58 protein-coding genes and 1 tRNA gene (1 of these 59 running past the window's edge) are annotated in these 57,671 nt (G+C 36.8%); 52 read left to right on the plus strand and 7 right to left on the minus strand.

Going from position 1 to position 57,671, the window contains the following annotated elements:
- Nucleotides 1-264: 264 nt before the first annotated feature.
- The 4 genes from P9X27_04210 to P9X27_04225 all read left to right on the plus strand — a co-directional run bounded on the left by P9X27_04210 (nucleotide 265) and on the right by P9X27_04225 (nucleotide 4,046).
- Nucleotides 265-1,671: a citrate/2-methylcitrate synthase gene (locus tag P9X27_04210; GenBank protein ID MDP8253587.1), complete on the plus strand. Its 1,407-nt coding sequence runs from the start codon at nucleotides 265-267 to the stop codon at nucleotides 1,669-1,671.
- A 47-nt stretch (nucleotides 1,672-1,718) separates the two neighbouring features.
- Complete coding sequence (locus P9X27_04215; protein ID MDP8253588.1) at nucleotides 1,719-2,135, plus strand: peptide chain release factor-like protein; 417 nt, start codon at nucleotides 1,719-1,721, stop codon at nucleotides 2,133-2,135.
- Nucleotides 2,136-2,240: 105 nt separating this feature from the next.
- Entirely contained in the window at nucleotides 2,241-3,365 is a 1,125-nt protein-coding gene (locus P9X27_04220) for a Na/Pi symporter (GenBank protein ID MDP8253589.1), read from the plus strand.
- 12 nt (nucleotides 3,366-3,377) lie between these two features.
- Nucleotides 3,378-4,046, plus strand: coding sequence for a PhoU domain-containing protein (locus tag P9X27_04225; GenBank protein MDP8253590.1), 669 nt, complete (start codon nucleotides 3,378-3,380; stop codon nucleotides 4,044-4,046).
- Between the two features lie 5 nt (nucleotides 4,047-4,051).
- Here P9X27_04225 and P9X27_04230 read toward each other — a convergent pair whose 3' ends face one another.
- Together P9X27_04230 and P9X27_04235 are read right to left on the minus strand one after the other, a co-directional pair.
- Complete coding sequence (locus tag P9X27_04230) at nucleotides 4,052-4,474, minus strand: hypothetical protein (GenBank protein MDP8253591.1); 423 nt, start codon at nucleotides 4,472-4,474, stop codon at nucleotides 4,052-4,054.
- Nucleotides 4,467-5,144: a DUF3047 domain-containing protein gene (locus P9X27_04235; GenBank protein MDP8253592.1), complete on the minus strand. Its 678-nt coding sequence runs from the start codon at nucleotides 5,142-5,144 to the stop codon at nucleotides 4,467-4,469. The genes P9X27_04230 and P9X27_04235 overlap by 8 nt, the downstream gene beginning before the upstream one ends.
- Nucleotides 5,145-5,235: 91 nt before the next feature.
- On the opposite strand from P9X27_04235, the gene P9X27_04240 reads away from it, so the two are divergent.
- Entirely contained in the window at nucleotides 5,236-5,715 is a 480-nt protein-coding gene (locus tag P9X27_04240) for a nucleoside deaminase (protein MDP8253593.1), read from the plus strand.
- Here the strand turns inward: P9X27_04240 and P9X27_04245 are convergent.
- Complete coding sequence (locus P9X27_04245; protein MDP8253594.1) at nucleotides 5,712-6,647, minus strand: sensor domain-containing diguanylate cyclase; 936 nt, start codon at nucleotides 6,645-6,647, stop codon at nucleotides 5,712-5,714. The two genes, P9X27_04240 and P9X27_04245, sit on opposite strands and share 4 nt — an antisense overlap.
- A gap of 202 nt (nucleotides 6,648-6,849) precedes the next feature.
- Between P9X27_04245 and glgP the strand changes: the two genes are divergently transcribed.
- The 6 genes from glgP to P9X27_04275 all read left to right on the plus strand — a co-directional run bounded on the left by glgP (nucleotide 6,850) and on the right by P9X27_04275 (nucleotide 12,376).
- Nucleotides 6,850-8,523, plus strand: coding sequence for an alpha-glucan family phosphorylase (glgP, locus tag P9X27_04250; GenBank protein ID MDP8253595.1), 1,674 nt, complete (start codon nucleotides 6,850-6,852; stop codon nucleotides 8,521-8,523).
- A gap of 27 nt (nucleotides 8,524-8,550) precedes the next feature.
- The gene (gene pncA, locus P9X27_04255) at nucleotides 8,551-9,147 is read left to right on the plus strand and encodes a bifunctional nicotinamidase/pyrazinamidase (protein ID MDP8253596.1); all 597 of its coding nucleotides are present in this window, start codon (nucleotides 8,551-8,553) and stop codon (nucleotides 9,145-9,147) included.
- Complete coding sequence (locus P9X27_04260; GenBank protein MDP8253597.1) at nucleotides 9,138-9,653, plus strand: cob(I)yrinic acid a,c-diamide adenosyltransferase; 516 nt, start codon at nucleotides 9,138-9,140, stop codon at nucleotides 9,651-9,653. The genes pncA and P9X27_04260 overlap by 10 nt, the downstream gene beginning before the upstream one ends.
- Nucleotides 9,646-10,284, plus strand: a complete 639-nt coding sequence (nth, locus tag P9X27_04265; protein MDP8253598.1) for an endonuclease III — start codon at nucleotides 9,646-9,648, stop codon at nucleotides 10,282-10,284. The genes P9X27_04260 and nth overlap by 8 nt, the downstream gene beginning before the upstream one ends.
- Nucleotides 10,281-11,282: an AmmeMemoRadiSam system radical SAM enzyme gene (gene amrS / locus P9X27_04270; GenBank protein MDP8253599.1), complete on the plus strand. Its 1,002-nt coding sequence runs from the start codon at nucleotides 10,281-10,283 to the stop codon at nucleotides 11,280-11,282. Before nth ends, amrS begins: the two co-directional genes overlap by 4 nt.
- 83 nt (nucleotides 11,283-11,365) lie before the next feature.
- Nucleotides 11,366-12,376, plus strand: coding sequence for a LacI family DNA-binding transcriptional regulator (locus tag P9X27_04275; GenBank protein MDP8253600.1), 1,011 nt, complete (start codon nucleotides 11,366-11,368; stop codon nucleotides 12,374-12,376).
- A 48-nt stretch (nucleotides 12,377-12,424) separates the two neighbouring features.
- On the opposite strand, the gene P9X27_04280 is transcribed toward P9X27_04275, so the two are convergent.
- On the minus strand, nucleotides 12,425-14,326 hold the full coding sequence (locus P9X27_04280; protein MDP8253601.1) for a DEAD/DEAH box helicase: 1,902 nt from the start codon (nucleotides 14,324-14,326) through the stop codon (nucleotides 12,425-12,427).
- A 116-nt stretch (nucleotides 14,327-14,442) separates the two neighbouring features.
- On the opposite strand from P9X27_04280, the gene P9X27_04285 reads away from it, so the two are divergent.
- From P9X27_04285 to P9X27_04415, 27 genes are all read left to right on the plus strand, one after another.
- A complete protein-coding gene (locus P9X27_04285; protein MDP8253602.1) occupies nucleotides 14,443-15,600 on the plus strand; it encodes an acyl-CoA dehydrogenase family protein in 1,158 nt (385 codons plus the stop codon).
- Nucleotides 15,597-16,385, plus strand: a complete 789-nt coding sequence (locus P9X27_04290; GenBank protein ID MDP8253603.1) for an electron transfer flavoprotein subunit beta/FixA family protein — start codon at nucleotides 15,597-15,599, stop codon at nucleotides 16,383-16,385. Before P9X27_04285 ends, P9X27_04290 begins: the two co-directional genes overlap by 4 nt.
- A complete protein-coding gene (locus P9X27_04295; GenBank protein MDP8253604.1) occupies nucleotides 16,382-17,578 on the plus strand; it encodes an electron transfer flavoprotein subunit alpha in 1,197 nt (398 codons plus the stop codon). The genes P9X27_04290 and P9X27_04295 overlap by 4 nt, the downstream gene beginning before the upstream one ends.
- Nucleotide 17,579: 1 nt before the next feature.
- The gene (locus P9X27_04300; protein ID MDP8253605.1) at nucleotides 17,580-18,794 is read left to right on the plus strand and encodes an HD domain-containing protein; all 1,215 of its coding nucleotides are present in this window, start codon (nucleotides 17,580-17,582) and stop codon (nucleotides 18,792-18,794) included.
- Entirely contained in the window at nucleotides 18,791-19,549 is a 759-nt protein-coding gene (locus P9X27_04305) for an undecaprenyl-diphosphate phosphatase (GenBank protein ID MDP8253606.1), read from the plus strand. Before P9X27_04300 ends, P9X27_04305 begins: the two co-directional genes overlap by 4 nt.
- 1 nt (nucleotide 19,550) lies before the next feature.
- Entirely contained in the window at nucleotides 19,551-20,573 is a 1,023-nt protein-coding gene (gene argC, locus P9X27_04310; protein MDP8253607.1) for an N-acetyl-gamma-glutamyl-phosphate reductase, read from the plus strand.
- The gene (argJ, locus tag P9X27_04315) at nucleotides 20,570-21,724 is read left to right on the plus strand and encodes a bifunctional glutamate N-acetyltransferase/amino-acid acetyltransferase ArgJ (GenBank protein MDP8253608.1); all 1,155 of its coding nucleotides are present in this window, start codon (nucleotides 20,570-20,572) and stop codon (nucleotides 21,722-21,724) included. The genes argC and argJ overlap by 4 nt, the downstream gene beginning before the upstream one ends.
- Entirely contained in the window at nucleotides 21,724-22,572 is an 849-nt protein-coding gene (gene argB, locus P9X27_04320; protein ID MDP8253609.1) for an acetylglutamate kinase, read from the plus strand. Before argJ ends, argB begins: the two co-directional genes overlap by 1 nt.
- A gap of 118 nt (nucleotides 22,573-22,690) precedes the next feature.
- Entirely contained in the window at nucleotides 22,691-24,193 is a 1,503-nt protein-coding gene (locus P9X27_04325) for a hypothetical protein (protein ID MDP8253610.1), read from the plus strand.
- A gap of 109 nt (nucleotides 24,194-24,302) precedes the next feature.
- Entirely contained in the window at nucleotides 24,303-26,162 is a 1,860-nt protein-coding gene (locus tag P9X27_04330; protein MDP8253611.1) for a phosphoenolpyruvate carboxykinase (GTP), read from the plus strand.
- 1 nt (nucleotide 26,163) lies between these two features.
- Nucleotides 26,164-26,634: a transcription elongation factor GreA gene (greA, locus tag P9X27_04335; GenBank protein MDP8253612.1), complete on the plus strand. Its 471-nt coding sequence runs from the start codon at nucleotides 26,164-26,166 to the stop codon at nucleotides 26,632-26,634.
- 189 nt (nucleotides 26,635-26,823) lie between these two features.
- A complete protein-coding gene (locus P9X27_04340) occupies nucleotides 26,824-27,528 on the plus strand; it encodes a polyprenol monophosphomannose synthase (protein ID MDP8253613.1) in 705 nt (234 codons plus the stop codon).
- A gap of 32 nt (nucleotides 27,529-27,560) precedes the next feature.
- The gene (locus P9X27_04345; GenBank protein MDP8253614.1) at nucleotides 27,561-28,640 is read left to right on the plus strand and encodes an N-acetylmuramoyl-L-alanine amidase; all 1,080 of its coding nucleotides are present in this window, start codon (nucleotides 27,561-27,563) and stop codon (nucleotides 28,638-28,640) included.
- Complete coding sequence (gene murI / locus P9X27_04350; GenBank protein MDP8253615.1) at nucleotides 28,624-29,469, plus strand: glutamate racemase; 846 nt, start codon at nucleotides 28,624-28,626, stop codon at nucleotides 29,467-29,469. Before P9X27_04345 ends, murI begins: the two co-directional genes overlap by 17 nt.
- Nucleotides 29,444-29,812 carry a 6-carboxytetrahydropterin synthase QueD gene (gene queD, locus P9X27_04355; protein ID MDP8253616.1) on the plus strand — a complete coding sequence of 123 codons (369 nt, stop codon included), beginning with the start codon at nucleotides 29,444-29,446 and terminating at the stop codon, nucleotides 29,810-29,812. Before murI ends, queD begins: the two co-directional genes overlap by 26 nt.
- Entirely contained in the window at nucleotides 29,805-30,473 is a 669-nt protein-coding gene (gene queC / locus P9X27_04360; protein MDP8253617.1) for a 7-cyano-7-deazaguanine synthase QueC, read from the plus strand. Before queD ends, queC begins: the two co-directional genes overlap by 8 nt.
- Nucleotides 30,470-31,150, plus strand: coding sequence for a 7-carboxy-7-deazaguanine synthase QueE (locus P9X27_04365; GenBank protein MDP8253618.1), 681 nt, complete (start codon nucleotides 30,470-30,472; stop codon nucleotides 31,148-31,150). Before queC ends, P9X27_04365 begins: the two co-directional genes overlap by 4 nt.
- Nucleotides 31,147-31,986, plus strand: a complete 840-nt coding sequence (locus tag P9X27_04370; protein ID MDP8253619.1) for a fumarate hydratase — start codon at nucleotides 31,147-31,149, stop codon at nucleotides 31,984-31,986. The genes P9X27_04365 and P9X27_04370 overlap by 4 nt, the downstream gene beginning before the upstream one ends.
- Complete coding sequence (locus P9X27_04375) at nucleotides 31,986-32,519, plus strand: FumA C-terminus/TtdB family hydratase beta subunit (protein MDP8253620.1); 534 nt, start codon at nucleotides 31,986-31,988, stop codon at nucleotides 32,517-32,519. The genes P9X27_04370 and P9X27_04375 overlap by 1 nt, the downstream gene beginning before the upstream one ends.
- Entirely contained in the window at nucleotides 32,516-33,235 is a 720-nt protein-coding gene (gene rph, locus P9X27_04380; GenBank protein ID MDP8253621.1) for a ribonuclease PH, read from the plus strand. Before P9X27_04375 ends, rph begins: the two co-directional genes overlap by 4 nt.
- Nucleotides 33,232-33,825, plus strand: coding sequence for an RdgB/HAM1 family non-canonical purine NTP pyrophosphatase (gene rdgB / locus P9X27_04385; protein MDP8253622.1), 594 nt, complete (start codon nucleotides 33,232-33,234; stop codon nucleotides 33,823-33,825). Before rph ends, rdgB begins: the two co-directional genes overlap by 4 nt.
- Nucleotides 33,826-33,982: 157 nt before the next feature.
- Nucleotides 33,983-34,588: a hypothetical protein gene (locus P9X27_04390; GenBank protein ID MDP8253623.1), complete on the plus strand. Its 606-nt coding sequence runs from the start codon at nucleotides 33,983-33,985 to the stop codon at nucleotides 34,586-34,588.
- A 55-nt stretch (nucleotides 34,589-34,643) separates the two neighbouring features.
- Entirely contained in the window at nucleotides 34,644-35,528 is an 885-nt protein-coding gene (locus P9X27_04395; protein ID MDP8253624.1) for a hypothetical protein, read from the plus strand.
- Nucleotides 35,521-38,004 carry a hypothetical protein gene (locus P9X27_04400; GenBank protein ID MDP8253625.1) on the plus strand — a complete coding sequence of 828 codons (2,484 nt, stop codon included), beginning with the start codon at nucleotides 35,521-35,523 and terminating at the stop codon, nucleotides 38,002-38,004. Before P9X27_04395 ends, P9X27_04400 begins: the two co-directional genes overlap by 8 nt.
- Nucleotides 38,005-38,008: 4 nt before the next feature.
- The gene (locus tag P9X27_04405) at nucleotides 38,009-39,937 is read left to right on the plus strand and encodes a hypothetical protein (protein ID MDP8253626.1); all 1,929 of its coding nucleotides are present in this window, start codon (nucleotides 38,009-38,011) and stop codon (nucleotides 39,935-39,937) included.
- Nucleotides 39,938-40,103: 166 nt separating this feature from the next.
- Nucleotides 40,104-41,492: a hypothetical protein gene (locus P9X27_04410; GenBank protein MDP8253627.1), complete on the plus strand. Its 1,389-nt coding sequence runs from the start codon at nucleotides 40,104-40,106 to the stop codon at nucleotides 41,490-41,492.
- A gap of 249 nt (nucleotides 41,493-41,741) precedes the next feature.
- Complete coding sequence (locus tag P9X27_04415) at nucleotides 41,742-42,089, plus strand: PilZ domain-containing protein (protein MDP8253628.1); 348 nt, start codon at nucleotides 41,742-41,744, stop codon at nucleotides 42,087-42,089.
- Here P9X27_04415 and P9X27_04420 read toward each other — a convergent pair.
- The 3 genes from P9X27_04420 to P9X27_04430 are packed head-to-tail and all read right to left on the minus strand — an operon-like array spanning nucleotide 42,086 to nucleotide 44,688.
- The gene (locus P9X27_04420; GenBank protein MDP8253629.1) at nucleotides 42,086-43,117 is read right to left on the minus strand and encodes a sigma-54 dependent transcriptional regulator; all 1,032 of its coding nucleotides are present in this window, start codon (nucleotides 43,115-43,117) and stop codon (nucleotides 42,086-42,088) included. The genes P9X27_04415 and P9X27_04420 overlap by 4 nt on opposite strands.
- Before the next feature lie 2 nt (nucleotides 43,118-43,119).
- Entirely contained in the window at nucleotides 43,120-44,466 is a 1,347-nt protein-coding gene (rpoN, locus tag P9X27_04425) for an RNA polymerase factor sigma-54 (protein ID MDP8253630.1), read from the minus strand.
- Between the two features lie 45 nt (nucleotides 44,467-44,511).
- On the minus strand, nucleotides 44,512-44,688 hold the full coding sequence (locus P9X27_04430) for a lysine biosynthesis protein LysW (GenBank protein MDP8253631.1): 177 nt from the start codon (nucleotides 44,686-44,688) through the stop codon (nucleotides 44,512-44,514).
- Nucleotides 44,689-44,873: 185 nt separating this feature from the next.
- Here P9X27_04430 and P9X27_04435 point away from each other — a divergent pair, with 185 nt between their 5' ends.
- The 14 genes from P9X27_04435 to P9X27_04500 form a co-directional block, all read left to right on the plus strand.
- Nucleotides 44,874-46,166 (plus strand): nucleotide sugar dehydrogenase, encoded by a 1,293-nt coding sequence (locus tag P9X27_04435; GenBank protein MDP8253632.1) that lies wholly within the window; start codon nucleotides 44,874-44,876, stop codon nucleotides 46,164-46,166.
- A 1-nt stretch (nucleotide 46,167) separates the two neighbouring features.
- A complete protein-coding gene (locus P9X27_04440; GenBank protein MDP8253633.1) occupies nucleotides 46,168-47,106 on the plus strand; it encodes an SDR family oxidoreductase in 939 nt (312 codons plus the stop codon).
- Nucleotides 47,103-48,044 carry an SDR family oxidoreductase gene (locus tag P9X27_04445; protein MDP8253634.1) on the plus strand — a complete coding sequence of 314 codons (942 nt, stop codon included), beginning with the start codon at nucleotides 47,103-47,105 and terminating at the stop codon, nucleotides 48,042-48,044. The genes P9X27_04440 and P9X27_04445 overlap by 4 nt, the downstream gene beginning before the upstream one ends.
- Nucleotides 48,037-49,302, plus strand: coding sequence for an oligosaccharide flippase family protein (locus P9X27_04450; GenBank protein ID MDP8253635.1), 1,266 nt, complete (start codon nucleotides 48,037-48,039; stop codon nucleotides 49,300-49,302). The genes P9X27_04445 and P9X27_04450 overlap by 8 nt, the downstream gene beginning before the upstream one ends.
- A gap of 68 nt (nucleotides 49,303-49,370) precedes the next feature.
- Nucleotides 49,371-49,664, plus strand: coding sequence for a hypothetical protein (locus tag P9X27_04455; protein MDP8253636.1), 294 nt, complete (start codon nucleotides 49,371-49,373; stop codon nucleotides 49,662-49,664).
- A gap of 61 nt (nucleotides 49,665-49,725) precedes the next feature.
- Nucleotides 49,726-51,135 carry an HD domain-containing protein gene (locus P9X27_04460; GenBank protein MDP8253637.1) on the plus strand — a complete coding sequence of 470 codons (1,410 nt, stop codon included), beginning with the start codon at nucleotides 49,726-49,728 and terminating at the stop codon, nucleotides 51,133-51,135.
- Between the two features lie 60 nt (nucleotides 51,136-51,195).
- The gene (locus P9X27_04465; protein ID MDP8253638.1) at nucleotides 51,196-51,468 is read left to right on the plus strand and encodes a hypothetical protein; all 273 of its coding nucleotides are present in this window, start codon (nucleotides 51,196-51,198) and stop codon (nucleotides 51,466-51,468) included.
- The gene (locus tag P9X27_04470) at nucleotides 51,444-52,106 is read left to right on the plus strand and encodes a hypothetical protein (protein MDP8253639.1); all 663 of its coding nucleotides are present in this window, start codon (nucleotides 51,444-51,446) and stop codon (nucleotides 52,104-52,106) included. Before P9X27_04465 ends, P9X27_04470 begins: the two co-directional genes overlap by 25 nt.
- 72 nt (nucleotides 52,107-52,178) lie before the next feature.
- Nucleotides 52,179-52,270: transfer RNA gene (locus P9X27_04475), tRNA-Ser, on the plus strand.
- A gap of 93 nt (nucleotides 52,271-52,363) precedes the next feature.
- The gene (locus P9X27_04480; GenBank protein MDP8253640.1) at nucleotides 52,364-52,882 is read left to right on the plus strand and encodes a hypothetical protein; all 519 of its coding nucleotides are present in this window, start codon (nucleotides 52,364-52,366) and stop codon (nucleotides 52,880-52,882) included.
- Nucleotides 52,883-53,996: 1,114 nt separating this feature from the next.
- Nucleotides 53,997-55,115, plus strand: a complete 1,119-nt coding sequence (locus tag P9X27_04485) for a Fic family protein (protein MDP8253641.1) — start codon at nucleotides 53,997-53,999, stop codon at nucleotides 55,113-55,115.
- Nucleotides 55,116-55,675: 560 nt separating this feature from the next.
- On the plus strand, nucleotides 55,676-56,461 hold the full coding sequence (locus P9X27_04490) for a radical SAM protein (protein ID MDP8253642.1): 786 nt from the start codon (nucleotides 55,676-55,678) through the stop codon (nucleotides 56,459-56,461).
- Nucleotides 56,451-56,684, plus strand: coding sequence for a FeoA family protein (locus P9X27_04495; GenBank protein MDP8253643.1), 234 nt, complete (start codon nucleotides 56,451-56,453; stop codon nucleotides 56,682-56,684). The genes P9X27_04490 and P9X27_04495 overlap by 11 nt, the downstream gene beginning before the upstream one ends.
- Nucleotides 56,681-57,671: the 5' portion of a ferrous iron transporter B gene (locus P9X27_04500; GenBank protein MDP8253644.1), read on the plus strand. The gene runs 719 nt beyond the window's last position; only the first 991 of its 1,710 coding nucleotides appear in the window; it begins with the start codon at nucleotides 56,681-56,683; its stop codon lies off the right edge, out of view. The genes P9X27_04495 and P9X27_04500 overlap by 4 nt, the downstream gene beginning before the upstream one ends.

Here is a 57,671-nt window from a genome sequence, read left to right on the forward strand (position 1 = left end):
ACCTTTTTCGTTACTGAACCACTTTACTGTTCCTTTCATACTGGTAATACCTCCTTTTTTAAATTTGTAGTCGATTGAAAGACATAAAAAAAACGCAAGGGAGAAATAATACTCACCTTGCGGACTAATATCTTACTCTCCTTCATCGCTACAATTAAAAATACTACAGTATTAGCTATAGTTAGTCAAGAGAAATATCATAAAAGCTTGAAATTGTAAAGAGAACAACATATAATACAATGACTATAATTAAAGGAGATTATTATGAGTAGTAAAGAGATTAAAGATATTAAAAATTTAATATTGGATGCTAAGAAGGAAGCTCGTAAGAGCAACGAGAAAGATATCAAGCCAGCTTTTACAGGCCCTATCAGTTGGCCTGTGGATTGTACTGTTGGACCGGGCCTAGAAGGTGCTATTGCTTGTGAGAGTGCGATTGGGTATGTTAATGGCGCTCAAGGCGAACTTATATATAGAGGTTATGATGTGTTTGATCTCTGTGCCTATTCGACTTTTGAAGAGGTATCATACCTTCTTTTATATGGTAATTTGCCTACTAAGTCTGAGTTAAATAAGTTTAAGAAAGATTTATTAGCATCAAGATCTATTCCTCAGACGATACGTCTTATGATGGGTTTTCCCGTGAAAGATATAAACACTATGGCAGCTTTGCGTATAGGTACTAATTTTATGCGTCATGAAAGGACTTTTATTGACAGAGCTGAATATTGTCCTGATATTGAAACAACTATCAGTTCCGATGAGGATTCTATTCCTATGGAAACCTATCCTACAGGAGAAAAGCATGCGATATATGAGTTTAAAAATAAAATTATCAAGAAGCCTAAAGAGGTAGATGAAAATCTTCATGGCCCCATGGCTGAGAAAGCCTATATTGATTTAATAGCCGGTGTCTCTAGTGTTGTCGGAGCTGTATCTCGTTTTAGAGCCGATTCTTTTCCGGTTAATCCTGACCCTGAGCTAAGTCATGCTGGGAACTTGATATATATGATTACAGGTAGAAAGCCTGATCCAGTTGAAGAACGTATTATGGATATAGTACTTATTCTTCATGCAGATCATGGTATGAATGCCAGTACTTTCGCTACCATGGTTGTGGCTTCAACTTTATCAGATATCTATTTTGCAGTTGGCTCAGGTATAGCTGCTCTAAACGGCCCTCTTCATGGAGGCGCTAATGAACAGGTTTTAAATACACTTAACGAAATTGGATCCAGCAGTAATGTTGATTCTTGGTATCAGAATGCCAGGGAGAAAAAGATGAAAATTGTTGGTTTTGGACATCGAGTCTATAAAGCCTATGATCCAAGAGCTAGAGTTCTAGGACCCCTAGCAGAGTATCTTATTAAGAGTAGAGGCGATAGAGATGCCAAAAATCTGTTTGCAATTGCAAGAAAATTAGAGAAGAAGGTTATCTCTACTTTAGGTAAAGATAAAGGGGTGTTCCCCAATGTAGATTTTTACTCCGGACTTGTCTACAGTGCTTTAGGTATATCAAAAGCACTATTTACTCCTATATTTGCTGCAAGCAGGGTATCTGGCTGGACTGCACGGGTAAGAGAGTACCATGCGCGTAATCGTATTTTCCGTCCTCGAGCTGTCTATTCTGGAGAGTTTGATAGAAAATATATTCCAATAGAAAGACGCTAAATTTTATATTTAAAATTTAGACAATCTTGGCTGTTTAAATCCAGCTTATGCCGCTAAAGAAAGAAAAACAGGATGAGTTAAAGAGCAGAATGGATAGGCTGGGGATTAAAGAGGATGATCTCCAGGAAACATTCACTCGCTCTAGCGGTCATGGTGGCCAGAAAGTCAATAAAACATCAAGCTGTGTCTGTTTAAAGCATATTCCTACCGGTCTTCAAGTTAAATGTCAAAGAGAACGGTCTCAAAATTTAAATAGGTTTTTTGCAAGAAGAAGGCTTCTAAGTAAGATTGAAGAGATGATTTTAGGTAAAGAGTCAGCAGAGAAGAAGATAGTAGAGAAAATAAAGAGGCAGAAACGCAAAAGATCAAAAAGAGCTAAAGAGAAGATATCACATGATAAAAAGCTAAGGTCTAAAAAGAAAGAGCAGAGGTCTCATGTGCCAATTAGGGATGAGTTTAAATAGAGTTTATTTTAGATAGTTTGGTTATTAACTTCATTGCCATTTTTGAGTTGTTTTTTCTTTATAACTAGGTAGTATGTCCTAGATTGATTATTCATTATTTTGTCTATGAAAACAGAAGTTTTGAAGACCCTTTTAAAAATTGTATCAGTAGTGTTCTTCCTCTATTTATTTCTCCTAAGCATTGGGCTTATGGGTGTAGCTTTTAAAGGTTTCGGTAAAGGGTTTGCTGAAAATCTTATTCAGACAACTTCCAATCCGTTTGTAGGCCTCTTTATAGGTATTTTAGTTACAAGCATTGTTCAAAGTTCTTCTACTACTACTTCGATTGTGATTGGAATGGTAGGGGGGGGAGTAATTACCTTAAGCAATGCAATTCCGATAATTATGGGTGCTAATATCGGAACAACAGTAACAGGTATATTGGTCTCATTAGGGCACATAAGTCGTAGGGAAGAATTTAGGAGAGCGATAGCCGGCGGCACGTTAGATGGTTTCTTTAAAATTATGTGTGTCCTTATTCTATTTCCTATAGAGCTTGCAACAGGTATTCTAAATAAGTCTGCTGTCTATATAAGTAATATATTTGTCAATATTGGGGGAATTAAATTCACAAGTCCTATAAAGCTGGCTACAGAGCCTGTTATATATTTTATAGAAAATATTTTTATCAGAATTGGTTTGTTTCAAAGTATGGTCTATGTTCTATTGCTTATTGTATCTTTGGTTTTTCTGTTTTTGTCATTGTATTTTATTGTAAGAGTTATGAGATCACTGGTTATCAAAAGAGCAGAGATTGTTCTTAATAATGTTATTGGTAAATACGGTATATTAACTATCTTTGTAGCCCTTCTATTTACTGCAGTGATTCAAAGCAGCTCAATAACCATTGCTTTAATGATCCCTCTTATTGCGGCCGGAGTTTTGAATGTTGAAACAATGTACCCTATTATAATGGGTGCTAATATTGGAACAACAGTAACAGCAATCCTTGCTTCATTTGCAACAGGGAATGTTGTTGCTGTCAGTGCAGCTTTTGTACACTTCCTTTTTAATATTATAGGCCTCATATTTATCTATTCTTGGAGGCCTTTGAGGATGATACCAGTCTTTTTAGCCAAAGGCTTAGGCAGTCTGGCTTTTAAAAGGCGCAGGTACGCTGTGCTATACATGGTAACTGTTTTTTTTGTAATCCCGGCGATGTTTATTGTAATTTCTAAATTTTTAGAATAAGGAGGATGTGATATGTTCAAAAATATAATGCGTTTTTGGAAAGGCAAGGATTTTTTGAATCAAGTGCTTGAGGATTTTAAATCTATGCTTAACGATGCAGAGAGCATGTTTGGTATGGTTATTAGGAGACTTCTTTATAACGAAGGAGATCTAGATACTCTAAAAAAAGAAATATATGAAATAGATAGCAGGGTGAATAAGTCTGAAAAAGAGATTAGAAAGAGGATTATAGAACATCTTTCGATTCAGCCTTCAGTTGATGTGCCGACCTCGCTGCTATTGATGAGTGTTGTAAAAGATGCTGAAAGGCTGGGCGATTATTCTAAAAATCTTTTTGAAGTCAGCAAATTTTTGGCCGAACCTATTGATAAAAATAAATATAAAGAGCTTTTTAATAATATAGATCAGGAGATAGCAGAGCTTTTCAAAGATACTAAGAAGGCTTTTTTAGAATCGGATGAAGATATTGCTATAGCATCCTGGAACTATGAACGTCAGATAGCAAAAAGATGTGATCAGATACTAGAAAAACTGGCCAAGAGTAATATCTCGGTAAATGAGGCGGTATGCTTTACTCTTATTGCAAGGCATTTCAAGCGTATAGCAGCGCATCTTACTAATATCGCAACGTCTGTAGTCTTGCCTCTGTCTGATTTAGACTATTTTGATGAGAGCAGATAGTATATCTAGCTGATACCAATCTTTTCTAGCAGCCTGTTTATTCTTTCAACCAAAGGTGAGAATTTATCATGCTTCCTTAGTTTTATTTGGTGCCTGTTTTCACCTTCTAAGTTTTCATCAAGTTCCCTTATTATTCTGCTGTAAGGGCCGAGTATTGAGTGTGTTATTCTGTGGGCAATTGTAAGTATTGTTAACATGATTAAAGGGGCTACTGCAAATATAATAAAAGCAGCTCTCTTTGCAGCAGGCATGATATGGTAGGCAATAGTCTCTGGGATAGCAATCTCCTGCGCTATTATGCCGAAGATCAGGTAGTATAAAGCTATTGAAACAATAATCGTAGGTAATAATGCTGCAAGGCCAATGATGAAAAAAATTTGTTTGTGGAATTTGTTTGCAAAAAATTGCTTTCTTTTATTCTTATTCATTTTTATACCCCACTTTCATTTCAGCATATAGTGCTTCTGCACTAGAAGCTGTGTTATCTGCATCAGTCATAATTGCTATTGCTCCTACATTTGGAGGCTTTTTGCCAAAGAGCTGCATGTAGTCATCATTTATGTTGCGCTCTTCATAGACCCATTTATTTAAATTATCTTTTCCTGATTCAATAACTATTATTTTGATATTCTTAAAGTAAGGGCTGCTCATATATGTCCCTTCTTCTGTTGTTTCATCCCAGACATACTCTATCGATTTTGTATTGGTAAATAACATGCTTGGAAATATTACATATACTCTTGCTGGATAATCATCTTTCTCTATCCAGCCATCCGAAGCTGTTGCTGTTTTCGATTTATCAGGAAATTCTAACACTTTCCACTTCCAGCTTATCATGGGAAACTCCCTAGGATTGAATTTTATTTTATAGAAGAGTCCTGAGCAGGATTGATCGCTCTTAGCAGAGAGATACCCTTCGTGGTGATCAGCCTCAACTGTATAAAGAACCTGGTCTTTGAATATTTTCTCTTGCCAGCTATCCAGAGAACCTTTGTTTTTAAAGTTAAATAGCTTTGGAATATCTAAGGCAAATACCGTAGCGGTTAACGTAACTGTTGTTAGTATTGCAAGGACTATAAATATTTTCTTAAAGCTCATTAAGTCTATTTTATCTGTTATTACATTAGGAGTCAAATCAGTTATTATAGATGGTATAATAACTGAAGATAACGTTTAAACAGGAGAGAGAATGGCTAAGAATAAAGATATTGAATTTATGAATCTGGCTCTTGCTGCAGCAACTAAGGGAGTAGAGAGCGGTCAGACACCATTTGGAGCCTGCATTGTAAAGAATGATAAAGTTATATCCTGTTGTCACAACAGAGTCTGGGCATCAACTGATATAACAGCCCATGCTGAGATAGTAGCGATAAGAGAGGCTTGTGAAAACTTAGACAGCATTGATCTATCTGGTTGTGTGATCTATTCGACAACGGAGCCTTGCCCGATGTGCTTTACTGCTATTCATTGGGCTAAGATAGATAAGATTATCTATGGTGCCTCAATAGAGGATGCAAAAAGTTTCGGGTTTGCTGAGCTTATTATCTCAAACAGAGAGATGAAATATATAGGTAAAAGCAAGATCGAGATTGTATCGGGATGTTTAAAAGATGACAATCTAAGGTTATTTAGTATTTGGAAGAACAGAGATAATAGCAGGGCTTATTAGGGTAAATCTTTTAGGTCTAATTCTAGATAACTGTTGCCATTTCTACCGTTTTCTTTTGCATCATAGGCTGCTTTATCTGCAGTATCAGTTATATGCTCACTTATATGATCTGCTAATCCAGATTTTATCGCTGCAATTATATCTTCATTAGGCCTAAAAGTGGTAAATCCTAAGCTTATTGTAATAATGTATTCTTCCCCGGCCATTACTATAGCAGTATCTCTAAAAGCCTGGTTTATTCTATTTGCTACAATCTGAGCTTCATCTTCTGAGGTGTCGGGGAGGATAATAGAGAACTCATCGCCTCCAAAATGGAACAAGAGATCACTCTCTCTTAGTGATTTTTTTATCGTTTCTGCCATAAATACTATTGCGTTATCGCCTTCAAGGTGACCAAAATTGTCATTGATAGCCTTTATATAATCGCCATCTATTATAATGACAGAGAGTGGACCATCATGCATAGAAAAAGATATAGCTTCTTTTAGTCTAACTGGATAGTAGTCTTTTCTGTAAGCTACTTTAGTTAACCTATCATAGTAGTCTTCTGTCATATTAAATCCAGTCCATATTGTTCCATCAGGGCTCATGTTGGATATCAGTTTGAATACCTGAGTATCTATTTCACATACAAAATCGGACATAGGAGTACTTGCTAGGCTAAATACAGTTGTAATATTTTGACCTTTGATATCTCCGAAGATTGATATAGCTGATTCATTTGCTTTTTCTATTCTCCCGTCATTGTCGGTTTCAATTATAGGTATAGACAGCTCTGGGTAGAAATTGCTGGATGCAGCCTTTACTCTACGTAGGGATTTACCCTGATAAGCTAACAGTTCTAGAGGTGATAGAGATTTATATTGCGATAATATAGATGCAGAAAGTAACAATATTAAAATAATAACCTTATTTTTAAATTTAATATGCATAATTTATTCCAAGTCCTTTTCAGTATTTATAACATATTTTAGCTAAAATACAAACTTTTTGAATAGTTTTAATTTATGCGAATTTTATTTCTTAAATAAATTTTCTTTATCTCTTACCAGTTGTTGACAACTATGATACAATATAATCCTTATTTGTAGGTTTATGGTGATTTAATTTTATTAAAAAAGGAAGGATAGATAGATGGAATATAAGGATGTTTTTAAAGGAAGTAAGGTTGCATATTTTTCTATGGAGATAGGTGTAAAGCCTGAGTTTTCAACTTATAGCGGTGGTCTTGGTATCTTGGCCGGTGATACTGTTCGCTCCAGTGCGGATTTAAATATACCTCTTGTCGCTACCACTCTTGTTTCACGCAAAGGTTATTTTAAGCAAGAGTTCAATCGAGATAATTGGCAGATAGAGAAACCAGATCATTGGGAGCCCAAAGAGTATCTCACATTATTACCTCAGCAGGTTGAAGTTGAGATAGAGAGAAGAGCTGTAAAAGTTCAAGCCTGGTTGTATGTAGTACGAAGTACTACTGGGGGCAGGGTGCCGGTGCTGTTCCTTGATACAGATATAGAAGGCAATAGTGAAGAAGATAGAGATATTACTGCACATCTTTACGGCGGCGATAAGCGCTATAGAATGAAGCAAGAGATTGTTCTTGGAATAGGCGGTATGAGGATGCTTAAAGCTCTTGAAGTTGAAGTCTCAAAATATCATTTAAATGAAGGTCATGCAAGCTTTCTTACTCTTGAGGTTTTTAAGGAGTTTGAAGGCAATGTTGAAAAGGTGCAAAAAAAATGCATCTTTACTACTCATACTCCTGTTGAAGCCGGACATGATAAGTTCTCTTATCAGCTTGTAGAAGAAGTATTGTCCGACATTGTTCCGCTAGATGTTATTAAAAGTTTTGCCGGCAAGGACTCTTTGAATATGACGCTCCTGGCTTTAAATTTAAGCGGCTTTGTTAATGGTGTTGCAAAGAGTCACGGTGAGACAACAAAAAAGATGTTTCCTGGTTACGTCATAAGTTCGGTTACAAATGGAGTACATCCTTATACTTGGACGGAAGACAATTTTAAAAAACTATATGATAAATATCTTCCCGGTTGGGCTAAGGAGCCTGGGCTTTTGGGTAGAGTTGAGATTATACCCCATGAGGAAGTTTGGGAGGCGCATTATGCAGCAAAGCAGAGTCTCATTGAGCTTATAAACAGTAAGTCGAAGATAAAATTCTCTGAGGATGTTTTTACAATAGGATTTGCAAGACGTGCAACAACATATAAAAGACATGCGCTTTTATTTCAGGATTTGGAGCGGCTTAAGGATATCAGCTCTAAGTTTCCTATTCAAATTATATTTGCCGGTAAAGCGCATCCTTATGATGATCCTGGCAAGAAGATGATTCAAGAGATCTTCTCTTATGCTGAGAAACTTAAGAATGAGATAAAGATTGCCTATATCGAAAATTATAATATGGAAAAAGCTCAAAAAATGATTCCCGGAGTTGATCTTTGGCTTAATACACCTAAGCGTCCGATGGAGGCATCAGGCACTAGCGGTATGAAAGCAGCTTTAAATGGAGGTGTAAATTTCTCTATACCTGATGGCTGGTGGATTGAAGGCTGTATTGAAGGAGTCACGGGTTGGACCATAGGTCCTATCGAAGAAGATTTTACCAAAAAGGACTTAGAGCTTGAGGAGAAGCATGATCTCTATGGTAAACTTGAATATGCGATATTACCGATGTTCTATGAACAGAGAGATAATTGGATTGATATAATGAAGAATTCAATCGGTAAGGTTGCAAATTATTTTAATAGTCATCGTATGATGCATCGTTATATAACAGATGCATATTTTGGCTAAGAGAAGTTAGCATTAAACTTTCTAGGTATGGATGTTAAAAAGGCCCTCTTTATTGTAGATGTTCAGAACGATTTCTGTTTAAGGGGGACGTTAGCTGTGAAAGATGCCGATAGAATCATTCCAGTACTAAATAAATATATTGCTCTCTTCCAGAAGAAAAAATATCCAACGGTTGCTTCTAGAGATTGGCATCCAAATAATTCACAGCATTTTAAAGACTTTGGTGGTCTTTGGCCGCTGCACTGTATACAGGGAACAGCAGGAGCTGAGTTCCATTCAGAGTTAGAATTACCTCAAAATACAATTATTATTTCATCTGGGGTAGGCGTTAAAGAGGATGGGTATTCTGCTTTTGAGGGAAGAGACCCTAGAGATGTAGCTTTAGAAGATATTTTAAAAAATTTAAGCATTGAAGAGCTTTATATTGGCGGGATTGCTACTGATTACTGTGTTAAGGCTACAGCTTTAGATGCTTTAAAGTTGGGCTTTAAAGTTGTGATTTTAACTGATGGGGTGAAAGGGGTTAATATAGAGAGAGATGATTCCAATAAGGCATTGGATCAGATGGTCTCTAAAGGTGCTTCTCTGATAGATTTTAAGGAGCTAGAGGCAGGATGGGTATAGTCTCAAAGAGAGGAGATAAGGGCAGAACATCGCTTCTTTATTCAAAGAGGGTAGATAAGGATAATCTCTTAATTGAGGCTGTTGGTGTCTTAGATGAGCTCAATGCTTTTTTAGGTTTATCGAAGTCGTGTATAAGATGCAGGAGAAGAAAGAAGATTATAGCGGATATTCAAAAAGATTTATCCCTGATAGCTGCTGAGCTGGTTATAGATGAATCCAAGTATAAAAGTTTAAAGGAAAAGATAACTTTAGAGAGGATATCTTATCTTGAAAAATTGATAGAGAGTTTTGAGAAAAAAAATAGCGTCAACTCTTTTATTAGTCTAGACTCCAATGGCTGTTCAGCTTCCATAAATGTTGCCCGGGCTATATCGAGAAAATTAGAGAGAAGAGCAGTGAGCTTAAAAAAGAGAAAGCTTCTTTTAAATGATGCAATATTGGTCTACCTGAACAGGCTGTCTGATTTGTTGTTTCTTTTAGCTATCTCTTTTCAGAAACATGAATGATAGCAAGAGGGCTATTAAGATAATAGAGGTTTTAGGCAAGAAGTATCCTGGGAGCAAAACAGCTTTATTCTATAAAAATCCTTTTCAGCTTCTTGTCGCGACAATTCTATCTGCTCAGTGTACTGATAAAAAAGTTAACGAGATAACTCCCGGGATTTTCAATAAATATAAAGATGTTTATGGTTTTTCAGCTGCTGAAGAAAAAGAACTAGAAGAGAATATCTACTCTAGTGGTTTTTATAAAAATAAGACTAAAAACATAATAGCTTCCTCCAAGATAATAGTCAGAGATTTCAATGGCAAGGTGCCAGACAGTATGGCCTCTCTTCTTAAATTGCCTGGAGTTGCAAGAAAGACAGCCAATATAGTTCTATCTTCTGGATTTCAAAAGATAGAGGGAGTAGCTGTCGATACGCATGTCAAGAGACTCTCTACTCGGTTCGGTTTTAGCAGCAATAGTAATCCTGATAAGATAGAGAAGGATTTGATCTCTATTTTCCCTAAGAGCTATTGGCTGAAATTAAATCATATTTTGGTGAACCATGGTAGGGAGACCTGTAAAGCGCGCAATCCGTTATGCCTTAAGTGTGCTGTTGGTTATCTCTGTAAATCAGAAGATAAGAGAAGATGAAGAGAGAGGCTTACTTATATCATAAGATTGAAGATAGTAAGGTTAGGTGCTTTCTATGTAATCATAATTGTGTAATCATTGATTCTGAATATGGATTTTGCGGTGTTAGAAAGAATGAGAAAGGAATTCTTTATAGCGATGTTTATGCAGAGCCGGCGGCATTGCATGTAGACCCCATTGAAAAAAAACCACTCTACCACTTTTATCCTGGAAGCTTATCTTATTCTATGGCAACCATCGGGTGCAATTTTAGATGCGAATTTTGTCAAAACTGGCAGATATCACAGAGATCGAAAAGCGATTTTAAGCCGGAAAGAATAGTTCTTCCTGAAGATATTGCCTATTATGCTAAAGAAAATAATTGCTCCAGTATAAGCTATACTTATACAGAGCCGACTGTCTTTTTTGAGTATGCTTACGATATAGCTAAAATAGCTCATAAAGAAGGTCTGCATAATATCTTTGTTACCAATGGTTATATGAGTACCGAAGCTATAGATAAGATAGCGCCGTACTTAAATGCTGCTAATGTCGACTTGAAAAGTTTTAACGATGGTTTCTATGTTAAAAATTGTAAGGCACATCTAAAGCCGGTTTTAGATTCAATTAAATATATGAAAGAGAGAGGCATATGGATTGAAATCACGACTTTAATTATTCCCGGGGAAAATGACTCTGGTCAGGAGTTGATGCAGTTAGCCGATTTTGTTGCTTCTGTTGGGGTAGAGATCCCTTGGCATATAAGTAGGTTTCATCCGGATTATAAATATTTGAAATCTGAGTCTACACCTATTGAAACTTTGAAAATGGCAAAAGAGATAGCTAGGAGCAGGGGGTTAAGGTATGTCTATCTTGGCAACGTATTTGAGGGCAATGATAGTCTCTGCTATAATTGCGCTAAGCTGCTTATAAAAAGATCTGGCCTTAATCTTAGCGCTAATAATTTAGATAGCGGCAGCTGTCCTTACTGCGGGGTTTCAATAGACGGCCTGTTCTAATTTTCATATTTGACAATAGTATAAGTCTATGGTATAAATCTTATGTAAACGATTACAGCAAACGTTTACATGGGAGATAAGATATGAAAAGAATAACTATAAAAGAGGTAGCAGAGAGAGCCGGAGTATCAATTGCTACAGTCTCAAGGGCTTTAAACTCTAGAACAGAGAAATCTGTTAAGCAGGATACTCTAGAGAAGATAAAGGATATTATTAGAGAATTAAAATATTTTCCCAATAGATCGGCGAGCTCCCTAAGGCATGGTTTTTCACGAACAATAGGTTTGCCTATGAATTTTAAGACAGATACTACCTCAGGCTATGTTGGCGAGATAATGAAAGGTGTATTAAGAGGTTTAGACGAGATAGGGTACGACTTAAAGCTTATATCTCAAGAAGAGTTTGTTTCACTTCAAACGCTGCTTGATAGTGCCGGTGTAGATGGATTAATTATTACCCATGCTTACCATATAGCATACCCTCATCTAGAGGAAGAGTTGAAAAATAAAAAGTCTTTTCCTCTTGTTGTTATGAATGATTATAATCCTGACTTAGATATCAATCAGGTTTATATAGATACTTATCAGGCAACATGCGATATGACGGAGTATGTTATTAAAAAAAACAATTCTGATCTCTATCTTTTAGGCGGAGAGGTATATTCTCAAGATGCTCAAAGAAGAGAGAAAGCTTTTTTAGATACGCTGGCTAAGCATAATATTGATTTTGGCGAAAGTAGAATTTTAAATGGTCATTTTAATGAAACTGGCGGATACGAGATGACCAAACAAATATTTATTAAAAATCCTGATTTTAAAGGATTGATATATTCTCTTAACGATGCTATGGCGATAGGTGCTTTGCGTGCATTAGGTGAACTCTGCCTCAATTGTCCTAGAGATGTTAAAGTTGTTGGCTTTGATGATATAGCTATTTCAGAGCATATGAATCCGCCGTTGACAACTATCCATGTTCCTTTATCTGAGATGGGTTATGAGGCAATTAAAATAATATATGGTATTTTCACTGGAGAGATTATAGGTGCTCAAAAGCCCCAGTTTGATTATAGATTGATTCAAAGAGAATCTTGTTAATTTAAAAAAGGGGTGCTATTTGTTTAGAATGAAAAGTCAAATGGTAGCTTAAATTTTAAGCTGCCATTCAGCATTAACAATATCACGATTTAAAACGCTAGATGCTTTATTTATCTTTTCTCTTAGATTTTCAGATATTATTCTTTGATTCATATCTCTCAATACTTGATTTGTCATGCGAAAGTTTCTTACAATTGCACCTTCATCTAAAGATGTCAGGTTAATTATTTTATTGAATTCACTGCCTCTGAGCCAAGCTTGCAATGTTTGCGCGAGTTGAAAATGAGGTTTTAATATTCGTGGATAGATTCTGTGTGTTTTTTCTATTTTTTGTATCTTAGCTACGGTATTAGTGATTTTTAATCTCAGTTTTCTCAATCCTTTGTCTAGCTTTATCTCTGTATCTTTAGCTCTTGATTCTGTAATTATCGCGCATATTACTATTGTTAATTCTATCCAGGATATATTTTCAAAAAATCCTGCTTCATATAGCTCGCCCACTATGAGCTCATAACCAAATACATTAGACGAGAATTTGCCTTTTAATGTTAGTTCTTGATTTTTTATATAACCTAAGTTTTTCAATAGCTTTAACTTAGAACTAAGCATCTTTGCTTCTCTTGACTTCCTATGTCTATTTTGAAAATAGTGGAAACTTTTAGGGTAGATGGTTATTATCTCATCTTGGATATCATTATATAGGTTTAAGATTGTTGCATAGGATGCGTTAAATTGACTCTTTATAAGTTCGGGTCTATTTCTGGCAATGATCTCCATCTTCTCAATATCGTCTTTAAACGGTTTAAGTTTTACAAAGACGTAGCCTTCTTCATCTATTCCGCGTCTGCCTGCGCGCCCTGCCATTTGATAAAAATCTCTGGTACTTAGATAATGCGCTCTTCTTTTGTAATGTTTTGCTATTTCATCGAAACAGACAGTACGTGATGGCATATTGATGCCTAATGCAAATGTCTCCGTTGTAAATATTACCTTAATCATTTTTTTGGTAAATATTCTTTCAATAATCTCCTTTAGAGGCGGCAATAATCCTGCATGATGGTAGGCGATGCCCCTCTCCAGCAGGTGCAGCATGTCATGGGTAGATGTATGCTGTTCTATTTTGAATTTTTTTACCAGCTCTTTATAGAGGTTCTTAATATCTCTCTTTTCTTCTTCGGTTAAAAAATTGAACTGGGAGAGATCTTTTGCATAATTTTCACATTTTTTTCTTGAGAAACAGAAATATATACAAGGCAAGAAACCATTGGTTTTTAGATGTTTAATTAAAGAGTCTATTCTATTATTTAAGAAGAATTTACCTCTCTCTCTGGAGCTATATTTTTTTAAATCTTTAAGATTTGAGAAAATCTGATTATCTGCCTGAAAATAGAAATGCAAAGGCACTGGTCTGACGGCCTCTTCTATCTCTATTATGTTTTGATTATGAACTTTTTTGATCCAATTTTTAAACTCACCCACGTTAGGCAGTGTTGCAGATAGCGCTAATATTCTCATTTCTGGAGGCAGGAATATAATAGATTCTTCCCAGACGGTGCCTCTCTCTGGGTCATCAAGATAATGTACTTCATCAAATATCACCCATTTTTTATCTTTTAGTTTTTCTGGTTCCTGGAGGAGGTAGTTTCTAAATATCTCTGTTGTCATGATTAAAATAGGGGCTCTGGGATTTATTCTGACATCACCTGTTATTATTCCGACTTTTTGAGGAAAGTTTTTAGAGAAATCTCTGAACTTCTGATTGCTCAAAGCTTTTATTGGTGCTGTGTATATAAGCCCCTTATTCTCCTTGAGGCATTTCTCGATTGCATATTCAGCAATGAGAGTCTTGCCAGCGCCTGTTGGTGCTGCCACAATAACGGAATTATTTTTATCAATATGCTCAATGGCATCTTTTTGGAAGTTATCAAGTATGATATTTTCTGTTAGCATTAGTATATATAATATATAATAAATTGAATTCTTTCAAGGTAAAGTAGTCTAATTGACAAAATAGACTATTTATATTAACATTAAAGCGCTGATTTAAATTAAGGAGGATTAAAATGTTGGACTACCTGTTAACAGAAGAACAGCAGATGTTAAAAGAGTTGGCTCATAAGATCGCAGAGGAGAAGATACGCCCTGTTGCAAAAGAGTACGATGAATCGGGCGAGTTCCCCTGGGATATTATGAAGATCCTTGCTCAGAGTGACCTGTTTGGGGTCTACATAGATGAAAAATATGGCGGTTTTGGAGGAGGCGTATTTGAGTTATCCCTCGTTGCTGAAGAGCTCTCTCGTGCCTGCGGTGGTATCGCTGTAAGCTATGCAGCTTCAGCACTAGGAACTTATCCTATTATTCTTTTTGGCAACGATGAGCAGAAAGACAAGTATTTACCTGATATTGCAAGCGGTAAGAAGATAGCTGCTTTTGCAATAACAGAGCCGAATGCAGGATCTGATGCTTCTGCTATGGAGAGCAAGGCTCAAAAAGATGGCGATTCTTATATATTGAATGGAAGAAAGCAATGGATTACAAATGGCGGTGAAGCAGAGACTTATGTAGTTATTGCAATGACAAATAAAGCTAAAGGGGCCAGAGGTGCAACAGCTTTTATACTTGAAAAAGGTATGGAAGGCTTTGATTTTGGCAAAAAAGAGGACAAACTTGGTATCCGTGCATCAGCGACAAGAGAGCTTATTTTTAATAATTGCCGTGTTCCTAAAGAGAATGTTTTGGGTAAAGAAGGCCTAGGCTTTGTAGTTGCTATGAAGACTTTTGACTGTTCTCGCCCTGGAGTTGCAGCGCAGGCTCTGGGTATTGCTCAGGGAGCGCTTGAGCTGGCTACTGAGTATGCTCATCAGAGACACCAGTTTAATAAGCCGATAACAAGTTTTCAGGGAATACAGTTTATGCTTGCCGATATGGCAATGCAGATTGAAGCAGCAAGGGCTTTAATCTATGCTACTTGCAGAATGGTGGACAGCGGTAATATGTCTGTGGCTAAAGAGTCGGCTATAACCAAGGTGTTTGCATCCGATGTTGCTATGAAGGTTACGACTGATTGCCTTCAGATATTCGGCGGGTATGGTTATATGAAAGAGTATCCTATAGAAAAATATATGAGAGATGCAAAGATCACTCAAATATATGAAGGTACAAATCAGATATTAAGGGGTGTAATTGCATCTCATCTTATCAAGGAGCAGACTAAGAAAAAGTGAAAGTCATAGTCTGCATAAAACAGGTACCTGACACAACGAATGTCAAGATAGATCCAGAGACCAATACTTTAATTCGTGAAGGCGTTGAATCTATCATTAATCCTTTTGATACTTATGCTATTGAAGAAGGCTTGCGTATTAAGGAGAGGCTGGATGGGGTAGAGGTGATCGCTTTAACTATGGGCCCTCCTCAAGCAGAAGAGGCATTAAGAGAAGCGATATCTTTAGGTGTAGATAGAGCGGTGCTCTTATCAGATAGAAAGTTTGCAGGCTCAGATACCTGGGCTACAAGTTATGCCTTATCAAAAGCTATAGAGAAGATAGGAGATTATGGTTTAATTATATGTGGTAAGCAGGCAATAGATGGTGATACTGCCCAAGTTGGGCCTGGGATATCATCCTGGCTCGATCTTCCCCAGGCAGCATATGTTAGGCATATAGAAAAGCTGTCTAGAGATAAGGCGACTGTTGAGCGGATGACAGAAGAGGGCTATGATGTTATAGAGATACCGTTTCCTGCTGTATTTACTGTAGTAAAAGAGATCAATGAGCCTCGGTTCCCTTCACTTAAAGGCAAGATGCGTGCAAAGAGAGCCGAGATAGAAGTATGGTCGGCAGCTGATGTAGGCTTAGATGAATCTTGCGTTGGATTAAACAATTCTCCTACAAGAGTAGTGAAGATATTTACACCTCCAGTTAGAGAGAAAGGCATGATCTTAGAGGGAGATATATCAGAAAACGTTGATAAGTTAACAGATTTAATAAGGGATGTTTTGATAGGATGATTACAGTATTAATAGAAAAATGTAGCGGTTGCGGGGTATGCATCAAGTCTTGCCCTTTTTCGGCTATTAAGATTAAAGATAAAGAGCTGATAATAGATTTAGAGAAGTGTAATTTTTGCGGAGCTTGCGTTGAGATCTGTCCTCTTTCGGCTATTGAGATAAAAAGAGAGGAGATAAAACGTGATCTGTCGGCCTATAAGAATGTCTGGGTCTTTGCGGAACAAAAAAAAGGAATAGTTCAGCCGGTCGTATATGAGCTGCTTGGAAAAGGCAGGGAATTGGCAGATAGTTTAGGAGTTCAACTCTGGGCGGTGTTGCTTGGAAATAATATAAAGGATGTATGTAGAGATTTAATAGCCAGCGGAGCAGACAAAGTTTTGGCAGCAGAAGATGAGCTCTTAGAGAACTACCTGGATGAGCCTTATACTCAAGTACTTGTTGATTTAATTGAAAAACATAAGCCGGAGATAGTCTTAACCGGCGCTACAACTATTGGGCGTGCACTCATATCTCGCGTTGCAGTTAAGATAGGCGCAGGCCTTACTGCAGATTGCACAGGATTAGAGATAGACCTTAAAGATAAAATTTTACTCCAGACACGCCCTGCTTTTGGCGGTAATATTATGGCAACTATAATTACACCTAACCATAGGCCTCAAATGTCGACTGTGCGGCATAAGGTAATGAAAGAAGCTCAGATTGATAACACTAGAAGCGGAGAGGTTGAACTGATAAATTATAATGGTAAATTAAGTTCCAGAACAAAATTGATTGATGTTATAGATGAAGTAGGCAAAAGTGTAAATCTAACAGAGGCTGATGTTGTAGTGTCAGGCGGATATGGTTTAGGTAAGCCTGAAAATTTTAAGATTATCGAAGGGTTAGCCGAGGTCTTAGATGCTGCTGTTGGAGCATCACGTTCGGCTGTAGATAATGGTTGGATTCCTTATGCTCATCAGGTAGGTCAGACCGGACGTACTGTCTGCCCTAAGCTATATATTGCCTGCGGGATATCAGGTCAGATTCAACATTTAGTAGGTATGCAATCCTCAGATGTTATTGTTGCTATAAACAGAGATTCTGAAGCTCCAATATTTAAGGTTGCAACCTATGGAATAGTAGGAGATCTTTTTGAAGTTATACCTCTTTTAACTAAGAGATTGAATGAAATATTAAAAAAAGCGAGGGTCTAAATTGAAAGTAGATAAAGATTATGAAAATCTTGTAAAAGAGACGTTGTACTTGCTTTCAATAACTCAGGATTTGGATGAGAAAGGTAAATATGAGCATGGGGTAAGAGTAGCCCTTATGTCTGAGAAAATAGCAGAGGAAGTATTGCCTCAAGAGAGAGATTTAATGTTCTTTGCAGGTCTTGTGCATGATATAGGAGGTTTGGGTTCTAGAAACCATATTCTACACCACCCTGATCTGCTTGCACAGATTCAAGATCCGGATATATTTGAACACCCTTATAGAGGCGTGCATTTAATAAGGATGTTTCCAGTTCTCTTCCAAGGTCAGTATAGAATGTCGGATTATATCTTTGAACACCATGAATGGTGGAAAGGGGTGGGATATCCTCGTCAGTATAAAAAGAATGAGATTCTGCTTGGAGGTAGAATTTTAAGAGCAGCTGATGCTTTTGATATCTATTCTCGGCATGGACAGAACAAAAGTGAGATCAATCCTCAGTCAGCTATTAATGTCCTAGAGTCCAACGAAGAGCTTGACCCTGATATTTTGAATATCTTAAAAGAGATTATAAAAGATAAAGAGTTTATGGGGTTATATCTTAAGCCTCAGGATATGATTCTAGAATATGTAAGGAGCAAGGATTTAAACATAATCCTTAACCATAGAGATGAAGATGATCTGTTCGCATTCATCGGGTATTTAATAGATTTTAAAATAGATTCTAATGCAATGGGTCACTCAGAAGGGGATACGCATTATTCGGTACAGATTGCAAAAGCGTTAAATTTGCCAGAAGATGAAGTGACTATGATAAGAAGGGGTGGGTATCTGCATGATATAGGTAAATTATCTATTCCGCATATGGTATTAAATAAACCAGCTTGGCTGACAGAGCAGGAGTGGCAGATAGTCAAAAAGCATTCTGCGATAACTGTTGAGCTGCTTGATTCAATCCCCTCATTTAAAAAATATGTTTTTGCAGGATATCACCATGAGCGCTGGGATGGTAAAGGTTATCATCAGGGTTTAAAAGGCGAAGAGATACCGCTAGGAGCCAGAATTATCTCGGTTGCCGATGCTCTAGATGCTATGACATCTAAGAGGACCTATCGTCCTGTCCTTACCTTCAAAGAGGCATTAAAAGAGCTTAAGAGTAATGCCGGGACTCAGTTTGATCCTAAGATTATTGAGGAGACAGTTAGGATTTATAAGTGAAGTTTGATCTTTTAATCCTATCCTTTATTCAAGGAATTGCGGAGTTTCTTCCTATAAGCAGTTCAGGACATCTTCTATTTTTGAGTAATTTATTAAATTTAAATATCGATAAATTTATCTTCACCATATTCCTTCATCTAGCTGCTCTCTTAGCTATACTCTTTTACTTTTATCCCAGAATAAAAATTTTATTAAAAGATAATATATATATATTAAAGGTTCTTGCAGCTTTTTGCACGACTATCATAGTCGCTCTCTATCTTAGAAGATATGTTGTTGCAATATACAACATGGAAGGATTAAATATTTTAGGACCATTTTTTATAATAAGCGGAGTATTGTTATTTTTGCCGAGGTTAAGAAAGAATCAAAGTCAGAGTCTAACTTTTAAATCTGCATTGTTGATAGGATTTGTGCAGGGGGTCTCAGTCTTTCCAGGGATATCGCGCTCTGGTATTACCATTGTATTAGCCCTATTGCTTGGATTAACTAGAGAAGAAGCGTTTAGATTCTCTTTTCTTTTAGCTATTCCGACAATAATTGGAGCAGGCGTTTATGAGCTTTTAAAATCAAGCTGGAATTTCCAAGCATTTAATGTTATTAATATTTCATATGTAGGTTATTTTGTGATAACTTTCATCGTGAGCTTAGCATCTCTTGCTATTCTAGAGAAAACGGTCTTTAGAAAGAAGCTTTCATTTTTTGGCTACTACTGTTGTATAATAGGGCTAATCGTCTTATTTATAGGAGGCTAGAATGATACATGTAGGAATAATAGGGGCATTAGGATATACAGGTAAGGAGCTCATACATTATCTATCCAGACATCCGGTTGTTAGGATATATAAGCTCTGGGATAATGCAGTGGATAAAAAGGGAGCGAGAATAGATTCAATATTCCCTGAGTTTAAGAATATAGTAAATACAAAGGTTGAGCATTTTAATAAGAAGGACTTAGATGTTGTTGATGTTGTTTTTCTTGCTCTCCCTCACACCGTATCTATGAAGATTGCTCCTAGTATTCTAGATAAGGTGAGCCTCTTGATAGATCTCTCTGCGGACTACAGGTTTAAGAGCCATAAGTCTTATCAGAAGTGGTATAAGGCAGATCACTTGGATAAGAAGAATTTAAAAAAGGCTGTCTATGGTCTTCCTGAAATTAATAGAAGCGAGATTAAAGGAGCTAAGCTTATTGCCAACCCTGGCTGTTATCCAACAAGCATGATATTGGGTCTATATCCTCTTGCAAAGGAAGGACTGCTTGATAATGCTCAAGTTATAGTAGACTCTAAGACAGGCACTTCTGGCGCAGGAAGAAAGGCAGCTACAGGATTAATATTTTCTGAACTCAATGGTAATCTGCGGCCTTATAAGATAAATAAACATCAGCATATGCCCGAGGTTACAGCGTTTTTTAAAGATGAGTTAAATAAGAGCGTAGATTTAAGCTTTGTTCCTCAGCTGATACCAATTAATAGGGGCATAATCAGCATGATCTATACTGTATTTAAGAATAAAAAGAAAAAAGATCTCTATGGGTTGTATAAAAAATATTATTCCAAAGAGCCTTTTATCAGAATCTCCAAGAAGGGTGAAGTTACTGAGTTAAAGGACGTTGCCTTTACCAACTTCTGCGACCTGAGTTATTTAGATTTTATAAATGACAATACATTTTTGATAATTTCCTGCATAGATAATCTGGGGAAAGGAGCTGCCTCTCAAGCTGTACAGAATATGAATATTGCTCTTGGTTTTGATGAAAAAGAAGGGTTAATATGATTACACCCAAAGGTTTTGTTTTTAACGGAATAAACTCTCGCGTTAAGAAGCAAGCTAAAGACCTGGGTATTATAATAACTGAAGAAAAAGCAGATGCGGTTGGATTTTTTACCAAAAATGAATATAAGTCTGAGTCTCTCTTGGTCTGTCAGAGAAATATAGAAGATGGTTTAGCTCAGGCTATTGTTGTAAATAGCGGTTGTGCTAATTGCGGATTGGGCAAGAAGGGAGAGGCTGCAGCATTAAAAATATGTTCTGAAGTTGCTAAGGAACTAAAAACTAAAAAGTCCGACGTGTTGATTGCTTCTACAGGATCAATAGGTATACCTCTTGAAGAGCAGAAGATAGTCTCTAGTATTCCTAGGTTGATTAAAGGGGCTCTAAGCACTAAGGCAGAAGATTTTGCTAGAGCAATCATGACAACAGATAAATACCCTAAGGTCTCTGCTCTTAAATTGAAGAGCGGTGTTACTATATTAGGCATAGCTAAGGGTGCCGGGATGATAGAGCCTAATATGGCTACAACCCTATCGTTTCTTTTGACAGATGCAAAGATAAGAAGGAGTTCTCTGGCTAAGATTGTAAAATCAGCCCTCGATTTGACTTTTAACAGGATATCTATAGATGCTGATCAGAGCACAAACGATACTTTTCTTGCTTTGGCCAACGGTGCTAGCTCTGTCGATGTTGAGGTTTCTAGAGATAAGAGAGATGAATTTATAAAAGGTGTTTTTAAGGTGCTGCATGATTTAGCGTATGAAATAGTCGAGAACGGTGAAGGGGCGACTAAGATAGTAAAGATAGAAGTAAAATCTGCAAAGAGTAGAATAGTAGCTGAAAAAATATGCAGGAAGCTTGCATCTTCCATGCTCTTTAAAAGCTCGCTATATGGAAATAGCGCTAACTGGGGCAGAATTCTATCCTCAGTCGGCTCTCTAAGTTTGGGTGTTGGCAAGAGTTATGATATAAATTATGGTAATATCAAAGTTGTTAAAAATGGTCTGAGTCTATATAATAATAAAAAGAGAGCGGATGATTATTTGAAGAAGTCTAAAGAGGTAAAGATTGTTTTGGATTTCAAAAAAGGCGGAGATGATTTTTTTATGTATACAACTGATCTCTCCCCAGATTATGTTAAGTTAAATAGCTGATGGAAGATTTAATTAAAAAAGCCCATATTCTAGTTGAAGCGTTTCCTTATATTGAAGAGTTTAGAGGAAAAATTATTGTAATTAAATACGGCGGCAGGGCTTTATTGAGTGAAGATGCAAAAAATAATATATTAAAAGATATAGCTTTTATGTCTCTTGTAGGTATAAAGCCGATTATTGTTCATGGTGGCGGCTATAAGATCACAGAGTTGATAGCTCAATCAGGGGGAATATCTAAGTTCATTGAAGGAAAGAGAGTTACGAATAAAAAGACCATGCAGATGGTTTATAAGGTGCTTAAGAATATGAATGAGGATCTAGTTAGTGAGATCAAAAGTTTTAGAGGTAATGCGCAGGGTATTAATCCTAAGATAGATAAAAATGTATCTGTAAGGCAAGAATCAAAAAATTTAGGCTACGTAGGAGTAGTTGATAAGATAAGCTCAGAGAGCATTTTAAAACTCACAGAGAGAGAGATTGTGCCTGTAATTATGCCTGTTGGGCTTGATAAAGATGGTGAGTTATACAATGTAAACGCAGATGATATGGCTGCAGAACTTGCAATAAGTTTAAATGCTGAAAAGTTAGTTCTTCTCACTGATGTAAAGGGTATTTTAAGAGATAAGAGCGATGAGGAGAGTTTGATTCCAAGCTTACATGCCTCAGAAGTAGATGATCTTATAAGAATGGATGTTATATCAAGCGGTATGGTGCCTAAAGTAAAAGCCTGCCTTAGAGCCTTAGATAGAGGCGTCAGAAAGACTCACATTTTAGACGGTCGAGTGCCCCATGTTGTTCTTCTGGAGGTATTTACGGAAGAGGGTGTAGGCACAGAGATTATAGTCTAGTAACCTATCTTTTCTAATTAAATAAATTTAAAAAGTTTGTTTAGCAATTTGACATAGGTTTATTTTATGGTATAAATATCATAGATTATAAGGGGCAGCAATTATAGAAAGATAATTTATGAAGAAACTAATTATATTATTTATTATTCCAATTCTATTCTTGTCGTTTAGTTCTTATTCTAACTCTGAGGATTTGGAGCAATGCCCACTTGTTTTGCCGAGCATTACTTCTGGTGAATATTCAAAAGTTTTTTCGGGTAACGCGTTTAACAAGAGACTAAACGAGATATTGTTAAGTCAACAATTAAATGAAATAAATTCCGAAACGCTTTATAACTCTTATCTAATTCTGGCTATTGAAGGTCTTAATGGTATGGTCGAGCAAAATACAGGCTTGCCATATGATGTAGTAAGAGTAGGAGAAGGAAATGAACTAATACCTGTAGATAAAAAAGTAAGCGGATTGGAAATTGGTTTGCAGATATTGAATTTAGTTATCCAAAGAGATTTAGAAATTATGACAGATGATCAAGTTTTATTAAAAATGGATATTGTTTTAAATTCCATAGATAAAGCAGCGAAAAAAAACGGTTTTCTTTACGATTTTGTGTCTTTACCCAGTCTTAATAAACATAAACTGAGTAACGTTTCAGATGTGTTTAACAGCGGTTATTTGGCAGCAGCTTTAATGATAGCAAATCAAGCGTTTGAAGGAACTGTAGTTAGCGATAGATGTCAGTTGATTTTAGATGAAATGGATTTTAATTTCTTTTATTCCAATAATGGCCAGTTGTACGGCGATTCTAATAAAGGATATAGCGTCGGGCAGTTTGGCAGTGAGGTGCTATTACCTGCAATAGTTGCAACGTCAACAGACAATGTGCCTGATAGTGTCATAGCGCCTAGCGACTCAATATCGATTTATCGAGAGACATATACTACTAATGAGGGGGAAGAAATTAGTGTTATTCCTGCATGGGGTGGACAGATCTGGACTATACTTATGCCGCTTCTTTTCTTGGGACCTGAGGTGGAAAATCCTGATACAGGTGAAAATGTTATTGCTGGATTTATAGAGAATGCCAGACGTTGGGTAGAAATTCAGATTGATGTAGCAGATAAGCTTGATTTAAATATTTGGGGTTGGTCTCCTTGTGCGGCTGTTTCTTCTAAGTATATTTACGATAGTGAAAATGGAGTTCCTGGTTTAGAGCAATATGGTAATGCTGGAAATCCGCGCAATAATCCTGTTGCTATATATGTTAGTTTTTTAGCGTTAGGTGTATTGTCTGGGTATGATGTAGCAAGCCCTCAAATACAAGCTACATTAGAAAATTTAGAAGCAATGATAAGTTTAAATCCAGATGTCAATAATTCAAATTATGGATTCCTAGATTCAATAACACAAGACGGGGAAGTTTCACCATTTATATTAGGATTGGATAAAGGCATGGAAGTTATTGGTATGTTCAATGCCTACCGAAGAAGTAGTGGTAATCAGGGAATAGAAGGTTATTTTTGGCAGTATTTGGAAGAAAACGGAATGACAGATACAGTAAGAGAACTTCTTGGTCAACGTAGTAAAGAAATTTTGACGACAATCGGCGTTGAGAATATGTAGTATTTTTATATAGTTTTTTCAAATTTATCTTTTTGCAAATATAAAGTGTGCTTGTTTTTTAAGACCTTTCTAGTATAATCTTATCCACTAATTAAATGAGGAGGAAGATATGGTAGGACTAGATTTATTGAAAGAGAGATGTGATAGTGATAGTTTAGAGAAGATTTCTGGCTTGGGCCAGGAGGTTGTTGATTTTATCGTTAAGTATGTTGAGCTCTGTAATCCCGATAGCGTATTTATTAGAAACGATTCAGATCAGGATGCAGAGTATGTTAGAAGCAAGACGCTAGAGCTTGGAGAGGAGAGATCTCTTAAGAAGAGCGGTCATACCATTCATTTTGATGGTATCCGTGATCAGGCTAGAGATAAAGAGAATACTAAATTTTTGGTCACTCCAGACTCTAAACTCGAAGGCCTTAACTCTATCGATAGAGTTAAAGGATTAGATGAGATAGAAGGGCTGCTTAAAGATATTATGAAGGGTAAAGAGATGTACGTTCTCTTTATGGGTTTAGGTCCTGTTGATTCTGAATTCTCTGTTTATGCTGTTCAAATAACAGATTCTTCTTATGTATCCCATTCCGAAGATATTCTCTATAGGGGAGCATATGAGGTTTTTAAGAAAAACCCGGATCTTGATTTCTTTAGATATGTTCATTCAGCAGGAGAGTTAGATGAAAACAAAGCAAGTAAGAATATAGATAAGAGGCGCGTTTATGTTGATTTCTCAGAAGATACAGTATATTCGACAAATACTCAGTATGCCGGCAATACTGTAGGTTTAAAGAAGCTGGCTCTTCGCCTTGCAATAAAAAAGGCTGACCATGAAGGTTGGCTTGCTGAGCATATGTTTGTTATGGCTGTACATGATGAAGATGGCAATAAGAACTATTTTACAGGGGCCTATCCATCGTCTTGCGGTAAGACTTCTACTTGTATGGTGGAAGGTGAAAGAATTATAGGAGATGATATTGCTTATTTAAAGAAGAGAGATGATAGAGTCTATGCTGTTAATGTTGAGAGGGGTATATTCGGTATTATGAAAGATGTTAACTCTGATGATGCTCCATTGATATGGGAGGCACTCAATAAAGAAGGAGAGGCGATATTCTCAAATATACTGATTAAAGACAAAACTCCTTATTGGAAAAACGATGGCAGGGTTACTCCGGATGATGGAGAGAACTTTTCAGGGTCTTGGCATGTAGGCAAAAAAAATGAATCCGGCAATGAGATTCCTTTTGCTCATCCTAACGCAAGATATACAATAAGTCTTAAGAATTTAGAGAATGTAGATAGTGAGCTAGATAATCCTAAAGGAGTATTTGTAAAAGGGGTAATCTATGGCGGCAGGGATTCTAATACCTGGGTACCTGTATTTGAAAGCTTCAATTGGATTCATGGTGTTGTCTCAATTGCAGCGTCTTTGGAGTCTGAGACAACTGCAGCAACTTTGGGCAAAACCGGAGAGCGTAAGTTTAATCTGATGGCTAATTTAGATTTTCTGTCTATTCCAATAGGAAAATATCTAAAGAACCATCTTGATTTTGTAAAAGATATTAAAGAGCCCCCGGTTATATTCGGTGTAAATTATTTTCTACTTAATGAGCATGGCGAGTATATAAGCGGTATGCATGATAAGAGGGTGTGGCTTAAATGGATGGAACTAAGAGTAAACAAGAAGGTAGGTGCAGTCAGTACCCCTATAGGGAGCATTCCTGAATGTAAAGATTTAGAGAGGCTGTTTAAAGAATTATTGAATAAAGAGTTCTCTTTGGATGAATACAATATGTTCTTCAGCATTAGATGTCCTCAGAACTTAGAGAAGATTGAGAGAATAAGGAATATCTATAATGGATTTAAAGATATTCCTGAAGAGATCTTCTCTATATTAAGTGAGCAAGAGAGCAGAGTTAAAGAGGCTCAGGATAAATTCGGCGATTTAATAATCCCAGATAAATTTATTTAAAATGGGAATAACGTATCTATCCAAAAAAGCTTATGAAAAATTAAGGGAAGAGCTTAAGCATCTTAAGTTTGTTAAGCGTAGGCAGATCTCTAAAGACTTAGAGCATGCTAGGTCCTTAGGAGACTTAAAAGAGAATGCCGAGTACCATGCAGCTAAAGAGTCGCAGGGGTTGAACGAGAAAAAGATCTATGAGATAGAGGCAAAGCTCTCAACAGTTGAATTTATTGATAATCTTGATATTTCAAAAGATGAGATAAGGATAGGAGCAAAGGTCAAGCTGCTTGATCTTGGCGATAAACAGGAGTGTGAGTACCAATTGGTCGGTGCTGATGAATCTAATCCTTCAGAAGGGTTTATCTCTGTTGATTCACCTATAGGAAGGGCTCTTCTGGGGCATAAGAGAGAAGATGAGCTGGATATAAAAATTCCGGCTGGAGTCTTAAAATATAGAGTCATCGATATTTCTCGGTAAGATTTACCTGTAGAGCTTGTTTGTAATAGCTAATCTTTTATCAATTTTTTATCTTCTATAGTTTTCATTAATACAGCTATATTCTATCTCTTTTCTACTGTGATATTGCTGGAAAGAGTAGTTTTTTCGTTTAATAGGTAATATAATGGATCTCAAGTCTCTTTAAGTTTAACGTTAATATTTTATTTTTTGAAGACAGCTATAATAGTTCCAACCTACAATGAGAGAGAGAACATCCTTTTCCTTATAGATATATTAAGGAAGAGATATCCTGAGTTTGATCTCTTAGTTATTGACGATAACTCTCCCGATATGACTTATGAAGTGGTTAGAGAGTTCTCTATGAGGGATGATAAAGTCAAACTGCTCTTTAGAGAAAGAAAGGAGGGTTTAGGCAGGGCGCTCTGTTCTGGCTATCGCTATAGTATGGCCAATGGTTATCAAAGGTTAATACAGCTTGATGCTGATTTCTCTCATCCTCCTGAGTATATTGATTTAATATTAAAAGGTTTGAACTCTGCAGGCCTTGTTATAGCCTCCAGAAATATAGCCGGAGGCGGGGTTGAGAATTGGTCTCTGTTTAGGATATTAGTGAGCCGTTTAGCCAATCTGGCAACTAGTATTATGCTAAGACTAGGAGTGAGAGATGCAACCTCTGGTTTTAGAGGGTTCTCAAGAGATTTTATAGAAGATTTTATAAAAAAAGGCCCTATATCTAGAGGTTATATTATCCAAGTTGAGACAACCTTCTATGCTAGAAGATTGGGTTATGGTATAAAAGAAGTACCTTTTATATATAGAGAGCGGGAAAGAGGTAAGTCAAAGTTAGATATCAAGGAAGTTTTGATTTCGGTTTTTACACTCATAAGGCTTGCTTTTAAAAGATGTAATTGAATAATTAAGCTATTACGTATAGAATTTTTAAAATGAAATACAGATTTTTATTGATATTATTGGTGCTCTCGATGGGTTGTGCAACTATGCCTTCTGGCAGATACTCTTCTTATTATAGAGAGATAGATGAAAAAGGGCATATATCTTTAAATGAATTTGCCAGGAAGCATGATTTTCAGATAGACTTTGATCCTTTTCTTAAGAAAGTATATCTTACCAAAGGAGATAGCATAGAGCTGATATTTGCATTGGAATCTTCAGTAGCCTTGCTCAATGATCAGGTTCTTAGGCTGCAGGACAGTTTAAAAGTAGAGAGAGGAGATATTAGGCTCTCTTCCCAAAGTGCCAGAATGATTATAAATCAGATCTACTATGATAAGAAGCCTCAGGAAAAGAAGCAGAAGAAGATATCGGATATCCATAGAGTGCATACTATTGTATTAGATCCCGGACATGGTGGAAAAGATCCCGGGGCAATAGGTGTAAGCGGGGTTAAAGAGAAAGATCTGGTTTTAAGTATAGCAAAGATACTTAAATCTAAACTGGCGTCTGCAGGTTATAAGGTAAAGATGACACGTAGCGATGATAGTTATGTTTCACTCTGGAATAGAGTTGCTTTTGCTAACCGTGAGGGAGCGGATCTCTTTCTCTCGATACATGCTAACAGTGCCCGGGCAAAGAGCGCCTCTGGGTTTGAGGTTTTTTATCTTTCAGAGGCAAGCGATGAAAGCGCAAGGTCGCTTGCTGCAGCTGAGAACTATCCCTTGGGGTTTGAGGAGAGCCTATCTCAAGATTTAAATGTTCAGGCAACTATCTGGGACCTTCTGTATACTGAGAATAGAAAAGATGCAATAAAGCTAGGCAGAAAGATATGTTTAGCCATGGATAGCTTGGTTTCAACGAAAAATAGAGGTTTAAAGAGCGCTAATTTTTATATTTTAAGAGGAGCGCAGATGCCGGCTGTATTAGTAGAGGTTGGATTTATCTCCAATAAATATGAGGAGTCTAATTTAAATACCTGGAGATTCAAGAGTAATATAGCAGAGGCATTAGTTAGAGGAGTTGAATCTTATGAGAAAGAGTATCTGGTGAGCCATGGATATAATAGATAGAAGAGAACTGCCAATAGCTGTCTTTGATTCCGGAGTAGGGGGTCTTACAATTGTTAAGGAGATTTTAAATATCTTACCTCAGGAATCAGTGCTCTATTTAGGTGATACTGCGCGGGTACCTTATGGAGCTAAATCAGCCGAGACAGTTAAGAGGTTTACAGAGGAGGCTATCTCTTTTTTCAAACCCAAAGGGATAAAGATGCTTCTCATTGCTTGTAATACCTCATCTAGCCTGGCTCTACCTAGTCTTAGAGAAGATTATGGTTTTAAAATACTGGGGGTAGTTGATGCCGGAGCAGAAGAGGCTGCTAAGGTGAGCAGGATTAAGAGGATTGGAGTGATAGGGACAGAGGCGACCATAAGCAGCGGGATCTATGAGAGAAAATTAAAAGAGTTAGACCCAAGCTTAGAAGTTTTCAGTAAGTCTTGCCCTCTCCTTGTTCCTCTTGTTGAAGAGGGGTGGATAGATGAACCTGAAAGCTATAAAATAGCTTCTAAATATTTAAAGAGCTTAAAGGATAAGAAGATTGATACTTTAATATTGGGTTGTACGCATTATCCTTTAATGAAGAAGATGATTCAATATGGGATAGGTGAACATGTTGCATTGATAGATTCTGCCAAAGCTTTCATAAAGAGAGTAAGAAATGTTTTATCAAGCGATGATATTCTCTCTAATAGAAAAGATAAAGAGTACAGGTTCTATGTAACAGATGAGCCGGGTAAATTCAAAGAGCTTAGTGAGGTTTTTTTAGGCGCTGCCTTAGGTACAGTTGAGAGAGTTGATTTAAAGGAGTGTAATAATGTATCAGATTTCAATAAAGTCTAGTTTTTCTGCTGCCCATAACTTAAGGGAATATAAGGGTAAGTGTGAGAACCTTCATGGCCATAACTGGAACATAGAGGTCTTTGTAGAATCAGATAGATTGAATAAGGAAGGCATGGTTATTGACTTTATAGATTTAAAAGCAATCTTAAAAGAGGCGCTGGCTAAGTTGGATCATAACTATATAAATGAGGTTAAGCCGTTCGATAGTTTGAATCCGACATCTGAGAATCTCTCCTGGTACATCTTTAGGGCGATGGGAGAGGCTCTCTCTGATAATGGTATTAGAGTAAAGAGAGTTGATGTTTGGGAGACTGAATCATCTAGAGCCAGCTACTATGAATAATAAAAAGGGAATTGTTCTATTATCAGGGGGGCTTGACTCTTCAACCTCTCTTTATTATGCGCTAGATAAGGGTTATGAAATTAAAGCTCTTATTTTTGACTACGGTCAGAGAGATAAGAGAGAGATTGATTTAGCTAAGAGCATAGCTCAGGCAGCAGGAGTTGAATATGAGATTATTAATCTAGATTTTAGCTGGGGCGGCAGTGCTCTTTTAGATAAAGATATAGAATTACCTCAGGGAGATTTGGAGAGGGAAGATATACCCCTAAGTTATGTGCCTTCAAGAAATATAGTCTTTCTCTCTATTGCTTTAAGCTATGCTGAGGCAAAGTTATTTGATGAGATATTTATCGGTGCTAATGCGGTTGACTATTCCGGGTATCCGGACTGCAGGCCTGATTTCATGGAGGCATTTCAAAGAGTTGCAGATTGCGGGACAAAATCAGGCATTGAGGGCAGACCAATAAAGATATCAGCTCCTTTACTTAAGTTAAAAAAATCAGAGATTATAAAGTTAGGCAATAGTTTAGGTGTCCCCTTTGATTTAACTTCCTCTTGCTATGAAGGAGACAGTGAGCCCTGTATGAAGTGTGACTCTTGCTTAATAAGAGAGAGAGGCTTTAAAGAGGCAGGATTAGAAGATCCTATAATAAAAAGATGAAAAATTCAAAAGCTAAGATATCAGAAATTTTTTACTCTATTCAGGGTGAAGGGATATATTTGGGTTATCCTCAGGTGTTTATAAGGTTTTGGGGTTGTAATCTAGGCAGCTGCCAGTATTGCGATACCAAGCTTAATGATTTTAAAGAATATACTCTAGAGCGTATTAAAAAAGAGATCAGAGGTTTAAATAAAGGTTGCCATTCGATATCTCTTACGGGAGGAGAGCCTTTAGTTCAGGCTGATTTTATCAAAAAATTATTAGGTTCTCTAGAAGATAGCGAGAAGGTTTATCTTGAGACTAACGGAGTATTGTCTAAGCAGCTTGAAAAAATCATAGAAGATGTTGATATAGTTGCTATGGATATGAAGCTTCCTTCATCTTCAGGTTTAAAGCCTTTTTGGGATGAGCATAGAAAGTTCTTACTTGTTGCCTGGGAGAAGCAGGTTTTTGTTAAGATGGTTGTAGTAGAAAAGACCACCGTAAAAGATTTTAGAAGGGCTCTTGAGATTATCCTCTCTGTTGACACTTCAATCCCTCTTGTTATCCAGCCCCACTTTGAAGATAGCTCTCCTAAACTCGTAGATAAACTGCTAAGGTTTCAGGAGGAGGCTTTTAGATCTCTGATACATGTAAGGGTAATACCCCAGCTTCATAAAGGAATGAATATAAGATGAGAGTAGATTTTAAAAGAATAGCCAAAGAGCTCTACCTAGAAGCAAGTTTTAATCTAAGAAGAGATATTAGAAAGGCTTTAGTTAAAGCCTATAGTCAGGAGAGAGAGAAACTAGTTAAAGAAGCTTTAAGTGCAATCTTAAAGAATGGAGATCTTGCCAAGAAAAATAGAATGGCAATCTGCCAGGATACAGGTTATCCGGTATTATTTTTAAAAATCGGTGATATCGGAATTAAGAATTTAAACAGTATAACAGGAGATTTAACCAAAGGGATAAGAGAGGCCACTATAAGAGGTCATTTACGTTACTCGGTTGTAGTAGATCCATTAGATAGAATGAAAATAGCACCCAATATACCTCCTATATTTCATATAGAGTTTAATAACAGCAAGAGGTTAGAGATAGAACTTTTAGTTAAAGGGTTTGGCTCTGAGAATCAGACAAAGCTCTCTATGTTGAGTCCAAATACTTTAGATAGCGATATTGTAGGTATTGTAGCTGATCATATTAAGGTTGTTGGGTCTAAAGCCTGCCCGCCTTATGTAATAGGTATTGGAATCGGGGGAACTGCCGATAAGGCTATTATACTCTCAAAAGAGGCAGCATTAATTAGCTTAGATAAGAAAAATAAAAATAAGAGACTAGCAGATTTAGAGCAGAGGATAAGAGAAGAAGTAAATAAGCTTAAGATAGGGCCTTTAGGTGTGGGCGGGGAGACGACCTGTCTAGGCGCTAAGGTGCTAACACATCCAACACATATCGCAGGGTTGCCCCTTGGAATAACGGTATCCTGTCATGCTGTGAGATCTGCCAAGAAAATTATCAAGTTTAAATAATGAATATAGAGAGTCCGTTAACAGCCGGTATTATTAAAAGCCTAAAAGCGGGGGAGCTGGTTTATTTAAGCGGAGCTATTTATACAGCTCGTGATAAGGCTCATAAGAAGATATTTGATTTAATAGATAAAGGAAGAGAGCTGCCTTTTAACTTAAAAGATTCAATTATATATTACTGCGGACCTGCTCCAAAAAAGAGAGGAGAGGCTATAGGATCTTGCGGTCCTACGACAAGCTCTAGAATGGATAAGCATACCCCTTTACTCTATGAGTTAGGGCTAGGGGCAACAATAGGAAAAGGAGAGAGGGGTGAAGATGTAGTAGATGCTGTTAAAAAGTATAAAGGAGTATATTTCTTAGCCTGGGGTGGTTGCGGTGCCTATCTAAGCAGCTTTGTTAAGAGTTCAAAAATAATAGCATTTAAAGAGTTAGGTGCTGAGGCAATTAGAAGATTAGAGGTTGAGAGATTTCCTTTGGTTGTTGCAGTAGACAGCTATGGTAATAAAATATGGGATAAAAGGGGTAAAAAATGAGATTAGATAATAGAAGTAATGATCAGTTGAGAAAAGTTAAGATTACAAAAGATTATATTGAATATGCAGAAGGTTCATGTCTTATTGAAGTGGGCAATACCAAAGTGATCTGCACCGCTTCAGTTGAAGAAAAGGTTCCGCCTTTTTTGAGAAATTCAGGAAGCGGCTGGATTACAGCAGAATACAGCATGCTACCCAGGTCTTGTAAGAGTAGAGTTGTAAGAGAGGCCAGGAAGGGTTCAGTTGGAGGAAGAACTAGTGAGATTCAGCGCCTGATAGGAAGATCTCTAAGAGCAGTAGTAAATTTAAAGGGTTTTGGTGAGAGGACCATCTGGATAGATTGCGATGTTGTCCAGGCAGATGGAGGGACCCGCACAGCATCTATTACAGGTGGTTTTGTTGCTCTATATTTAGCATTTCAGAAACTTATAAAAGATGAGGCTATTAAAGAGAGTCCAGTTAAAACTTTTTTAGCTGCAGTCTCTGTTGGTTTAATAGATAAAGAGGTAATGCTTGATTTGGCATACAGTGAGGATTTTAAAGCCGATGTTGATATGAATCTTGTTATGACTGAATCTAAAGATATTGTTGAGATTCAGGGAACAGCTGAAGGAGAGCCGTTCTCAAAGAGAAAGATGGATCAGCTTGTAAAGCTAGCAGAGAAAGGAATAGAAGAGTTAATAGCTATCCAGAAGAAGACTCTAAAGGTTAAATGAAGAGGCTCCTCCTTGCTACTTTCAATCAAAATAAAGTCAAAGAGATTACTCAGATTGCTGGAGATTTAAATCTTGAAATTGAATTTCTATACTTAAAAGACTTTAATAATATAAAGGAAGCCGTTGAAGACGGTAAGACATTTAAAGATAATGCTATTAAGAAGGCAAGAGATTATTATACACAAACCGGCATTGTTACACTGGCTGAAGATTCAGGGCTTGCGGTAGATGCTTTAGATGGAGAGCCCGGAGTATATTCAGCTCGCTTCGGGGGGGAAGATAAAGATGATTATAAGAACAATCTTAAATTACTCCATATCTTAGAAGGCGTAACGGATAGAGCTGCTCATTTTGTCTGCTCCGCTGCTTTAGCTATATCTAGGGATAACATAGAGACATTTGAAGGTATATTAGATGGTAGCATATCTTGTCATATGATGGGGAATAGCGGTTTCGGCTATGACCCTCTATTTATACCTAAAGATTGCGATAAGACGCTGGCTGAACTAGGCTCAAATATAAAGAATAAGATCTCACATAGATATAGGGCAATTAGAGATGTTTTTAACTTTATAAAGGAGAATTATTAGAATTTTGGGGGTGACTTGTATTTTAAGTCTAATGTGGTATAAATATTGTATGATATGTTTAAAATGAACAAATTAAAAAAATATAGCAACCGACTTGACAGCAGATTATATTATGGTATAAATATTACAGGAGGTAGAAGGGCTTGAGAAAAAGATTATGAAGAGAACAAAACTTAACAACATTATTCTCTGTATTATCGGTGCTCAGGAGGGGCATTGTCAAGATAGATTAAGGAATTCAAATAAACGGGTGTTTAATTTGGTAAAAAAGGAGGAAGTTAAAATGAATAAAGCATTAGTAATTCTTGTGTTAGGCATGTTGTTTATAACTCAGCTTGCATCTGCAGCAATTAATCAAACAGGTCAAATCGCAATAAGTTTAAGGTTGGGTCAGGTGATTAACGAACGAGCTGATCAGGAAATTGAAGGTGCTCGCGAAATAAATGGAATCGCTGCAGGTATTGACGCTGGTACCATAGCGGTAACCGATAGAACTGTAGCAGAAAACGAAGGAGCGGCTTTTCTTGATTTTGTAAATAAAGTAAATGGTTTAAGCGATGAAAAAACTAATGATGCAGTTGAAATTAAGCAATGTGCAGCTATGGCATTGAATGGTTCTGAATTAAGTTTGCCAGCTGAAGCAGTCGATGTGTTGGCTGGTAAGTGGTCTGATAATCTTGATAGCATGCTTGAGGAATTACAGAAAGCAGATCAGGTGTTAGACGATGATACGATGACTGCAGTTATGAATATACAAGAATAAATATTACGGATGCTGGAGGCCTAAATAGGCCTCCAGCTTAAAAGGGGAGAGTATTATGAATAGAAAAAAGAAGATGTTTAAAACAAGGCAGCAAGAGTCTTTTTTTTATTCAATTAATAAAATCTTAATAAAAGATTTCATTAGCATTGTTGTTGCCTGCTCAATGCTTTTTGCTAATACTATCTGTTTGGCTGGCGATGAAGCTGAGACAGTACATGCTGATGGTGTATTCACAACTATGCCTATGGCCCCTGCGGCCAGCGATCTTATGGGTGTATCTTTGATTGACCAGACAGAAATTGTTGCAATAGAGCGGGTAGGAGTATTGCGCATAGAAGAGTTTAATGTAGGTTTTCAAGTAACATATATGCTTAACAATGGTGCCAAGATGCTACAAAGTTTAATCGTTTATCTTCCTATTAAGCGTGATGAAAATGAAGCGATAAGTGTCCCCGATGTCTATATCGAAACTCCTGAAATATCTGAAGCTGGGTTTCGTGGTGAATCTTGGAATATAAATCCTGGAGATGATTCTATTGGTTATCTTGAGATAGTAATTGTTAATAATGGAATTAACCTTATTACAGAGTATGCTCCGATTACTGATACGGCGATGGGTATTGAATTTACATATGATGGAGCTACGCGTGGCGTTTACAACCATGACCTTGATGATATTGATATGCTTAATCAATGTACATCGATTGTGAAAACATTAAATTTCTTTCTCAATCTCGAAGATTTTGATAGCAACAGTGCTAGCCATAGCGTTGAAAATCCTTCGATTGATAATCCTTCGGTTGATAATGAAAGTAACTCAATTTTAGATCATTTTCAAACCTTTGCGTTGCGTTTTTTTCCTGCACTTTTTCTTGGAGGCACTTTAGCTTATGAGATATATCTCCAACAGCAGCGTTGGATTAGGAGGAGTAATGAATAGAAAAAAGAAGATGTTTAAAGCAAGGCAGCAAGCATATTTTTTGTATTTAATTAATAAAATCTTAATAAAAGATTTCATTAGCATTGTTGTTGCCTGCTCAATGCTTTTTGCTAATACTATCTGTTTGGCTGGCGATGAAGCAGTTGCGGATGTTGGAAAAACGGTTTTGCCGGAATTACGCGGTACCCTAGAAGATATTGCGGAATGTTTTGGTCGAGCAATAACCACAGATGATGTTACTGTAATCGAAAGAGGTGGAGAACTAGGTAACTTGCCATTTTTAAGTGAATTAGATTTACCTAATTATCTTAGTGAAGGTGCTCTCGGTAATTTACCTATTGAGATAAGGGACTATAGTCTCGGAGACCTTAGTTTAAGTTCTATAGCTGGCATTGAAAGCAATCATCAGAGTACATTAGCGTGTACGAGAAATGGTGAACCAGAGTGGGCAATTAGGCGTAGCGTTAAAGATGGAGAAGTAAGCTTTACTGTTATGTGGGAAGAAGAGGGTGAGTATACAGAGTTGGCAGTTGATGCAGACGGCACTATAAGAAGAGTAATGCATGTAAGAACTTCTGGAGATTATAGAGGAGTATATGTTTATGAAAGTGATGATCCTGAAGGTTATGGACAGATTTTAATATCTGATTGGGATAATTCAATGGCTAACCCAGCTAACCATAATCTCCCTTATACAGAAGAGGTTCAGGATAGATTTGATAATTATTTGGATTATCTGCCTTCTGTTGAAGAATTTTTCAGCGATACGGCGACTTACATAGCAGAGACACCAGAAGAAGATAGAGTTAATTCCGATTTAAATGTTAGGGCAATTCCATACATTGTTTGGAATGAAAATATGGTAGATGATACTCCTGCTGATGCATTTGTGCACTCAGGGGGCACAGTGGTGTTTGCTCAAGTCGACATTGATGTATCTAAAGCGGAAGCTTTTAAATCAATCATGGATGAATTTTACAGATCTCTTGAGATTCTTGCAGGAGAAGAAGGAGGAGCAGGAGGAAGCGCAGTCGACCCTACTGTAGATGCTCAGGTAGCTTCTGAGTGGATAGGAGAATTTGCACATGATGCATTAGGAGAGGCTTTTGAAATATATGGAGTTGCAGGTGCTATGATGGCAGCCGTTCTTGATACCTGGGCAGTTGCTACGAGTAGCTTTAGATTTTGTTTTGATTTTACCAAAGCTTATGAAACGTATACACCTGTAGTAGTTGATCCTGTGACCCTAAACTATTACTTTGATACACCAGAAATTGATGCAACTCAGCCGCTGGATTTCAGTGATCAAGATTTTGTTGCGGGTCTATTCGGAGGCCATCTAGAAGCTGGCAATATTGATCAAAGTGAATATGATGCCATTTTAGCGCAATATGAGTATTTCCGTCTTCTATCTTTGGATTATAACGATTCAGCTTTTGGTGAAGCTTTTGGTACTCCAGTAGCATTCGATCCAGTTAATTATGGTGAACAGGTTGAGGTATATGTTAGCGATTTTAGAGATAATGGTAATATAGGTGCGCTAGAAAATCTTGCAGAAAGAATGGGACTGTATAAGTATGCATTTCTTACTTGGCTTGAGAAACGATATCCCCAGTTCTTGGTTGATGACGGCACTGCTATAACTGCAGGTCAGATTAGTTTTTCTCCAAAATGGGCTCAGTTTGATGTGGCCGATGCGCTTGGTCTAGTAGCTACTATCTATACTCTTAGAGTCGAGGCGCTTAGCATGCTAGGAGGTGTATTAAAAGGAGCAGGTTGGGTTGCTAATAAGGCATCTTGGGTAAAGGTGGCTCAAGCACTAAATACATATTCCGCTTCTCTTAATGGAGCAGCTCTTACATATGCTGGATTTAGTGAATACGCCGCTCTCCGGGGTATAAGCGAGCACAAGATTTTAACAGCATTAGGCTTTGCCCCAGGGACAGGAGCTGCTTACGGGCTTATAAGCAGGGCTGTATATTTCTCATTAGTTGGGCCTGCAACACAAGCTCTCAATGGCGATCCTATGCCTGAAACATTTCAGAGTTATCTTTATGGTATTGGCGATCAGTTTGCAACCGGTGTTATATATTCGGGTATGTTTGGCTATGTTATGCCTCTTATGCAAGGGGGAGCTGGAGGTTCTATATTGCTTGCAAACTTAAAAAACCAAGCGATGTTTTGGGTATCAGAGATATATTTAGAAGAATACTTGCTTCAAAAAGCAGCAGAAACCATACATGATAGATATGATCCTAGGGGTTGGGATACAGCTGTTTTGTGGGATAAAGAATTTTATGGCAATTTGGCTGAAATATTTAATCCTTTGGAGATAATGATGTTGATTGGGACAGATATAAAATCAGGCACTCATGGTGGAAGAAATACTGTACTAGCTGTGGGAGGTCTGTATGCTTTAGGATTAATAGTTGAAGGTTTGGAGCGAGCAACAGGCGTAAAGCTTTTTGGAGGTTAATAGAATGAAGATTAATATGAGATATAATACAATTTTAATAATCACTATAGGGATGTTTTATACTATGGTTGCCTTAGAGTGTTCCGGGGCGGAGAATAATTTTTTAGATACATCTTCACTTTTCCGCTCTTTTGGCTCTGTTGTTCAAGCCGAGATTATGCTTCCTTTTAGTTCAGACGGTTCTGTTGTTGCAGATAATACTGAAAACGATGTTCCAGCAGAAGATTTGCTTTTTGCTTCAAATATAATCGAAATGTTTATAGAGGGTTCATCATTAGCGGATCTTGGCCTGGATGCATCCCAAGTCGAGCTCCTACAGTTATATTTTCCTGCATCGTTTGCTCTTATGCCATTTGCGCAAGAAAGGCCATTGAGTTTTTTGAACCCCGTCGTTTTATATGATGGCTCAAGACGCATTATTATAACTGAATCTATAGAAAGAGAGCCGATGCGTATTGATGATGCATGGGAAATGGAATCCGTTAACGCTATCTTTGTTAATGTCAGGGATGTAGATGTTGATAGCGGGGCAATCATATACAGTACGTATGCATTTAAAGCCGAAGATTTTGACTTTTATTATGGCAACAGCGTAGATGCGATTTTATCTTCTTTGGAGGGGAGAGTACCATATGCAATGCAATCTTACATATATAACCAGGATGATGGTTTATTTGATGTAGAGGCTGCTTATTTTTCAGAAGCAGGAATCGACATTATTCAACAGGGAAGAGTATCACTTCATGAAGATGGTTTTGTTTGGTCTGCTGCTGAAGGATCTTTTAAATTTTATTTTGATGAATCAAACAGTACGCTTAATATAGAAAATTATTTGCTTGATGAAATGATTAGTTCTACAGCTATTCATTGTGACGAAGATTCTGGAAGTATAATAATAAAAGAAGGTGATTATGAAATCATCATATCTGATGTTGAGTTTTCACAATCTTTATACGATGGATCTATTGTAGCATATGGAGATGATGATGGATCAATACAAGATGGTGTATTTACTTATTATGAGATTAAGCATTGGACAACTATCATGAAGAATGATGAGTTGGTTGAATCTTGGTATGACATATCTCATACTGCAAACGATTCTTCTTATAGAATTAAGATTTATTCTCAGAGCGCTGATAGTTCCTCCCCAGAATTTTATGCTCTTCAATATCAGGAAATAGGAGACGATGCTGCTTCTATTCGTAAATATGCTATTGAGCAAGACGAAGAAGAAGGCTTGTTGTATCGTAAGGTTTTTCATGTTTGGGATAGTTCCTATGCTCCAGGCAGTAGTTCTAGAATGTATTATATTGAAGATACGCCTGAAGATTGGCAAAATGCAAGCTGGTTTTTGCAAAGCGTTATCGATGAGCATTGTCAGCTTATATGTCAATCCGATACTGTTGTTTCTGCGGGAAAGGATGGTGATATTGTTATAACAAATAATGCATTTTACAACAGCGTCACTATAACAAGTGATTATGACGAGAGTATTCCTGGAGGGTTTCTTCAGCTTATAGAGAGTTACAGAGAATATCTATCCTCTAACCATCTTTTGAGTCGACCTGAGGTTGAAGAGGTTATAAATATAACCACTACCAAGGTGTTGTATCAAGATATTCGTTTGCCATATACGAGTCAGTTTTTAGAAATGATAGATAAAAATACAGGCTCAAATCATCTTAGTAGTTTAGAAAATAAATCCGAGATTAAGATAAATATTGTCAATGAGGTTGCACGAGCATATCTAGAAAGAGGTATAAGTTTCTTTGGTTCTGCTTGGTCTTTACCTTCAGGGTTTACTCAGTTTTCTTTCGAATTTAGAAGCCTTATTCATAATACAGTTGTTCCTGAGTTGCAGGGCATGGTCCCTTATGAATGGGATTATGACGAGGGGATACTAATTTTGTATCCTGATAGTGATAGTTAAGTTAATGAGTAAAAAGGTTTTATTTGTGTATAGCCGTGCTCAGAATTTTAGAAGAATCATTAGTCTCTTAGTGTACTTAGTGGTACAATAATTTCAAATTTAAAAGAAAAATTGAATCTGTATTGTTTATTGAATTTTGATATTTTTTTAGAACAATGATATTGTTATGAAAATAAATGCATTATTTTTTGTTGCTATAGTTTGTTTTTTTATAAATTTAAAATTTGCTCATAGCTCCCAAAATACTCAAGAATATAAAGTGCTTTTGGAAGAGTATGGTTTGAATTCATACCTCACGACAGATAATATAGATAGGTTGCAAGATTTTTCCAAATATGCAAAGTCTAAAGGAAAATTGCTAGACCTTTATCTGTTAAATTATTCTGAATTCCTAAAATTGTGTAAGAGCAATTTCTTTTTTACCATAGATGAAGAAGAGCCTAGTCAAGTATGCTTTTATGATAAAGAGATAGATGATATTGATAAACTCTACAATGCTTGTGGTGGATATATTGTTTCTCTCCCATTGGTAAATATAGTAGCACGGCATGTTTACCAAGATAGCAAAGGTAGTCTATCCCAAAATAACATTTTTGTAATATATCTTTTGCACGAAGGTGTCAATTTTTCTTTATTGCAACATTTATTGGATAATATTATTGAAAAAGCAGGAGGGCCTTCTGCAGTTGTTTATATAGATGAGCTTGGGTTAATACCGGAAGACTCTGTCAATAGGTATAGCCAGGCTTACAAGATAAGCGAAAAAGAATCATTCGAAAAAATAAAAAATTCTCTTAAGAACGATATAAAATCAATAAGTATGGGCCATACTATTTATGATTCAAACAAGCTTTATGCTCAGATATATAGCTATTTCGCAAAACATAAAATCGACTCTAATATGGAAGATCTTTCTTATGATAATTGGAAAAATATAGTTGCATTTGATAAGTTGAATTTATGGAGAAAAAGTGCGCGTTTGTTTTTAATGGGTGCGGTGAGAGCATGTATAGAATCTTCTCAAGAGTTTGTGTTTGGATTCATGTTGTACAATAATATAATGCGTGATGCTAATTTTTCAAATCAACTAAAAGCATTATTGTCTGATAAAAGTGGCACTACATTAATTACTATCCGTGGTCTTGGTCATTTTGGATTTGAAAAAAAATTGATAGAGGATGCAAATGTAAGTGTTTGTATTTTAGGCGACGAAGGAGACTCTTTCTTTACGCTAACAGCGCTCCGTGAAAGGTATATGATTTATCAAGTTAATGAAGTGATTTTAAGTAATGAAGAGGAAGATAGATTGCTATTAAATAGCGTACTTAGTTTTCTTATGTTTAATTATTTGATAAAATATGGGATAGAAGACAATTACTATGATGCAATGAAAAGTACGATAGCATTATTAACGCCTCTATCTTTAGCACAGCTATATGCACTTCAAAGCAAACTATTTTATGAGTTGCAGGCAGGAAATTTCTCTAAAAATAATATCTATGAATTTATTTACAATTGGTGTAAAAATCAAACATTTATAAAAGAAGAGAACTAATCCTTTGGAATTATTTTTGCATCACTCACCAAGTTTTATTAAGCAGTTGTTGTAATTATACGAACATAGGCTGGGTTTCGTTAAAAAAACTAAATCAAGTGATTCTATTGTTTTTTTTGTTTACTTTTTTACCCCCATAACTTTAAAAAGTAGTGATAAAATTTGACAGCACTTATTTTGTATGGTACAAATATATTAGGTAAGAAAGGTGGTAAAGCAGAAATCAAGTTTATATAAGGAGCGGGCAAATTGAACTACGATGGAATGGAAAGAAGGCAGTGGACTCGGGTCGATATGAATGTTCCCCTTAAATTCAGAGAAGTAGGTGAATTCAGCCGTTCTCCGCTTGATTCAGAGACAAGAGATATAAGTGAAGGTGGCATAAGATTTGCGACTGATAAGTTTCTTCCAAAAGATAGTAAGCTCGTTATAAACATAGATTTCCATGATATTCCAGCTGTTAAAGCAACTGCTAAAGTTTCTTGGTCGGTAAGAGATTCTCATACCAGCATGTATGAGATAGGTGTTGAGTTTGATACTATTCCTTCAGAAGCAAGAGTTCAACTTTCCAATATCGTCAGAAAAAACTTAAATTAAGATCTAGATCTATTCTTTCTCTCTAACTCTTTTTTCATCTCCAACTCTTTCAGTCTTTTTCTTCTATCCAAATCGTATTTGTCTATTTTCTTATTCAAAGCCTGGCGAGATATTCCAAGCAGATTTGCAACCTTAGATTTATTCCACTTAAGTTCATATAGTATCTCAGTCAATATCTTCTGTTCATATATCTCAACTACGCCTTTAAGCGTCTTATCTTTTACTGCCACTAGTTTAAGGTTTACTCCTCCAGACCTTAACTTTTCAGACAGGTCGCTGGGCAGTATATGAGGCCCCTCTGATAGTATTACAGCTCTCTCTATCTCATGCTCTAATTCTCGTATATTGCCCGGCCAGTCATACTCTAGGAGATATTTTATTGCATCTGGCACCATGTTTTTTATGGATTTCTTATCATTCTTATCGGCATATAGTCGCAGGAAATGCTCTGCTAAGACCGGGATGTCGTCTCTCTTGTCTCTTAGCGGTGGAATTGGGATATCTATGACACAAAGCCTGTAAAAGAGGTCTCTTCTAAACCCGCCTCTCTCTACCTCTTTTTCCAGATTTCTATTTGTTGCTGCTACTATTCTTACATCTACAGATATATCACTTGTTGCTCCGACTCTCTTTATAGTCCCTTCCTGTAAGACTCTTAAGAGCTTAGATTGCAGGCCTGGTGAAACCTCGCTTACTTCATCTAAAAAGAAGGTTCCTTTATCGGCTGCTTCAAATAAACCTTTCTTCTCAGCTATTGCTCCGGTAAATGAGCCTCTGATATGACCGAATAGTTCTGATTCAAGTAATGTCTCAGTTAGGGCTGAGCAGTTAACAGCTATAAAAGGAGCATTTCTTCTTTTGGAGTGATAATGAAGCGCTTTAGCGATCAGCTCTTTACCTGTTCCTGTCTCACCTCTTATTAAAATCGTACTGTTTGTATTTACAACCTTTTCCATGATTCTGTAGACTTCTTTCATGTGACTGTTTGTACCTATTATCTCTGGAAATGGATTCTGATATTCTTCCATACTTAACTCCTCCTTAACTTTGTAGGCAGTATTTTAAGTCTTTCTCTGTATTTAGCTACTGTCCTTCTTGCAATAGTGATTCCATCCTCTTTCAAAAGCTGCGTAATCTTATTGTCGCTAAGAGGTTTCTTGGAATCTTCCGCTACAACTATATCTTTTATCTTCTCCTTGATTAATTTACTTGAAATGCCTTTCACATTGCTTGAGAAGAAATCTCTTAATTCAAATATCCCAGAAGGTGTATCGATATATTTGCCATTTACAGTCCTTGAGATTGTGGATTCATCTAATCCAGTGCTCTCTGAAACCCTATTTAGAGTTAAGGGTTTGAGTCCGGCCTTTCCCTTTTTAAAGAACTCTTTCTGGTGATTTATAATAAAATCAGTAATTTTGATTATAGTTTTTCCTCTCTGCTCCATTGCCTGAATAAGCTCTTTCGTTGTTTTAAGCTTATCTTTAAGGTATCTCTTTGTCTCTTCAGGCGTTGAGGGATCCTTTAATATCTTAAGATACTGCTTATTTATCCTTATTTTTGGAATATCTCTCTTATTGGTTCTAATCTGATATTTGCCGTCTGGTGCTATATCTAAAAATACTTCTGGTATTGCATAGTTGGGGAATGCGCTAGTATAATTTCTGCCTGGTTTTGGATCCAAGCTTTTCAGCATCTTTAAGAACTCTTCCATCTTCTTATCGGTTATCTTTAGCTCTTTCTCTATCTTCTTGTAATTATGTGTGGCAAGCTCCTCCAGGAACCGCTCTATTATCTGCTGGAATATTTTTTCTTTTAACCCTTTCCTTGCAAGCTGTATGGTTAGACATTCTTTTAGATCTCTGGCTCCGATTCCAGCAGGTTCAAAATCCTGAACTATTTTTAAAATTTGTTCACATTTTTTATTTGAAACTTTTAATTTCTCGGCTATCTCAAGCAGGGCTATTTCAAGATATCCGTTGGGGTTTAAATTTCCTATTATCTCTTCACCTATTAAAAGATTATTAACGCTTATCCTCTGCATATGGAGCTGTTTTAAGAGGTGTTCTTGGAGTGTCTCAGGTTTTGTGACTAGACTTTCAATGTGCGCTCTTTTTTTAGCGTCTTCCTGACCAAACTTTTCAGACCTCTTCTCCCAGATATTGTCTTCTTGAAATTCAAATTTCTCTTCATCGGGTATCTCGGGTACTTTCTCTTCTTCGATCTCAAGAAGCGGGTTCTCTTCGAACTCTTCTTCTAGTTTTTCTTTAAGCTCTGTGATTGGCACTTGAAGAAGGTTTAATAGCTGCCAGAATTGAGGCAACAGCTTAAGTTTTAGCGCCAAGTGCTGTTCAAGGCGGGGGATCATTCTTTCCATAATTTATTGGGTTTAAAATACATTATCTTAAAAGTCTTTAAGTCCTTATTCAATAAACTCTTCATTGCTATTCTCTATTGCCTTAAGCGTCAGAGGGTTTTTTCTTGCCACTTCTGATGAAGTATTACATTGGGAACAGGAGATTATCTCCCCGATTTCAGGTCTAAAATCAAGAATTATCTCTTCACCGCAAGCGGGACATATTGCAGTGAGCTCTTCCATTCTTATTCCTCCTTTTGCTTGACTGGTTCTTATATTCAACATCCTTTAGTCTAACATAAAAATTGAGGGCTTCAAATAGAAATTAGCAGAGATTTGTTTAAATTCAGGTAAAACAGTTAAAACTTTAAGAGCACTACCCTTGATTCTCTTTACAAAATCTTAAATTAGTCTATAATTAACTCATCATGCGTGACCTTAAGAGATTAATTTTAAAAAAAGATGCGCTAATTTCTATTATAGGGCTTGGCTATGTAGGTTTGCCTTTAGCTGTTGAGTTTGCAAAGAAGGGCTACAATGTTTGCGGAATAGATATAGATAAAGAGAGAGTTAAAAGTATAAATAGAGGCAAGTCCTATTTAGTAGATGTAGATGATAAAATTCTCAAAACTTTAGTTAAAGAGAAGAGATTAAAAGCCGGGATTAGCTATAATGTTATTGCTAAGTCCGATGCTGTAATTATATCTGTACCTACCCCTTTAAGGAAGACCCAGGAGCCCGATATATCTTATGTTATAGCTGCTGCTGAGGAACTCAAAAAATATCTTAAGAAGAATACAATTGTTGTCTTAGAGAGCACAACTTATCCTGGAACAACGGAGGAGATAATACTGCCTCTGCTCTCTAAGGGAGGCCTAAAGGTAGGGCGCGATTTCTACTTGGCTTTCTCTCCTGAGCGAATAGACCCGGCAAATAAGAGATATAATACGAAGAATATTCCAAAAGTTGTAGGGGGCTGCACCAAGAGATGTCTTGAAGTTAGTAAGGTGTTGTATGCTCAAGTTGTAGGAGAGGTTGTAGCTGTATCTTCTCCCAGAGTTGCTGAGATGGTTAAACTCCTAGAGAACTCTTTTAGGGCTGTAAATATAGCCTTAGCTAATGAGGCGGCTTTAATATGTCAAAGAATGGGAATAGATGTTTGGGAAGTTATAAAGGCAGCAGAGAGTAAGCCTTTTGGTTACATGCCTTTTTATCCCGGACCTGGTATCGGGGGCCATTGCATACCGGCAGACCCGATGTATCTTGTCTGGAAATCACGGCTCTCTGGATATGAGCCGGATCTTATCCGCACAGCTCATAAGATAAACTCTAGTATGCCTCAGCATATTTTAAAGCTAGTCAAGGATGCACTTAAAGAAAGAAAGATAGCCCTAAAGTCTGCTAAAGTATTGATTGTAGGTGTAAGCTATAAGGCAGATGTTAATGATATCAGGGAGTCTCCTGCTATAGAGATTATGCGGTTACTTGATAAGAGTAAGGTTAAAGTTGAATTCTATGATCCATTAGTGAAAGAGCTGAAATTAAAGAGTAAGAAACAAAAGTCCATTAATTTAAATACAAAAAAAATAGCAGAGCAAGACGCAGTAATTATTGCTACGGTTCACAGCTCGCTAGATTATAATATTTTCAAAAAGGCAACTCTTCTTGTAGATACAAGAGGAGTGATAAAGTGGAAAGGTAAAAATCTAATTAGGATATAAAATGGCAAATTGGTTAGTTACAGGCGGCGCTGGATTTATAGGTTCTAGTATTGTAGAAGAGCTCTTAAAGCGGGGAGAGAGCGTTAAGGTCTTCGATAATTTTTCTACTGGAAAAAGAGAGAATCTCGTTTTCTCTAGCGATAATATCTCTGAAGTTATAGAAGGAGATATCAGGAATGTAGATTTACTTAAGAGTGCTTTTAAGGGAGTAGATTATGTATTACACCAAGCAGCTATGCGCTCAGTGCCTAAATCTTTTCATAACCCAGGAGAGTATGACGAAGTCAATGTTAAGGGCACTATGAATGTTTTACTTACAGCTAAAGAGACTGGTGTTAAGCGTGTTGTCTTCGCATCTTCTAGCTCTGTCTATGGAGAGAGAGAAGACTTACCCGAAAGAGAATCTGATCCACCCAATCCACTCTCTATCTATGCTGCTACAAAGCTTAATGGAGAGTATTATTGTAATGTTTTCTCAAAGTTATATGGAGTTGAGACTGTTGTTTTAAGATATTTTAATGTTTTTGGTCCTAAACAGTCGCTAGAGAATAAATATGCGGTAGTAGTCCCTAAATTTATCAACTCTTTTATTAAAAATGAGTCTCCGCCTATATATGGAGATGGACTTCAAAGTAGAGATTTTACTTACATATCAAATGTTGTTAATGCAAATATTCTTGCAGCAACTACAGAAGGTGCGAGTGGTGTATTTAATATTGCCGGAGGTGGAGCCAATACAGTTCTGGAGCTATTTGAGATTATAAAAGGTTATTTTAAAATTGAATTAAAACCTAAGTTTGAATCTTTGCGGATTGGTGACGTTAAACATACCCTTGCAGATATAACAAGGGCAAATAATATTTTAGGATATAGAGTAGGAGTTGATTTCAAAGATGGTGTTAAGAGAACTATAGAATGGTTTAAGGAGAATACCGCATGAAAAGGGCTGTTGTTACTGGAGGTTGCGGTTTCTTAGCATCGTACCTATGCCAGAAACTAATTGAAGATGAATTTGAAGTAATAGCCGTTGATAATCTTATTACCGGGGATTTGAAAAATATAGAACAGATAAGCTCTAATCCTAGTTTTAAGCATATAAAACATGATGTCTCTAAGTATATAGATATTCCAGGCGAAGTTGACTGGGTATTCCATTTTGCTTCTCCGGCATCTCCGATAGATTATTTGAATTATCCTATTCAGACTCTTAAAGTCGGAGCATTAGGTACTCATAATACTTTAGGTTTGGCTAAAGATAAGGGTGCAAAATATATGCTTGCTTCAACTTCAGAAGTTTATGGCGACCCGCTTGTAAATCCCCAGCCTGAAGATTACTGGGGCAATGTTAATCCTATCGGGCCTAGAGGGGTCTACGATGAGGCCAAAAGGTTTGCCGAATCTATGGTTATGGCCTACAGCAGAGTGCATGGTATGGATACCAGGATTATAAGAATATTTAATACCTATGGCCCTAAGATGAGATATGATGACGGCAGGGTTGTACCTAATTTTATCGCTCAGGCATTGAGAGGGGAAGATTTGAGCATCTTTGGTGACGGAGCTCAGACTCGCTCATTTTGTTATGTGGATGATCTAATAAGAGGCATTTTAGCTCTTATGAAAGTTAAAGAGCATGAGCCTGTTAATTTGGGAAATTCCCGGGAGCTGAAGGTCATAGAATTGGCTGACATTATTCTGGATATTACAAAGAGTAAGAGTAAGAAAATATTCTTACCCCTTCCTCAGGATGATCCTAAATTAAGAAGGCCTGATACAGCTAAAGCAAAGAGGTTACTTGATTGGAAAGCAGAAGTATCTTTAGAGGAAGGACTTGCTAAAACCATAGAATATTTTAAAGAAAGACTTTCTCTTGATTAACAAAATTAAAGGAGTATTCAAAAAACAGCAGCTCTATTCCCAGGCGACGATTCTATTTTTAGCTGCTTCTTTGGGCAATCTCTTTAGTCTATTGTATCATTTTTTTATGGTCCGGGCGCTTAGCCCTCAGGATTATGGTGTTATGAGCACTCTTTTTGCCTGCACCGCGTTTTTTGCTATGCCTACAGGAAATATTCAAATTACGCTTACCCGTTTTATAGCACGCTATCACGGTATGGGCTCTAAATCAGCAATAGTAAGGCTGCTTAAAGGTATCTCAGGAAGAATATTTCTTTTAGGTGCTATTGTTGCAGCGGTGATATTTATAGGTGCACAATCTATAGCTAACTATCTGCATATAGATAGTCTTATGCCAGTCTACAGTATGGCAGGTGTGGTTGTGGCCAGCTTATTATTGCCAGTTACTATGGCAGGCTTGCAAGGCTTGCAGCATTTTTTCTCTTTAGGTTTGAGTATGATCTGTATGAATCTAGGAAAACTTATATTGGCCGTTGTTTTTGTTTGGCTAGGTTTTGGTGTAACCGGAGCTTTAAGCTCTTTAACTGCAGGAGTGCTTATAGGCGCTATTATTGCTTTCGCGATTTTAAAAATCTCTATCAGAAATCTGAATTTCAAAAAAGATACTAATATAGACGTTAATTTCAGAGAGATATATCTTTATATTTTACCAGTTAGTCTTGCAACGCTATCTTTTGTGATGTTGACTCATTTAGACCTTATCCTTGTTAAACATTTCTTTACCCCCCTTGAAGCAGGGTATTACTCTATAGCGCAGATGATAGGCAAGATGGTGCTATTTCTTCCGTCGGCGATATGTATGGTTATGCTGCCAAAGGTTGCAAGCTCTCATGCTAAAGAAGAAGAGACGATAAGCCATCTTAAACACTCTACTATTTACATAGCAGCACTTGTTATCTTTGCGGCCTCTGTGATTATAGTATTTCCGGAACATATGGTAAAATTATTTACAGGTAAGGCTTATCCTCAGTGCTACAATTTAGTAAGACTCTTTGCTATAAGTATGGGGTTTTTTGCCATATGTTTTAATTTCCTGCTCTACTATTTATCTTTAAACAGGATAAAGCTTATGACCCCCTTCCTTATCGTATTGGTTTTAGAAGCGAGTTTAATATATTTATGGCATAATAGTCTTAGTCAGATATTGGGTATTGTTATAAGCGCTGCTGTTGTACTATTTTTAGCAAATATAATAATAATTAAGAAAAATTTTACTTAATTAAGTTGACTTAAAATAACTTTTCAAGTAAATTATTAACACTTAAGCAGAAATAAGGAGGTGTTTAGATGGTAAAGTTTGTTGTGTTGATTTTAGGAGTTCTTTTTGCAGTATTGGGTGTCATAGGAGTAGTTGCTTGGTGGCCGAATTTTCTTATAGTATTAAAAGGTGGAGGCTGTCCTTTCTTGGCTTTCATTGGTGCTATTATGGCAATAGCTGCGGTAGGTGAAATTAGAGATGCTATAGCTAGAAAGAGAGAGGAAGAGAAAGAGCCTCAGGAAGAATCAAAGCCAGAAGCAGCTGAAACTCAAGAAGTGACAGAGCAGCAGGAAGCACCCCAAGAAGAGCCCAAACAAGAGTAGGTTAATTAAGATATGTTTTACAGGGGGGTAATTTTAAACCCCCCTTTTTTATTTTTATACTATGAAAGTAGTAATCAAACACATAGAAGATCTTTATCAATTCTTAGATAACTCCGAGATTTATCTGGTGGGTGGATTTTTGCGAGATCTAATCTTAGGCAAGAAAAGAGATTCTCTTGATTTTGATTTTGCCTCTTCAGGCGATGTTAAGTTAATATCTAAAAAGTTTGCAGAAAGTATAGGCGGGAGCTGGGTTAGCCTCGATGATTTTAATCGAATCTATAGGGTGGTAGTAAGAGAAGATCCTGTAGTTCAGTATGACTTCTCTACCTTAAGAGGAGACGGCATAGAGGAGGATCTAAAGAGCAGAGATTATACTATCAATGCCCTAGGTCTTAAGGTAGAAAAAAAAGATCTAGACACTAAAAATTTAATAGACCCTTGCGGGGGCTTGGATGACTTGGATAAAAAGATAGTTCGGGTTATTTCTGAAGATAATCTGCTATCTGACCCTCTAAGGATCTTGAGAGGGATGAGTATTGCTAGCTATCTTGACTTTGCTATTGAACCTCTAAGCTATGCATTGCTAAAGAAACATTCTGGTCTTATTAAAAGTATTGCCGGGGAGCGGATAAGCTTTGAGCTTTTTAGACTCTTTAAGGGCAGTTCTTCTTATAAACACGTTCAGACATTACATGAACTCGGGGTTTTAAGTATTATATTGCCAGGTTGGGCAGGATTATCTAGTCCGGATCCCGGTCCCTACCATCATCTTCCGGTAGATCTTCACTCTATAGAGAGCTTAAAGCAGTTTGAGTCTTTGCTTGAATATTTAGCTGATAACTCAAGAGTTCAAGATTATTTAAATGAAAAGATAAGAGAGAATCGAAGAAGAGTTGAGATTTTAAAACTTGCAATCTTACTACATGATATCGGTAAAGGCCCTGCTTATTTTATAGACAGTGATGACAAGATAAGATTTACCGGCCATGAGAAGCTAGGCAGAGAGATGGTTGATGAAGTGGCTCTTAAGCTTAAGCTCTCTAAGAAAGAATCTACAATGATATCCGATATGGTTTATTATCATTTAAGGCCAGGCTGTCTTATTGAGTGTATCCATGAATCTAAAAAAGCGAAATTCAGGTATTTTAGAGATACAGCTTCTGAAGCTGCTTCAGTTATGCTGCTCTCTATAGCAGACAAGAGTGCTACTTGCGGAGAGTTGTCCGACTTAGATGATATAGCTAACCATAAAGAGGTTTTGTTGGATCTAATTGAAGAGTATTTTGATAAAGGTGAGGAGATAATACCGCCTAAACTGATAGACGGCAATGATGTAATGGAGGCCTTAAAAATAGAGCCGTCTAGAAAAGTAGGCCAGATTTTAAAAGAGATTCAAGAGAGACAGGCATTAGGGGAAATCAAAACCCGCGAAGATGCAATAGGGTATATAGGTAATATCAAGCCTTAAATTTGACGTATATCTAGACGTGTGGTATCTTTGATGTAAGGGAAGGGGCAAAAATCTATTATGAAAAAGCGTATTTTATTTATTATGTTACTGCTTTTTTTATCTAGTATCTCATTGGATGAATTTCAGAATATTCCGCTGAATTGTTTCAGGAGATTGAGGGCAGATGGTAATATTAATTTTTATCAGATAGTCCAAAATATCTTAATGGATTTAGAAGGAAGAATTACAAATGTGGACAAGGTTGTTGTATTTGATGAGCTTCGTTACGGAGTCCATGGTGGTATTTCCTGGAAGACATTGCAAATATGTTTACTGATGAAAATCAAGTGATACGTGTAACCAATGTACCTGTAGATGAGAGTGGAATGATTGCATATCAAACGAATAGTAGTTTGGGGGTGATGTTTCCTGGTCAATTCCGAGTCTGTATAGGTGAAGAATATGCAAATAAAAGAGCAGATGTATTGTTTTCCAAAGACCAGGGTAATAGCATGGTAGTGTTGCGAGTTGAAATAGATGGACAAATTATTATTGATGAGACGATGGTTTCATATCTTGTGAATGAAAATGGAATCGAACTTTATGCCCCATCGTGCAGCAATAATGTATTTGGGGTAGAGCCTTTTCAGGATTATTTTTACTTTAGGTCTAGGAGTTCTGAAGGCGATAATGCCTTGTATATTGTAAATCAGCGTCTTTCTACCAAAGGGGGATTCATTCTTTTCAGTAGAACTTATGAGGAAATACTTTCAGATCAACTTGCTAATGCCGTTGTGGTTGTTAAGGTTGAGCGAGAATCGCAATCCGAGCATGATTTTATAGTTTCGGTGATCGTTGTTGAAGATAAGGAAGGTAGGCCTATTTTTGATAAATTCGGCAAATCGATTGTATATCATTTCCGGGGTGTTTTAGAAAGAGATCGGTTTCTGAGCTACTCTCTGGAATTAATCAAGGGGTCTGAGTTATAATTTTACCAATTCTCATTGTGATATTTGCCTATACTTGCAATTTATTTATATTCCTTTTACAATTGATGGTATGGAGAGGTGTGAGAGCGGCCGAATCAAAACGACTGGAAATCGTTTGACTTGAGAAATTAGGTCCCTGGGTTCAAATCCCAGCCTCTCCGCCATTAATCCTTCCTCAAATATAATTTTCTTATCAATTTGACTAGATGTATTTGTATGGTATAAATATATTATCAATTGATAAAGAGGGGGTTAATATGAAATGTAATAAGCTTAGTGTTGTTTTGGTGTGTTTTATTCTCATAGGTTCTGTTGTTTTTATTCCTGGTCATGCTTATGCCAGAAGAATAAAAGACGATAGTTCAGAACTATCAACAGAAGATTTAATTCGTATTTCTAATGCTGTTGATTATTTTATTGAACAAGACAGCATGAGAGTCGAAATGTCAACAGAAAATAGAGAAAAATATATAGATTATCTACAGAAATGTAATCTTCAAACCTCAGAAAGGAATATACAGTTGTTTGCAAGATTGAACAAGTCATCTGTTGATGCAGGTTTTAATCTTGAACATAATGCACCTTCTTATCCTGGAAATACATTTGATGTTCTTAAATCTCTGACAGAAACAGGCATCGTAACCGAAGATAATCTACCTCAATTAATAAATTTAGGCATAACATCTGCTGAAGCAGGTTTTCATCCTTGGCATACGTTCAGAGCTCTTGAATTTCTGGCAAAAACAGGTATCTTAATCGAAACTAATCTACCTTAGGTAATAGATTTAGGCATAGCATCTGCTAAACTACGTCTTAAGCCTTGGGATATATTCAACGTTCTTAAATCTTTGGCAGAATTAGGTGTCTTAACAGAAGATAATCTATCTTTGATAATTCTCAAGGATTAATAAATAATATAGCTATACCAAATGAGTATGATCAAGTTCTTATATCTACAACTGAAGTAGCTCAATCCAATAGGCCTCAGATACGAACAGAGATAAAACGATTAATTGCTAATAAAATTATTATTACTCAGAATGTTCAAGAAGAATTTCCTACAAACAGTATTTACGATATAACTGAAGTAGCTCTCTACTGGGAAAAATAACCTTGTGCCCAAACTGTGCCCATCTTACATCAAAACATCCGTATGCAAACGTAGGCAAACGTAACCATTCGCACTCGATAAATCCTTTACAAAGCAGTGGTTTGCAGCATAGTTTGTTGATATATAAGGAGTTAAGTGATTTAGCTTGATAGAATCCCAGCCTCTCCGCCATTGTTGACGCTCAGTCGAACCCTGTTCCTCAAGAAGGAGTGGAGTTCGCTGTTTTTGGGGCTCTTTCAGTGGTAAGCTATGAACCTTGATTATCTTGATAAGAGCTTTTAGAAGGCTTATTTGAGCCTCTAGTGGGGGCGGCGAGGTGCGTTCTTTCAGCGACCTTAAAATAAAAAATCGATGTCGTGGTCGTAGGGAAAAATCGAGAAATTGCTAAAATCAGCGTAATATGTTGTATTTATTGGAGTTATAGCTATTTTAAGCGTGCTCTATAGATTCAAAATAGCCCGAAAACCGGACATTTGCCATGTCGTATTATCGTGTTTTGGTGAGTTACAGCAAGTGTGAAGAAAGTATATTCTGGGGTAATTTTCTACACACCCAATGTAATCAAAGTGATAATAACAAAACCTCTTATTATCATTTAACGCCATAAGTGACAATAAAAGATTTTCTTATTACCATTTGGGGCGGCTTGCCATGTTTGAAGATAGAAATAATAATAAAAATTTTCTTATTGACATTTAAGTGTGTAAATGATAATATATGTCCATATTCAGGTTGAATATTAATAGCGTAGGTTTGTTAAGAATAATTAGAGGTGACATATGTTTAAAGCTGGAAATTACAAGCAACAATATGAATACAAAAGTTTTTTGCCATCGTTAGTTAACGTTGATTATCAGTGGGAGGATAGGCAAATTGTTGTTTTATTAGAAAACGCTATGCGTTATCTGGGGGAACTCAATGCCTATTCAACGCTAGTTCCGGACGTGGATTTTTTTATTCAAATGCATGTGGCAAAAGAAGCTACGACGTCCAGTCGTATTGAAGGGACAAGAACCAATATTGACGAAGTTGTTTTGCCTGAGAATGAAATCAGTCCTGAAAAACGTGATGACTGGGCAGAGGTTCAAAATTATATCAAGGCAATGAATTTTGCTATTGATGAGCTTGATAAATTGCCTTTATCGATGAGGCTGCTCAAAGAGACGCATAAGAGATTGCTCTCAGGTGTAAGAGGTCATCATAAACTTCCGGGAGAAGTAAGAAGAAGCCAAAACTGGATTGGCGGATCAAGCTTAAAAGATGCTTTTTTCGTTCCGCCACACCATGAAGATTTACCGGATTTGTTGACCGACCTTGAAAAATTTTGGCACAGCAAGGAAATCAATCTTCCTCGTTTAATTCGGGTTGCCATCAGCCATTATCAATTTGAAACGATTCACCCTTTTCTGGACGGTAATGGCAGGGCAGGACGACTTCTTATAACTTTGCAATTAGTTGATATGGACATATTGAATAAGCCTTGTCTCTATCTTTCAGATTTTTTTGAAAGAAATAAGGGGTCATACTATGATTCATTGAGTGTAGCAAGAGCTTCAAATGATCTTGACCAGTGGATAAAGTTTTTTCTTTCAGGAGTCATTGATACAGCTAAGAATGGGAAGGAAACTTTAGAAACCATTGTTAAGCTCAGAAAACAATATGATGACAAAATTATAACTATGGGAAGAAAAGCCAAGCCAGCTCAAAAACTGCTTTTGTTCCTTTTTTCGCATCCAATTGTTTCTATCGGGCAGGTCTCTGATCATTTAGGAGTAGGATTTTCCGCGGGCGGAAGATTAATAGCGGATTTTCAAAGAGTCGGATTTTTAAAAGAAGTGACAGGTTTTTCTAGAAATAGGTTGTTTGCGCTGTCGGAGTATTTATCGTTGTTTAAATAGCAGGGTATAGGTGTATATGACAAAAACAAAAAGCAGAAAATCATCTGGAATAAGTGCTTGGTGGAAGAAAAGTAAAGGTATTGAGCAAAATTAACAGGGATAAAGTATATTAATTAGAAAGTGAGTTAGGAGTTTTAAAAAATAAGAATGCCAAATTAATCAGAGAGCTTATGAGTGCTGCATCTTCACGATGAGGCTGTTTTATAACGTTTGGATTAGACTAGAAACGCAAAGCGGATAAATCTATCTCTTATAACTCATTGTCTCATTGTATGAATCTAAATGTTCTTAAAAGGTGGTTTTATCCACCAAGCAGCAGTTATAATATAACCCAATTAGCACTATGCTGGCAGGATAGTGCTGTGCCCCAACTGCGCCCATCTTATACAGTAACATCTGCATACAAACGTATGCAGATGTTACCATTCGCACTCGATAAATCCTTTACAAAACAGGGGTTTGTAGTATAGTTTATCAATATATAAAGAGTTGCGGGTTTTAGTTTAACAGAACCTCAGTCTCTCTGTTAGTCTCTGATAGAGTAAATTTATATTATTGTTATGAATAATGATTTTAAATATATATATGGTCCGGTATCATCTTGGAGACTAGGTTCTTCTTTGGGTATAGACCCTATATCTGGAGAGAATAAAATTTGCGGTTTTGATTGTATCTATTGTCAGATAAAAGAACCAAGCTTATTGAGCCTAAAGAGAGAAATTTTTGTAAATACTGAATTAATTGCTGATGAATTACAATCCTTACCCTCTGGTTTAAACATTGATTGTATTACTCTCTCAGGTAGGGGTGAGCCTACTTTGGCTTTAAACATTAAAGATATAACTAGTGCTGCAAAGAGCATCTTAGGTCATCCAGTTGCGCTTCTTACTAACTCTACAATGCTTTTAAGAGAAGATGTTAGAGATGATATCTCTGACATTGATTTTGTAATAGCCAAGATAGATGCTTCTAGTAATGAATATTTAAGGGCCATAAATAAGCCGCATGAAGATTTAGATTTTTTAAGCATCTTAGATGGAATTAAGAGGTTTAGAGTTAATTATAAAGGAAAATTTGGAATTCAGATTATGTTTTTAAAGTCGAATGAGTCTGAGGCTAAAGGTATTGCAAGGCTGGTCTCTGAGTTAGCACCGGATGAGGTCCAGCTTAATACCCCCTTGCGTGATTCTGCAGTCAAGGCTTTATCAAAAGAGGAGATGGGCAGAATAACAGAATTCTTTAAGGACTTTAATGTAATTTCGGTTTATGATAGAGAGAAGAAAATAGTAGAGTCAATAAGTGAGGAAGATACAATGAGAAGAAGGGGGAAGAACCATGATAGTTGATATAACTCACCTAAAACCCAAGGAGAGCGGCGTGGTTGTTGAGATAAAGGGCGGCACTGGCCTTATTGACCGCCTTAAAAGCATGGGCATAAGAGTTAGCAAGCGGGTAAGTAAGGTTAGCTCTCATTTTTGGAGAGGTCCGCAGACTATTGAGATTGATAATTTTACAGTTGCTATCGGCCATGGAATGGCTAAGAAGATTATAGTAGATACAGATAAATGAAAAACGTTCTATTAGTTGGAAATCCCAATGTAGGTAAGAGCGCTATATTCTCTCGTCTTACAGGGGCAAGAGTTGTTATATCTAACTTTCCCGGCTCAACCGTTGAATATACAAAAGGCCGGAGCAAGATCTTTGGAGATGTTGTAGATGTAATAGATATCCCAGGTACTTATAGTTTAAAGCCTAATTGTTGCGCTGAAGAGATTGCAGTCAAGATGCTTGATCAGGGCGATGTCATTGTAAATGTAGTTGACGCGACGAATTTAGAGAGAAATCTCTATCTTACTCTAGAATTAATAGAGAGAGGTTCTCCTGTTATAGTTGCGTTAAATATCTGGGATGAGACAAAGCATCGTGGAATCAGTATAGATATTAAGAGATTAGAAGAGCTGCTAGGGGTGCCTGTTGTAAGTACTTGCGGCTTGACGGGGGAAGGCATAAGGGAGTTAGCATTAAAGATGAAAGATCTAAAGCCAAAACATAGAGAGGATGTTTCTGATGAGCAGCGTTGGATAGAGATAGGCAATATTACTCAAGAGGTGCAGAAGCTTCACCACAGGCATCATACGTTTCTTGAGATTTTAGAAGGTTTGAGTATTAGACCTTTTAGCGGTTTGATCATAGGGCTTCTTATTATGGCAGTCTCTTTCTTTGTGGTCAGACTTGTAGGCGAGGGCATTATTAATTATCTATTGGATCCGTTATTTGAAAATTACTGGCTTCCTATAATGGACAGCCTAAGTGCCGTTATCTCTAAGTTTAGTTTTTTGCATTATATAGTAATAGGCAGGCTAATAGATGGAGGGATAGATTTTGGGCTCTCATTTGGGCTTTTGACTACAGGTCTCTATGTACCCATCGTTATGGTTGCTCCTTATATTTTGAGCTTCTATTTTGTTTTAGGGCTTATGGAGGATTTTGGTTATCTTCCACGTCTTGCTGTTTTAGTTGATAATGTGATGCATAAGTTGGGATTACACGGTTATG

The sequence above is a fragment of the Candidatus Kaelpia aquatica genome, from assembly GCA_030765335.1.
In the GTDB taxonomy this organism is placed as follows: domain Bacteria; phylum Omnitrophota; class Gorgyraeia; order Kaelpiales; family Kaelpiaceae; genus Kaelpia; species Kaelpia aquatica.

Excerpts from the sequence above, each read along its gene's own strand:
- P9X27_04210 (MDP8253587.1), top strand. The coding sequence starts at position 265 with ATGAGTAGTAAAGAGATTAAAGATATTAAAAATTTAATATTGGATGCT.
- P9X27_04230 (MDP8253591.1), bottom strand. The coding sequence starts at position 4,474 with ATGAATAAGAATAAAAGAAAGCAATTTTTTGCAAACAAATTCCACAAA.
- P9X27_04235 (MDP8253592.1), bottom strand. The coding sequence starts at position 5,144 with ATGAGCTTTAAGAAAATATTTATAGTCCTTGCAATACTAACAACAGTT.
- P9X27_04485 (MDP8253641.1), top strand. The coding sequence starts at position 53,997 with ATGTTTAAAGCTGGAAATTACAAGCAACAATATGAATACAAAAGTTTT.
- amrS (MDP8253599.1), top strand. The coding sequence starts at position 10,281 with ATGAAGAGAGAGGCTTACTTATATCATAAGATTGAAGATAGTAAGGTT.
- rpoN (MDP8253630.1), bottom strand. The coding sequence starts at position 44,466 with ATGGAAAGAATGATCCCCCGCCTTGAACAGCACTTGGCGCTAAAACTT.
- P9X27_04240 (MDP8253593.1), top strand. The coding sequence starts at position 5,236 with ATGGCTAAGAATAAAGATATTGAATTTATGAATCTGGCTCTTGCTGCA.
- P9X27_04435 (MDP8253632.1), top strand. The coding sequence starts at position 44,874 with ATGCGTGACCTTAAGAGATTAATTTTAAAAAAAGATGCGCTAATTTCT.
- P9X27_04460 (MDP8253637.1), top strand. The coding sequence starts at position 49,726 with ATGAAAGTAGTAATCAAACACATAGAAGATCTTTATCAATTCTTAGAT.
- P9X27_04330 (MDP8253611.1), top strand. The coding sequence starts at position 24,303 with ATGGTAGGACTAGATTTATTGAAAGAGAGATGTGATAGTGATAGTTTA.
- P9X27_04295 (MDP8253604.1), top strand. The coding sequence starts at position 16,382 with ATGATTACAGTATTAATAGAAAAATGTAGCGGTTGCGGGGTATGCATC.
- argC (MDP8253607.1), top strand. The coding sequence starts at position 19,551 with ATGATACATGTAGGAATAATAGGGGCATTAGGATATACAGGTAAGGAG.
- P9X27_04220 (MDP8253589.1), top strand. The coding sequence starts at position 2,241 with ATGAAAACAGAAGTTTTGAAGACCCTTTTAAAAATTGTATCAGTAGTG.
- P9X27_04430 (MDP8253631.1), bottom strand. The coding sequence starts at position 44,688 with ATGGAAGAGCTCACTGCAATATGTCCCGCTTGCGGTGAAGAGATAATT.
- P9X27_04465 (MDP8253638.1), top strand. The coding sequence starts at position 51,196 with ATGAAAAAGCGTATTTTATTTATTATGTTACTGCTTTTTTTATCTAGT.
- P9X27_04375 (MDP8253620.1), top strand. The coding sequence starts at position 31,986 with ATGAATATAGAGAGTCCGTTAACAGCCGGTATTATTAAAAGCCTAAAA.
- P9X27_04440 (MDP8253633.1), top strand. The coding sequence starts at position 46,168 with ATGGCAAATTGGTTAGTTACAGGCGGCGCTGGATTTATAGGTTCTAGT.
- P9X27_04370 (MDP8253619.1), top strand. The coding sequence starts at position 31,147 with ATGAGAGTAGATTTTAAAAGAATAGCCAAAGAGCTCTACCTAGAAGCA.
- argB (MDP8253609.1), top strand. The coding sequence starts at position 21,724 with ATGGAAGATTTAATTAAAAAAGCCCATATTCTAGTTGAAGCGTTTCCT.
- P9X27_04470 (MDP8253639.1), top strand. The coding sequence starts at position 51,444 with ATGTTTACTGATGAAAATCAAGTGATACGTGTAACCAATGTACCTGTA.
- P9X27_04410 (MDP8253627.1), top strand. The coding sequence starts at position 40,104 with ATGAAAATAAATGCATTATTTTTTGTTGCTATAGTTTGTTTTTTTATA.
- P9X27_04405 (MDP8253626.1), top strand. The coding sequence starts at position 38,009 with ATGAAGATTAATATGAGATATAATACAATTTTAATAATCACTATAGGG.
- P9X27_04325 (MDP8253610.1), top strand. The coding sequence starts at position 22,691 with ATGAAGAAACTAATTATATTATTTATTATTCCAATTCTATTCTTGTCG.
- rdgB (MDP8253622.1), top strand. The coding sequence starts at position 33,232 with ATGAAGAGGCTCCTCCTTGCTACTTTCAATCAAAATAAAGTCAAAGAG.
- queC (MDP8253617.1), top strand. The coding sequence starts at position 29,805 with ATGAATAATAAAAAGGGAATTGTTCTATTATCAGGGGGGCTTGACTCT.
- P9X27_04445 (MDP8253634.1), top strand. The coding sequence starts at position 47,103 with ATGAAAAGGGCTGTTGTTACTGGAGGTTGCGGTTTCTTAGCATCGTAC.
- P9X27_04225 (MDP8253590.1), top strand. The coding sequence starts at position 3,378 with ATGTTCAAAAATATAATGCGTTTTTGGAAAGGCAAGGATTTTTTGAAT.
- P9X27_04495 (MDP8253643.1), top strand. The coding sequence starts at position 56,451 with ATGATAGTTGATATAACTCACCTAAAACCCAAGGAGAGCGGCGTGGTT.
- argJ (MDP8253608.1), top strand. The coding sequence starts at position 20,570 with ATGATTACACCCAAAGGTTTTGTTTTTAACGGAATAAACTCTCGCGTT.
- P9X27_04390 (MDP8253623.1), top strand. The coding sequence starts at position 33,983 with ATGAAGAGAACAAAACTTAACAACATTATTCTCTGTATTATCGGTGCT.
- P9X27_04395 (MDP8253624.1), top strand. The coding sequence starts at position 34,644 with ATGAATAGAAAAAAGAAGATGTTTAAAACAAGGCAGCAAGAGTCTTTT.
- pncA (MDP8253596.1), top strand. The coding sequence starts at position 8,551 with ATGGATGTTAAAAAGGCCCTCTTTATTGTAGATGTTCAGAACGATTTC.
- P9X27_04345 (MDP8253614.1), top strand. The coding sequence starts at position 27,561 with ATGAAATACAGATTTTTATTGATATTATTGGTGCTCTCGATGGGTTGT.
- P9X27_04400 (MDP8253625.1), top strand. The coding sequence starts at position 35,521 with ATGAATAGAAAAAAGAAGATGTTTAAAGCAAGGCAGCAAGCATATTTT.
- murI (MDP8253615.1), top strand. The coding sequence starts at position 28,624 with ATGGATATAATAGATAGAAGAGAACTGCCAATAGCTGTCTTTGATTCC.
- P9X27_04480 (MDP8253640.1), top strand. The coding sequence starts at position 52,364 with ATGAAATGTAATAAGCTTAGTGTTGTTTTGGTGTGTTTTATTCTCATA.
- P9X27_04455 (MDP8253636.1), top strand. The coding sequence starts at position 49,371 with ATGGTAAAGTTTGTTGTGTTGATTTTAGGAGTTCTTTTTGCAGTATTG.
- glgP (MDP8253595.1), top strand. The coding sequence starts at position 6,850 with ATGGAATATAAGGATGTTTTTAAAGGAAGTAAGGTTGCATATTTTTCT.
- P9X27_04420 (MDP8253629.1), bottom strand. The coding sequence starts at position 43,117 with ATGGAAGAATATCAGAATCCATTTCCAGAGATAATAGGTACAAACAGT.
- P9X27_04275 (MDP8253600.1), top strand. The coding sequence starts at position 11,366 with ATGAAAAGAATAACTATAAAAGAGGTAGCAGAGAGAGCCGGAGTATCA.
- P9X27_04215 (MDP8253588.1), top strand. The coding sequence starts at position 1,719 with ATGCCGCTAAAGAAAGAAAAACAGGATGAGTTAAAGAGCAGAATGGAT.
- P9X27_04280 (MDP8253601.1), bottom strand. The coding sequence starts at position 14,326 with ATGCTAACAGAAAATATCATACTTGATAACTTCCAAAAAGATGCCATT.
- P9X27_04260 (MDP8253597.1), top strand. The coding sequence starts at position 9,138 with ATGGGTATAGTCTCAAAGAGAGGAGATAAGGGCAGAACATCGCTTCTT.
- rph (MDP8253621.1), top strand. The coding sequence starts at position 32,516 with ATGAGATTAGATAATAGAAGTAATGATCAGTTGAGAAAAGTTAAGATT.
- P9X27_04245 (MDP8253594.1), bottom strand. The coding sequence starts at position 6,647 with ATGCATATTAAATTTAAAAATAAGGTTATTATTTTAATATTGTTACTT.
- P9X27_04490 (MDP8253642.1), top strand. The coding sequence starts at position 55,676 with ATGAATAATGATTTTAAATATATATATGGTCCGGTATCATCTTGGAGA.
- greA (MDP8253612.1), top strand. The coding sequence starts at position 26,164 with ATGGGAATAACGTATCTATCCAAAAAAGCTTATGAAAAATTAAGGGAA.
- nth (MDP8253598.1), top strand. The coding sequence starts at position 9,646 with ATGAATGATAGCAAGAGGGCTATTAAGATAATAGAGGTTTTAGGCAAG.
- queD (MDP8253616.1), top strand. The coding sequence starts at position 29,444 with ATGTATCAGATTTCAATAAAGTCTAGTTTTTCTGCTGCCCATAACTTA.
- P9X27_04365 (MDP8253618.1), top strand. The coding sequence starts at position 30,470 with ATGAAAAATTCAAAAGCTAAGATATCAGAAATTTTTTACTCTATTCAG.